Here is a 57,671-nt window from a genome sequence, read left to right on the forward strand (position 1 = left end):
GGTATGAGCTGCGGTGGTGATCGCTTCAATTAACATTTCTAAGTTTTCAGATTTAGTGGCAATTTCTAATTTTACTTTCGGTAAAAAATCCACTTGATACTCTGCACCACGATAAAGCTCTGTGTGCCCTTTTTGGCGTCCAAAGCCTTTAACTTCAGTAACAGTCATACCCTCAATGCCCATGCCTGCAATGGCTTCACGGACATCATCCAATTTAAATGGTTTGATGATAGCGCTGACGAGTTTCATCTCGACCTCCAAAAGTGTGAAAAAATATAGTTGTTATTGATTTGTTGTATTAACTAATTCAATCATTAGGCCACTTTTTTAAATCCATGTTTTAAAACACTTTAATTTATATTCTTGATTATAGACGCATATAAAAGCACCAATGGCGTGCATTAAAAAATCAGTAGCGCCTTATTTTGGTGCAACAACGGTGTCAATCCATTTGTATGAGTTAAAGGAGGGACACTGTTAATTAAAATAAGATTATGAAAACTGAGGATGCTGAAAACTGAGGATGTTGAAAAATGAGTATTGTGGAAACAGAGAGTTATAAGAGCAAAAAGTCGCGATGGCTGAGAAATATTAGAAATGGTAGTTATTGACACATCAGAGTGATGAAAAGAATTATCGCTGAAATAAGCAGCTTTGCGCTACATTCTCGCTATTTGAAAAAGAACAACCATGGCGACATAGCGACGCCTTAATCAAAAAAACGCTGAATGTATTCTGAGTGGTCACTTATTAATGTGGATTGGTATTAGGCTAATCAAACCACAAAAATAAAAACCGCTCACTAGGGAGCGGTTTTGGCTAATCATTAACAAAATAACGATATAAGTCGCTATTCCATCATTGCTGATTACTTATAGGTTGCTTCGCGTTTCTTCGCTTCTTCAGTCCACTTAGGCACAAGTGTTTTCTTGAATTCAGCTTTTTCAGCATTCATGGTTTTCATGTCCATGCCTAATGCTGCTTGCGCTTTTGCTTTAGTAGAAGTATCAGGGTATGCAATAGGTTGTTTAACACCTTTAGCACCTAATACCTGAGCCAATTTAACACGAGCATCAGCAGCTTTATCTAATGCAGTACCTAAAATACGCAATACTTCAGCTGGAGCATGAGTTGAGGCACCATGTGATGCAGTTGCAAAATCCCAACGCCATTGTGAATGACGAATATCCATTAGAATTGGCTTCATTTCAGCTTCAGTCGCGCCGGCATCCCAAGCAGCTTTCGCTTCAAAGTGAGCTTTAACTAATTGTTCTTCAACACGCGCTTTTAAATCTGCTGCTTTATGCTTACTCTCTTCAACTTGCTTAACCATAAACTCTTTGCTTTGGCTATGACATGTTGCACAGGTTTCTTCAAAGCGATCAAATGGATTACCCACTTTATGGTCAGTATATTTGCGCCCTTTGTCATTAGTCACTTTAGGCATATGACAATCAACACAGCTCACATTATTTTGACCGTGAGTACCCATTTTCCAAGTTTCATAACCAGGGTGTTGAGCTTTTAACATAGGTGTTTTAGACACGGCATGAGTCCAGTCAGAGAACTCTATGCTGTCATAGTACACTTCCATTTGCTCAACAGTGGTACCCATATCCCAAGGAAATTTAACAAAACCAGGACGATCTGCTGTTTTCTCGAAATAGTATTCAACGTGACATTGAGCACACACCATTGATTGCTTATCTTTACGAGAGGCTTTATCAAATGGGGTATTGATTGTGTTCATTGCGCGATCAACGTAAGGACGTGATATGCGTAACTTTGGTGAACCCTTTTCATGACAGTCGCCACAACCTAGAACATTAACGATTTCTGGTCCGCCTTTAGCCCACTTACCGCTAAAGTAGCCGTCTTCGCCTTGCTCTTCAATCATACGAGGTACGTCAGGGCTTTTACAGCTCCAACATGCCATTGGCATTGGACCGTCTTCTGCATTTTTGGGTGCGCCCGTGCGTAATGAATTAGTTACGTCAGTAATTGCATACATATGACCACGTGGTGCACTATAGTCTTTAGCAAAACCGTAACCTGCCCATAACACAACTAGACTAGGTACTTTTTCCAACATATCAACAACGTCTTTGCTTTCATCAGTTTCATGCCAGCTGTTATATTGATTTGAAAATTTATCTTTAAAAACCTCATTACGAGGCTCGGTTTTATCACTCGCCATTGCGCCTGCAGCCATAAAGCTGGCAGCGATAACAGCACTGAGTGCAATTGATTTTACGTTCATCTTCATCACCCTTTATCTCCGTGTTACATTATATTTATGTTAATAATCACGACATCTCCACTAACAAAAGTAGCCATTAACCTCGAACTTAGACATACCCCTAATGAGGTATAGAGGTGAAAGTTTGCGCCAGATCAACATGTAAACAGGATGTATCTCACATTTCTGTAAAATGGTTAATGTAATGCAGACACACCTAATGTAGAACACACGATTAGATAAGGGTTAAAACCCTATTTTTGTCTGATCAATATTCCATTTTTTCGTCATGTTAAGTAGGATTTTATGTTCACTCGAGGCAGTCTTACCTCCACCATTTTAAGCTTAATGCTGTTGCTGATTTTATTGTCATCAAGCTTAGCAGTGTTTTCCATCGTTAACTTAACTTTTAGTCTAGACGATGCGAAAGGGATTAATGCTTCTGGCTCAATGCGCATGCAAAGTTACCGTTTATTGCTCTTTACCAATGCCGGCAGCATCAACACCGATGAAAAAATTATCGAATTTGAAAATACCCTTAATTCTGATGCACTAAAAAGAACACTTGCCTGGTACAGCCCACAAGAACTGAGCGAACAATACTTGTTGGTTATCGACAAATGGCAGGTGATGAAAACCTACATTGAAGAAGGCAATGCACGCCTATATTCAGTAGCATTAAAAGACTTTGTCGATACCATTGATACGCTAGTATTGAAGATGGAATTGTTTGCGGCATTTAAGCTAAAACTACTGGTTATTGGCCAAATTATTGGCTTAGTGATTTTGCTTGTGATTGCATTTATGTCGGTATTATTTACGCGTAAACGGGTTGTTAAACCGTTGCAATTATTAATGGACAGCGCGGCCACAATCTCTAAGGGTAACTTTAAAGTAGAGATGCCTAAAACGGGTTATATAGAGCTCACCGCACTCGGTAATGCATTGAAAAAAACGGCGGCCGAGTTAGCCGATTTGTATGAAGATTTAGAAGGTCAAGTTAACGACAAAACCCTAGCTCTGACTCGAGCCAATAACGAGCTTGGTTTCCTCTATGACAACCTCGTTATGCTCCATGCCGATAAACTCGACTACAAAGCGTTACAATCTGCAATCAATCAACTGAAAGGCTTTGAAAACCTGGATTTTCTCAGGTTAGTGATTAAGCATGAAGATGACTCAAGCGATGTCATTAAAGCGGAAGGCGGCTGGCCAGATGAAGCAAACAACATAAAGTCAGTACAGTTTCCATTAACGATTGAGGCAACCAAACTGGGCTATTTAGACGTCATATCAAGTCAGCCCTTAAACCGTCAGCTATTTGAAAATTTTGCCATGATGCTGTCGCGTTCTATCACCATTCATAATGCAACAGAACAACGCCAACAACTGGCGTTAATGGAAGAACGTGCTGTTATCGCCAGAGAGTTACATGATTCGATTGGGCAATTATTGTCATTTTTAAAAATTCAGGTCAGTTTACTTAGAAAAAGCTTAGATCAAAGCTGCCGCAGCCCAGTAGTTGAGGGGCAGTTGATAGAGATCAATGAAGGCGTGAGTACAGCGTATGTACAATTACGTGAATTATTATCAACCTTTAGATTAACCATTAAAGAACCCAACTTAAGCCAGGCGATTGAGGTCATGCTCGATCAATTGCGCCAACAAAGTGAAGTTGATATCAAGCTTAATTACAAACTGTCGTCTCATTTACTGGAAGCAAAGCAACATATTCATATTTTGCAATTGATACGCGAAGCAACGCTAAATGCAATAAAACACGCCAGTCCGTCTCATATAATGGTAGATTGTCAGTTAACAAAAAATGGTATGATAACCATAGCGATATGCGATGACGGTATTGGTGTTGCACATTTACAAGAACGCGACCAACATTTTGGTATCGGTATTATGCATGAACGAGCCAATAAACTCGATGGCATAGTGTCGTTCAACAGTAATCAGCATGGCGGCACCACCGTTACGCTCAGTTTTCCACCTCAACAGGAGCCTTTAAATGGGTAAGCCGTATTCCGTACTTGTTGTAGATGATCATCCCCTGTTACGCCGTGGCATTTGCCAGCTTGTCACCTCTGACAGTGATTTTTTACTTTTTGGCGAAACGGGCACTGGCTTAGAAGCACTCACAGCCGTTGCTGACAATGAACCCGATATCATTTTACTCGACTTAAATATGAAAGGTATGTCAGGCCTCGACACGCTTAACGCCATGCGCCAAGAAGGGGTTACCGCGAGAATTGTCATTTTAACCGTATCAGACGCCAAGCAAGACGTTATTAGACTGCTTCGTGCAGGTGCTGATGGTTATTTACTTAAAGACACTGAGCCTGATTTATTACTTGAGCAACTCAAAAAAGCCATGTTAGGCCATAGAGTCATTAGCGAAGAAGTTGAGGCTTATCTTTACGAGCTAAAAAATGCTACTGATGACAACACCTGGATTGAAAGCCTCACGCCACGTGAATTACAAATTTTGCAGGAACTTGCGGAAGGGAAAAGTAATCGCATGATTTCTGAAGACTTACACATCAGTGAAGGCACGGTAAAAGTGCATGTAAAAAATCTACTGCGTAAAGCGAATGCCAAATCACGTACCGAAATGGCAGTACGTTATCTTAATAACTAGCCGAGTAAACGCTGTAAAGTAATCACCCTGTCAACACGCTTTTGATGAACATTGCGATTGGCGATACCCCACACCTGAGCGTGGGGTATTATTATCTTTGATTAATAAAGGCAAGCCAGCTTTGCAATACAGACTCAAAGTCTTCTAAACCGCAATATGACTCCGACTCCGCATCATACAAATTCATTGCGTCATCTAAATAATGCTCTTCTTCAAAATCGATGACATTAGCAAAAACTCGCACCTGTTCTGTGTCGATATCGATGGTCAAGTCAGCACCGACGTGACGCCACTGATTTTTACTGCCTGATTTAATTAAAATAATTTGAGTTAGGATATTATTAGCTCGGCTGTTATCGTCACCTAGATCTTCAGCAAACCAGCGGCCTAATACTTCATGCCCCATACTAAACTCAGCAAAAACCGTTCCTTCCAAACGGTTACGACGAAATTGATATTCCATTATTGTTGCTCTGTAATTAGCGTTATCACTATTTTAACCGAAGAAACCAAAACCTGCTGCCTGTAATGTCGTCGGATCAGTCCACATCTGATTAAATGTTAGATAAATATAGGGTTTCATTCGCTATAATCAATATATATACCCAATAAACCTGGGCCAAACTTAATGGCTGTGATAGCGAACACTTGGAATGATAAACAATGAATACTGGTTTTATTTATAGCTTACTGTTAACGGGGCCAAATGCAGGCCAGTCTCTGAGCGAGGAGCAAGTGGCTCAATGGCAGCCTCAGGATGGCTTATTGTGGCTACACCTTCGCTATCGTGAACCTAAAGCCCGTAAATGGATCCTGAACTCGGGGCTCGACCGTGTCGAAACCGATACCTTATTAGCCACCGATACTCGCCCTAGGGTCGTCAACTCAAACAAGGGAGTGTTGTTAGCGCTGCGCGGAGTGAACTTAAATCCCAATTCAGATCCTGAAGATATGGTCGCGATACGCATTTATGCCGAAGAGCATAAAATCATTTCAACCTGCGAGCGTCAGCTGCAATCGGTTATCGACATTGCAGATGCCATTTCCCAAGGTAAAGGCCCTATCGATACCGCTGCATTTATCATGGCCATTTGTGAACGTTTAACGCATCGTAAAGTTGAATTTATCGGTAAACTTGAGGAGCAACTCGACGAGTTAGAAGAGCGCGTGGTGACTAAAGTCAATAAAAGCTTACGTACCGACATTGCCGAACTTCGCCGTCAAACCGTAGTGCTTCGTCGTTACCTAGCGCCACAGCGTGAAGCCTTTTCGCGGATGTTACACGAAACCAACGAGCTCTTTGACGATAATGACAAAGTCCGTTTACGTGAAATCCATGAAACCTTAATTCGAGTGATTGAAGATCTTGATGCTATACGTGACAGGGCCAGTGTGACGCAAGAAGAACTGCAATCGCAACAATCAGAACAGGTGAACCAACGGCTGTACTTTTTATCTTTGATATCGGCCGTATTTTTACCACTGGGCTTTTTAACTGGCCTGCTCGGCGTCAACATTGGTGGTATTCCAGGTGCAGAGACTAACTGGGCATTCGCCGCATTCTGCGGTGGCTTATTTGGCCTTATCGCCTTGCAAATGTATTTATTTTATCGTTTAAAGTGGCTGTAAACGTTAGGTTTATTAATCTGAGCCCGGAATAAGGGATGAACTTATGTTATTTAAAATCAGCATGTTACACCTCCTAACTTTCAAGCTTGTCATTTGTTCTGCTAACAAGGCGAATTGACGCGTCAATAGCTAGCCTATTGTAAGTCGATTCAACACAGTTAGCAGGGCAAAGGGCTGTTTGAAAGGCGTTTATTATCCCGGGCTTAGGTTATTAGCCGTTGATCTGGGTAAAACGACCAAGTTACACCCAATAAAAAAGGACGCTTAGCGTCCTTTTTGTAATTAACTCAATCATTTGGGCGTTAACACCAAACACGAGTCAGCATGTATTCACACTATTACTTGGTCGCGGCAGCGGCAGCTGCTGCTTTTTCTACAGACACAAGTTCAACTTCGAAAACCAATGTTGAGTTAGCTGGAATAGTGCCAGTATCGCGGTCGCCATATGCAAGTTCTGCAGGGATAACAAACTTATACTTAGCGCCTACAGGCATTAACTGTACACCTTCAGTCCAACCAGGAATAACACGGTTCAATGGGAACTTAGCCGTTTCACCACGAGCATATGAACTGTCGAACTCAGTACCGTCAATTAACGTGCCACGGTAATGTACTTCAACGGTGTCTTCTGCAGCAGGTTTGTCGCCTTTACCCGCTTCTAATACTTCGTATTGAAGGCCAGATTCAGTCGTCGTTACGCCTTCTTTGGCTTTATTGTCTTCTAAGAATTTTTTGCCTTCAGCAACTGATTTAGCCGCTAACGCTTCAGCTTGCTCTAAACGCTTGTCGTTTAACTTTTTGTCTAGGTCTTGTAATACAGTTTGCATTTCTTCTTCGGTCAACTGCATTTCTTCGCCTAAGCCATCGCTAAAGCCTTTGATAACCATAGTACGGTCAACAGCAAAACCTAACTCTTCTTGCTCTTTAATGTGACCAGACATGTACTTACCAATTGAACCACCCACACTGTATGCTTCTTTTTGAGCGTCAGTTGTTAACTCTACTTTCTTTTGTGCTACGTCTTGTTCTTGGTTACATGCAGTCAAACCAACAACAGCTAATGCAACTAACGATAATTTGTAAATAGATTTCATTAAAGCTTCCTCAGCATCCTTTAGTGGTTACAATAACCTAATACATTCTAACTATGAGATGTTTTAGTGGTCATGTTCGCTTGCCACTTTATACTAGTTAATGGGGTTATACCATTGGGTCAACCTTATATCACAAGGTTTACGACAATAATTCAAGGGGCAAGTTCATGACACGGGTTTCAATGCTGTTTTTTTGCTCAACTTGGCTGTGCGTATGGCTTTTATCAGGTTGCCAACCCGCACCAAACAAGGTTGTAGAGATCACGACTGACGCCAGTTACAGTGCGAGCTTGTCTGCCGACGGCCAATTAGCATTGGTGAGCACCGCCAACAATGGGGTACAAGTGTGGGATTTAACTGGCCCAAGCATGTCCTACCAATGGCTTCAAGGTCAGCAAGATAACACCAGTAATGTCATCGATACGGCAATATCAGCCAACAATACCTTTGCCGCGACCATTAGCAGTAGCTCATTAGCCATTTGGCGCTTAAATGATGGCAGCTCAGTCGGGTGGTGGTCACTGCCCTCGTATGCTCAAAGTGTCGCTATCGCCGATAATGGCCAAACATTAGTGGGACTTGTGGATGGTTCCGTGATGTCACTATCCCCACAAAAAAGTCGTTTAATTCAATTTTTAGGCCATCAAGAAAAGGTCAATAGCGTATCGATAAGTGCCGATGGTCAAACGGCGCTAACAGGCGGAAATGATGGCAAAGTGATGTTATGGAATAGCCAAAGCGGCCAACCCATCAAGCAATGGCAATTAAGTTCACGTATTACCAAAGTTCTCATCAACGACAGTGGCAGCTTAAGTTTTGCGGCTGACATCACCGGCAATGCTACCGTGTGGCAATCAGCTTCTGGTGAGCCGTTGAGTAAACTGAATATTATTCGCCGCCAAATGAACTTTTCCTCGGCACGCTTTGTCAAAAATGATACACAACTGCTCACAGGTACGCCCTCAAAAGAGATTTTTTTGTGGCAAGTTGACTCTGGTGAATCCTCAGGGCACTGGCAAGTTCAGCTGAGTAAAAACACCCAAAACAGAGGCGCTGTAGTATACTCTGCCGCAATGACAGCCCAAGGCACCATTGTCAGCATTAGTAGCCAAGGTTTAATTGAATATTGGCAGCAGTAACAGAGATAAATAGAGGCCCATATGGAGCACGTTTTGCAGAAGATTGACGACCTTGAAATGAAGCTTTCTTTTCAGGACATCACCATTGAAGAACTTAATCAAGAAGTGATTAAACTCAATACATTAGTTGCCAGACTACAACAGCAAATGCTATTAATGGTCAACAAAATGCAAGCTATGGAGCCGAGTAATATGGCATCCCAAGCCGATGAAACACCGCCACCGCACTATTAATATCGTCATACTCAATACCATGACAACACACGTGTGGTTAGGCTCATTGGTAAATAGCTTGTCATTGCTCCCCTTAACGATTAGCAGGCATACATGAACTTAAATCAACACCTCGCAATAGCCACGACAGGCGATGATATTCTCACGCTGATGGCTGAGCCTGTGACGGTGTTTGATGATAAATTGCGCACTTTGGCCGATAGCATGCTTAGCACCATGCTTAATGCTAACGGTGTCGGTATCGCGGCCACACAAGTGTTTAGCCCAGTGGCAATGTTTATCATTGCATCCAATCCAAATGAACGCTATCCAGATGCCCCAGTGATGTCGCCAACTGTAGTCGTTAATCCCAAGATATTATCAACCTCAGCGGCCACAGAAGCTGGCATTGAAGGCTGCTTATCCATCCCGGGGCAACGCATAAGTATTTTGCGTCATAGCCAAATTGAAGTGCAATACCAATCACTTGACGGACAATGGCAACAACAAGTGTTAAACGGTTTTGTTGCGCGTATTTTCCAGCATGAATATGACCACCTGCAAGGCATTACTTTACTTGAACGCATTAACTTAATGACATCTCAACCAGAGGTGCTGCCATGCTAAAATCACTCTCTATGGCGTTTTTACTCATAATAGGGCTGTCGGGTTGTGCTTATAACAGTGTGTTTGTCAATTATCCCTCACAAATCGCCCCGTATAAGCAGCAGTTGAGCAGTGACTCTCCAGCGGCAAACATCACCGATTTAGCTGACAATATTAGCGGCAACGATGGCCTGCTCTATGCCCAAGAGTCGGGAAGAATTATGCAAATTGCCGGCGATTTTGAGCTCAGTAAAACCTATTACCAACAAGCGATTTCGGCATATCAAGCCTTTGACGACAAAGCGATTATTAGTGCTAGCAAACTCGGCTCTGGCGCAAGCAGTTTATTATTAAACGACAATGCCATACCTTATCGCGGCCCAGGTTATGAGCGCATTATGGTGCACCAGTATCAAGCATTTAATTATTTATTTAGTGGTGATGCACAAGGCGCATTAGTCGAAGTGCGCCGCAGTAATGAGCTGCAAAGCATTGAACAAGCTCGTTATCAAAAATCGCAAAAGTCAGTACAAAATATGGCGAATGGCACCATCGATGCGCAAATGGCGCAATTGGGTCAATCTGCGGGGAGCGTCACCAGTTCATTTTTAAATGCATACAGCTACTACATAACCGGCTTACTTCACGAACTGGCTAACGAGCCAAACGATGCATTTATTGATTACCGTAAAGCCGCGCAAATCACCCCAGACAATCGTTACTTGCAACAAGATTTAGTCCGCTTAGCCAAGCAATTGGCCATGCCGCAATTTGATGAGTTTCAACAACGTTGGGGCGATGCGGTGATGCCAACGGCTGGTCAAGGGCAAGTGGTATTTATTGTTGAGCGAAGCTTTGTGCCAGAAAAACAAAGTATTACTGTACCGTTTCCGATTAATGGCAATATCCAAAGCGCATCACTTGCCACCTATCAACCGCAACGACAACTCACTACGGCAAGCTTAATTCAAGGCTTGGGTGATAATCTAGAAGCGCAAAACATTGCCAATATCGACGCATTAGCGATTAATGCCTTAAAAGAAGACCTACCTGCAGCGTTATTTCGCCAGGCGGCAAGGATTTACGCCAAGTACGAATTAAATCAAAGTGTGCAAAGTAGTAGCCGACGAGCCAACAATCAAGTTGATGCTGGCGCACTTGTGATGCAAATTTTTAACGTGATTAGCGAACAAGCAGACCGCAGAAGCTGGTTAACCTTGCCGCGCCAAGCACAAATAGCAAAGCAATTTATCGATGCTGGCGACTACGATATACGCTTAAATAACAGCCAAAATGTGAAAATTGAAGTAAAACCAAGCCGTACAACATTAATTTGGGCAATAGAGACTGGAAATCGTACCCGTTTTTATTCGATAATCATCTAATAGATGATAACCCTTATCAACTGTCACTCATCACCAATGGAATTTATTATGAAAAACTTGAAACTGATATTTGTGTTAGCCGCAGTGATAGGGCTGAGCGCCTGTCAATCTAAAGTAGAATACGGCGATGCTACTGAAGTCGAAACTGTTAACGAAAACTTTGGATCAACTGATCTGCAAGACATTGCTGCTAAAATGGTCGACAGTATGATGACATTCCCACCAGTGGTTGTTATTACCCAAAATAATCGTCCGATTATATTTGTCGATAAAATTAAAAACAAAACCTCTGAGCATATTGATACCGAGTCTGTTACCGACACGATTAGCAACAAGTTACTTCGTTCTGGTAAGTTCCGTTTTATCGACATGACAAAAGTCGATACTGTGCGTAAACAACTAGATTATCAAAATAATGCTGGCATGGTAGACCCAACAACCGCGATTAAATTTGGCCGTCAAATTGGCGCGCAGTACATGTTATACGGCAACTTATCGAGCATCGTTAAGCAAGATGGCAGCACCAAAGACGTGTACTACAAAATGACCATGCGCTTAATGGATCTTGAAACAGGCTTAATTGAATGGTCTGACGAAAAAGAAATTCGTAAGGTTAAATCGAAGTCATTTTTAGGCTTGTAATATACAAGCACATAGCAATAAAGCCGACATTGATGTCGGCTTTTTCATACACCCAATAATAAGTTAGGAACACTAACGTGAAATTGTTATCCACTGAATTGTTTAGTCCACGGGTTATTAAAACCGCTTTTGTTGCATTATGTTGTGCCAGCGTGTTCAGCTGCAGTAGCTCACTTTCAACCTCATCGTTACAACGTGACGGTTCGGCTTATATCAGCCAGGTGCAAGCGCAAGCACGTGCCAATGTGGTATCAAATGTACAATACGATTTAACCTTCTTTTTAAGTGAACACAGTCAATTCAGTGCCATCTCGACAGTACACTTTGACCTAAGCAGTGTGCCTAAATCGTTAACGCTCGATCTCAATAAAGCCAACATTAAACAATTTACCATTAACGGCACCAAGGTATACCCTAACTACAACGGCGCTTACATCGTTATTAATCAAAGTTTATTGGTGAGCGGCAACAACACTGTTGCAGTCGAGTTTACTCGTGAGCACAGCACCAATGGCGAAGGTTTACATCGCTTTGTTGACCCAATAGACAGTAAAGTTTACTTATACTCGCATTTTGAGCCAGCGGCCGCGCAACAAATGTTTGCCGTGTTTGACCAGCCAGACTTAAAAGCCACCTACCAAATTAATGTACACGCGCCCAAAGACTGGCAAGTGATCAGCGCTATGCGTGAAACTAATGTGGTCGATCAAGGCGATACCAACCTGTGGACCTTCCCTGTTACGCCTAAATTAAGCCCATATAACTTCTCGATGCATGCGGGCCCTTATAAAGTCTGGGAAGACAATTCAGGCCGCTATCCGATGCGCTTATTCTCGCGTCAATCGGTTGCCGAGCAAGTGACACCACAAGATTGGTTTACCTATACCAAACAAGGTTTAGACTTTTTTGACCGCTATTTTGGTATTGCTTACCCGTTCAAAAAGTACGATCAAGTATTAGTGCCAGACTTTTTATACGGCGCGATGGAAAATGCGGGCGCAATTACCTTCTCAGAAGATCGTTTCTTATTTAATGCCAAAATGACCGCCGAACAAAAAGAGCGTTTAGCCGGGGTTATCATGCATGAAATGGCTCACCAATGGTTTGGTGATTTAGTCACCATGAAATGGTGGAACGGCTTATGGTTAAACGAAAGTTTCGCCTCATTTATGGGCACATTAGCCACCAGCGAAGCCACCGAGTTTAGCCATGCTTGGCGCACCTTTTATGCCTCTGGTAAACAAGCGGCATATCATCAAGACAGCTTAGTCACCACTCACCCAATTGAAGTGCCTGTAGCCACTAGCCAAAATGCATTTGATAACATTGACGCCATCACCTATCAAAAAGGCGCCTCGACCATTAAACAGCTGCGACATCTTTTAGGCGAAGAAACCTTCCGCAGTGGAGTTAGTCAATATTTAAAACAATACAGCTATCAAAATGCCGAACTCAACGATTTTATTAACAGTTTAGCCAAAGCCAGTGGCCGCGATTTATCGCTATGGACCAAAGAATGGCTATACGCAGCAGGCGTTAACACCATCAAGGCGCAATACACTTGCCAAGGTAATCAAATAGACTCATTTGCAATAATACAAACCGCAGAAGACAGCCAACATCCAACTTTGCGTGAACAACGTGTACAAATTGGATTGTTTAGCAAGCAACGTTATGGCTTAGAAATGCAGCAGTCTATTGCGGTAACTTATAAAGGGGCTTATACCGAAGTTAACGAACTGATTGGCGAGATTTGCCCAGATTTAGCCTATCCAAACTACGACGATTGGGGTTTTGTTAAAGTCGAATTAGATCAAAAATCATTTACGACCGCCAAACAATTACTGAGCCAAGTGAGCGATCCGTTATTACGTTCGATGTTATGGCAAAGTATGTGGGACAGCGTGATTGACGGTAAAACATCACTGGATCAATTCTTAAATATTGCCCTGATTAATGCGCCGCTCGAAAAAGATTACACCATTTTAGGTCAAGTGCTGGATAACATGCAGCGAGCCAAAAACTACCTTGACCTTATGGCGCCGATGCATGCCAGTTATAACAGCAAAATATCAAAAGCACTTAGCCAAATGAGCTTGCGTATGAGCATGGAAAGCTACCGTAACCGTGATTTTCAACGTCGTTGGTTCGATGCCTATATCAGCTTATCAAGCCACGGTGATGCGCTTGAGCATATTCAATCGTTACTGCAAAGCAAGAGCCACATTAAAGGCTTAAGCATAGATCAAGACTTACGCTGGGCCATGATCCGCCAGCTAAACCGTTATGATTACGGTGATGCTCAAGCATTCTTGGCTAAAGAGAAGCACCTTGATCAATCAGACTCTGGTGAAAAGGCCGCGATTGCAGCCGAAGTTGTCCGCCCACAGTCATCCCTTAAGCGCCAGTGGTTAAATACCATTGAACATAACGACAGCATGGCATTTTCAAAGGTACGCGTTGCTATGTATAACCTTTATCCTGCCGAGCAAAAGCTATTGAGTGCAGCCACTGCCGATCAACGCTTTGCAAACTTAGCGCTAATGGACGATAAAGGGCCGGTGTTTATGCGCAGCTTTGCAGCGCAATTAATTCCAACCGATTGCAGCTCAAGCAATATTGATGCAATTAGCCAGGTATTAAACAGCGAAACTAGTTTATCAAAACTGGCCAGACGCGCACTGCTTGAAACTCGCCAACAAGAACAGCGTTGTGTGAACATTAAGCAAAAGCTCAATTAACAGCCTTAATTGAGCAGCCTTTTAAAACGTAAAAAGCCGGAGCAATCCGGCTTTTTTGTTAGTGAAATTAGCCTGTACGCAATGCTAATATTTTACCGATATCCAATGGTGGCTTAAATTGACTAAAAGCGGTGTGCTGTTGATCAATGGCATAGATTGACATTCTGTCGGCTAGCTCATTACCTTCAATGCCGATATGGGCTGCAACATGTTGAATGGTGAGCTTATCTTTAATCGCATCATAAAGTTCATGCGCTTGTTTAATAATATCTAGGTTAGCGATTTCGCCACCTTTGCGGGTCCAGCCTTTTGACTTCCAACCGTAAGCCCACTCGCTAATGCACTTAATAGAATATTGCGAGTCACTCATAATCTGCACGCTATGCCCGGCATCTAAAGCCGTTTTAGCCATCAATAAGGCTTGATGTAATGCATTAAGCTCTGCGGTATTGTTGGTGCCATTAGGGTTGAATGAACCATACCATAGCTCGGCAAGTTGAGCTTGACGATATACTGCAATACCAGAACCCGCTTTACCCGGATTGGGCTCACAACCGCCATCGGTGTAAATCACTACATCAAACTGCGACAGTACCGCATTGTTAGACGCTTGGGTTGCAGTACTGATGCTCGCTTTCGCCTTAGGGCTTGTCGTTTTAGTGACCGATGATTTAGCGGCTGCCTTGCCAATACTGTTGTGCGGCGACTTGGCAAAAGCCGCTTTTGCTTCAGCTTCAGTGGTAAAGGATTTGTATTTAGCTTGCGGAAACTTATCAACGGAACGTTTAGTCACATCCCAGCTGGTAAAAATACCCGTTTCGCGCCCTGCCCAAACTACATAATACTTTTTTGCCATTGTGGTTTATCCTTGCCAAATTCACATCATGCCACGATTAATTTTGGCTTTAAAACAAAACCTACAACATAGGCAGGTTTTGCTGATTGTTTATTCAAATCAATCAAAACAACAACGCACAATATGACTAGTTGACGATAATTGGGCCATCTATATGCTGATGATTCACCCCACCCGAGCCTGCGCTCACAATCTCAAGTCCTTTAGTATTACTGACATTAATGCCACCAGAACCATCACTAATGGTGACTTTACCGTTAACCTGATCGATATTAATCGAGCCCGAACCATCGCTCACTTCAATATCACCTACCACTTGTGAGATGTTGATAGAGCCAGAACCGTCTTGCAAGGTCACATCACCAGTCACATTTTTCATATTAATTGAACCAGAACCATCAGCCAGCGTCACTGCGCCAACATGGTCCATCACAATGCTACCAGAGCCATCTTTGAGTGTAATGGCGGCCGCTACATCAGTTATCTTAATCGAGCCAGAACCGTCGGTAATATCTAGCGCTAAAGCCGCTGGTACAGTCAGTAACACATCGATAAAAGGAGATTGCTCCATAAAACCGTCAGACTGAATATCGGCAACAAACATGCCATTGCCGCCTTGCTTGTTTAGGGTTAATTCAATCTCAACATCGTCGCTGTCTTTGTCGGTATAAATATCTGCGATGACTTCAATGTGTGTTTGCCCCTCTACCCCTTTAACGGTTAATTTACCCGCGCCAGTATTAACCACTAATTGATTTAGTGATTGGCTGTCTAGGGTCATTTTTTGTTGGGTATGTGTTAGTTCTGCATTCACGTCGGCAGAATCTGTTAACGAAAATATCGACTCAGCTTCAGTGTATGACGCGCCAAAAATCGTCGCACCTAATACTAAACCTACAGTTAGGCTAATGGTCGCAATACGAATAGACATAGGTTAAATTCCTTTTAAAAGAGATTCGAAATAGAATAGGCTGATACACAAGGTTAGTCGCAAACTGACTAATACATATCATCACCTTATATAACTATCACTAAGCAGGTTTCATACCAAAACAGTAAGCTGTTGTTTTAAATCGCTTATAATTATTTTATGGTAATACTCATTGAGCTAAAAAATTAAAACATCACCTAAAACAACACAAAGTGGTGAATATCACTACCCGATAAACCCAATATTGAATAACAAATATTGAACAACGAATAACGACAACTTATGACAACAATTCAACACGACCATCTTCATTGCATCGATATCATTGTCGGCTCTACCAATCCGGTAAAAATAAATGCTGCCAAAAACGCCATAGCGCAGTATTACCCCAACAGCACTGTGCGCTGCCAAGGTATGCATGCACCCTCGCAAGTGGCAGAACAACCGATGACCGAAGCCGAAACCAAACTAGGCGCCATTAATCGCGCTCGATATTGCCAACAACAGGCACAAGCTGCAGATTTTTATGTGGCAATGGAAGGCGGCGTAGATCATTTTGATCATGGTCCAGCAACGTTTGCTTATATGGCGATTATCAGTAATGACACTTTATCGGTCGGCCGTAGCGCCAACTTACCCTTACCGTCGACCGTATATGATGCTCTAGCCGCGGGCGAAGAACTCGGCCATGTGATGGACCGAATGTTTAGCACCCAAAATATTAAACAAAAAGGCGGCGCGATAGGCTTACTGACCCAAGGTTTAGCCACTCGAGAAAGCATTTATACCCAGGCGCTGTTACTGGCCATGACTCCTTTTATTAATGCGGAATTATTTAATGACTCAACACTCTAGTACTTCAAGCCACAGCGTCGACGCCATAATCCGTCCACTCACAGCGCAAGATGATGCCGCGATAGCCGCAGTGATCCGTGAAGTGTCGGCAGAATACGGCTTAACCCCAGACAAAGGCTTTAGCGTGGCTGATAAAACCCTCGACAGCTTAAGTGAGGTGTATCAAGCACAAGGCTCACAATATTGGGTGATTGAATACCAAGGTAAGGTCGTTGGCGGCGCCGGCGTTGCAGCGCTTGCGGGGAATATTGGCGTGTGCGAACTGCAAAAAATGTATTTTAACTGCGCCATCCGCGGCCAAGGCATGGCCAAAAAGCTCACTCGTCAATGCATTGAATTTGCTAAAAACCAGCAATATCAATCGATGTATTTAGAAACGACAGCGGTATTAGTTGAAGCCTTAGCGCTCTATGAAAAACTGGGCTTTAACCACTGTCAGCATTTAGGCGAAACCGGTCACGATGCCTGTGAAATCGCCATGATAATGGACTTATAGCTAAAAAGCATTCCATTAACTTACCTACCGCCGAGCTTGTTTTAGAGTGTTTTTCAAGCAGTCTTCTCCTGACAGTTTAATAGCGCTTTGCAACGATGCAAAAGCTTGGTAGCCTAAAATTAAGCACATTCCATAGGAGGAAGGTAATGGAATATCAACATATCGGACATTCTACGCTTGAGGTGAGTAAAATTTGCCTTGGGACGATGACTTGGGGTGAACAAAATACCCAAGCACAAGCTTTCGCTCAACTTGACTATGCCATTGGCCAAGGCGTTAACTTTATTGATACCGCCGAGATGTATCCAGTGCCACCCAAAGCTGAAACTCAAGGCGAAACAGAACGCATTTTAGGTTGCTACTTAAAAGCGCAAGGTAATCGTGACGAGCTCGTTATCGCCACTAAAATCGCCGCTCCCGGTGGTAAAGGCGACTATATTCGCCAGAACATGGCCCTAGACTGGCTCAATGTACATCAAGCAGTGGATGATTCATTAAGTCGGTTACAAATCGACACCATCGATTTATACCAAGTGCATTGGCCTGACAGGAATACCAATTTCTTTGGCGAAATGATGTATGAGCACGATGAAGATGAACATTACACGCCTATTTTAGACACCCTTGAAGCCCTCGCTGAAGTCATAAAACAAGGTAAAGTCCGCTATATTGGGATTTCGAACGAAACCCCTTGGGGCTTTATGAAATACCTTAAATTGGCTGAAAAACACGATTTACCGCGTATTGTCAGTGTGCAAAATCCTTATAACTTACTCAATCGCAGTTATGAGATAGCCATGTCTGAAATCAGCCACCGCGAAGACGTACCACTACTGGCTTATTCGCCATTGGCATTTGGGATGTTGACGGGTAAATATGAAAATGATCAATGGCCGGAAGGCGCACGCTTAACGGTATACAAACGTTTTGCTCGTTACAACAGCACACCGATTGCATTACAAGCCACTCAGGCCTATATCGACTTGGCGCGCGAGTTTGGCTTAACCCCAACAGAAATGGCCTTAGCGTTTGTTAATAGCCGTAAATTTGTGGCCTCTAACATTATTGGCGCAACAGACTTGCATCAGCTCAAACAAAATATCGACAGCCATAAAGTGACATTATCGACGGAATTAATGGTTAGGATTAATGAACTATCAACACTGTATCGTTTTCCTTGTCCGTAAACTCGCTGCATTAGGTTAATTGGCTAGCGTGTAACATTACGCTAATTGCCGACAAACCTTGCATTAGGCATCAAGATCACTGAAGATCTTGATGCCTTTTATTTTGATAAAGAACCCCATATTCATGAAGTCGATATCCCCATTGCCGTCGCAAGCGCCATTTGATCACCCAGCCATTCGCGATCAATTTCCGGCACTCAAACAGACCCTAGGCGATCATCCTTTATGTTATTTAGACACCGCCGCAACCAGCCAAAAACCTCAGGCTGTAATAGATGCAATGAATGAGTATTATCAGCTCAACAATGCCAATGTTCATCGCGCAGCGCACCAATTATCGGCTCGCGCAACCAGCCAATATGAAGCGGTAAGGCTGCAGGTTGGCCACTTTATTAATGCCGCAAAGCCGCAAGAGATTATCTTTACTCATGGCACGACCGAATCCATCAATATGGTGGCATACGGCTTAACTGCGCAGCTACAAACTAATGATGTGATATTAATTGATACCGCAGCCCACCACGCCAATATTGTTCCTTGGCAGGAACTGGCAAAGCGCACTGGCGCGGTGATCAAACCGATCCCGCTGACAACTGACGCACAACTGGATATAACCGTTTTTGATCAATTATTAGCCCTAAAACCTAAAGTGGTTGCCCTATGCCATGTGTCAAATGCCTTGGGTACATTAAACCCAATCAATGAGCTAGTCGCAAAAGCCAAAGCCGTCGGCGCACTAACTTTAGTTGATGGCGCACAAGCTATTGCTCACCTTGATATCGATGTACAACACATTGATTGCGACTTTTATGTGTTTTCAGGTCATAAAATGTATGGTCCTACAGGTGTAGGTATTTTATACGGCCGCTTTGAACAACTAGATGCATTAACCCCCATGCTCACTGGCGGCGAGATGATCAAAACCGTTAGCTTTGATCGTACTGAATATGGTGAGTTGCCAAACAGGCTTGAAGCGGGCACACCAGCCATTGCCGAAGTCATAGGCTTAGGCGCTGCAATCACATTTTTGCAGGGCCTACCGCGCCAGCACATTAAAGCCCACGAGCAACAGTTAATGGGTTATTTACAACAGCAACTGCTTAGTTTGGGTGATATATCTTTGTACGGCATTGCAGATAATCCACTGCAAAATAATATTGGCTCTGTGGCATTTAATGTTGCAGATGAGCATCACCAGGATGTTGGCATATTACTAGACCAACAAGCGGTTGCCGTTCGTTGCGGCCATCATTGTGCTATGCCATTAATGAGCGATCTTAATTTAGCCGGCTGCTGCCGCGCTTCAATTGGCATCTATACTAATAAGCAAGATATAGATCAATTTATTCATGCGTTAATTACGGTAAAAGAGTTACTGTTATAACTTGGCAACCTACGCGCTTTATGAGACAACACAGTTAATGACCCAAATTAGTGCAACTAATACACCAGAAAGTCAGTTATTTATCTCGTTACCTGCAGAGCTATCAACGGCAGTCACTCAGATAGAGCAAGCCAAAAACTGGCAAGACAAATATCGTCACATTATGCTACTTGGTAAACAATTACCGACATTAGCCGATGAATTCAAGCAAGCTGATGCTCAAGTTAAAGGTTGTGAAAGCCAGGCCTGGTTATACCATCACCAACAAAACGGCCAGCATTTTTATCTCGCTGACAGCGATGCGCGGATAGTCAAAGGACTGATTGCCATTTTACTTGTGGCAACCCAGGGTAAAACCACTGAACAAATCAGCCAATTCGAAGTATCAGCTTATTTTGATCGCTTAGGCCTTAGTGGCCAGTTAAGTCCATCACGAACAAATGGCCTCAATGCATTAGCCGAAGCAATAAAACGTTATGCAAAAGAGAGTGTCACCTAAAAAAGTGCCGCCAATATCGGCCTCAACTAAGGAATAATAATGACCCTAAAAGTCTGCAACCCAACACGCCGCCACATCATAAAAGGCCTTGGAGCAGCCACATTATTAAGTCCACTTTGTACGCTTCCTGCATGGGGAGCTCAATCTCACCGTCTGTATGTTGACGGGCTATCGTTTTTACCCAATGACATCAATGATGTTAAAGCCTCAAAACTCGATGCTTTTATTGCTGACATTTCTGCAATTGAAACCATCGAGCAAAGCGATGGCACCAAAAACTATAAACGCACTTATCAAGCCTGTATTAACAGCATTAAACAAGCAGCAAGCTCAGTTAATGCTAACCCTGACGTTTACTTGCAAGGCCTCACAGGTGCCGATATAGACAAGGCTCGGGCACAACAACGCACAGCAGTGTACTTTCAAATCCAAGGTGCTGATTGTGTTGAAGCCGATGGCATTTCAACCAATGGCAAGCCTCCACTTTGGCCACAGCTAGACTCACTGCATCAACACGGGTTGCGGGTATTACAGCTTACCCATCACTACGGTAATCGTTTTGCAGGTGGCGCATTAGACAACAATGGCAGCCAGGGCCTTAATGAGCCTCTTAGCGCCGCGGGTGTTGAGCTAATCGCAGAGCTTAATCAAAGAAACATTATGATTGATGTTAGCCACTCAAGCGAACAAACCGCGCTTGATACCGTCAAGGCTAGCCAATCACCTATTGTGCTAAGCCATGGCGCAGCGAGACATTTTGTCAATCATGCCCGCTGCTCGTCAGACGAGGTTATTCGTGCAATAGGCGACAGCGGCGGTGTATTTGGGGTGTTTATGATGAGTTTTTGGCTAACAAACAACCCCACTCCAACCATAGAAGATTACATCGATCAGCTTGAATATGTCGCCAAGATCGGTGGTGTAGATTGCGTGGCGATAGCCAATGATTTCCCACTGCGGGGCCAAGAGAATTTATTATCGTTAAATAACAATAATAGCGAAGGGGTAAAAGAGTACCTTGACTGGTGGCACAGTTTACAGAGTAGAAACGTACTCGGTTTTGATGTAGAACCTAAGCATGTGGTAATCCCAGAGTTTAATCATATCGATCGCATGAGCCGCATCGACGACGCACTCAAAAAGGCGCGCTTTAAATCATCTGATCGCGATCGTTTTATGGGCGGAAACTGGCAAAGAGTGATGAAAAAAGTATTGGTGTAAACCAATAAACTCACATAACAAAAAAGGGCTGAATAATACTATTCAGCCCTTTTTCATTATTTGTTCAATGAGGTTTACATTCGAGGCTTAAATCCCCGCACCAGCAATTTGTCTCGGTGGATTTAACACTTCGATTGCTTTTAAATAAGCTAATAAGCCATTCACTTGAGTACCAAGATCGCCTTTGCTGGTGTCTATGGTTAACTCAGCAGATTCAGGCACTTCGTATGGTGATGAAATACCAGTAAAGTTAGCAATTTCGCCTTTACGCGCTTTAGCATATAACCCTTTAGGATCTCGCGATTCACACACACTCAATGGCGTTGAAACATGGACTTCAACAAATTGACCTTGTGGAAATAATGCGCGGACGCGATCACGCTCTTCGCGGGTGGGTGAGATAAACGCCGACAGTACCACTAAGCCTGAATCAACCATCAATTTAGACACTTCGCCCACACGACGTAAGTTTTCATCACGGTCTTCAAGGCTAAAACCTAAGTCTTTACATAAGCCATGACGAACGTTATCACCGTCTAACAAATAGGTATGAAAACCATGTTCAAATAACGCTCTCTCTAATGCGCCAGCAAGCGTTGACTTGCCAGAACCAGACAAACCAGTAAACCATAACAACACTGGGTTTTGGCCTTTTTGCGCCCCTCGGGCGGCTTGGTCTATCGAATGTTGATGCCAAACAATATTGCTCATAACAGCTCCTGATCTACGGCAATATACACCGCACGAAAACTCATACTAAAACGGGAAAAAATACGGTACAGCCATTAACACTATGGCGGAATACAAAACTGATAACGGTAAACCTAAACGCACAAAATCGCTGAGTTTATAGTTGCCCGCGTTGTATACCATCAGGTTAGTTTGATAACCGTAAGGAGAAATAAAGCTCGCGCTTGCGCCGAACACTACCGCCATAATAAATGGGCGAGGATCAACACCAAAGCTAATGGCTATCGCATAAGCGACCGGGAATGCTAACGCTGCAGCAGCATTGTTGGTTATCAGTTCAGTGACAATCAAAGTGATAAAATACACGCCAACAAAAGCAGCAAATACACCATAACCACTAAACACACTGAGTAAGCCCTGAGCCATTTGGTCTGCTAAGCCAGTTGTCACCATTAGGTTGGCTAACCCTAACGCACTGCCGACGATAACCACCAACTCGAGCGGGAAGCGTCGTTTTAGTTCAGTTAACGTTACCGCGCCAATCGCCACATAGCTGAGCAGTAATAACACTAACCCTTTGGCTAAGGGTAATACTTCAAAAATGCTCGCTAAGATAGTTAATGCAAATCCCGCTAACACCCAATTACCACGTTTTTCATCTAACCGGACACTGAGGTCTAACCCACTAATGGCCGCAAAATCTGTGGTTAAATTGGGGCATTTTGAAAAACGATCGCCTGGGGTTAATAGCAATACATCTCCAGGCTGTAATACGATGTCACCCAGGCCACCCTTTAACGGCATATTGCCACGACGAATCGCCATGACTGCAGCGTCAAACACTTCACGAAATCGAGAGTCTTTTAAGCTCGTACCCACTAAACTTGATGATGGTGCTAACACCGCTTCCACCAAGTTTTGGCCTTTAGCGTGTTGCTTACCAAACCATTCTAAGCCATCAAATTGATGCAATAATTCGACCGACTCCACCGCGCCACTAAATCGCAATACATCATCTGCTTGCAACACCATTTGTGGTGGCACAGGGCAAATGCGAATACCACTGCGTTCTAATTCAACTAAATACAGTTTTTTAAGTGCACGTAAGCGGTTATCGATAACACTATTGCCCACCAGGGTGGAGGTTTTAGCTACGTGAGCTTCAAGCAAATAAGGCAATGCCTCGTCTTCTGACTCTTCGCGTCTGTCGGGTAAAAAGTTAGCGAGAATGGTCAGTAAAGTTAATCCACTAACTACCAGCAGTGCACCCACCTGTGAAAATTCAAAAAAACCTAATGGCTTTAAGCCCGCATTTTCCACAAATGAGTTAACAATAAGATTGGTTGAGGTACCGATTAAGGTTAACGTGCCACCTAAAATGGCAGCATAGTTTAACGGTAATAACAGCTTAGACGGTGCATGTGCTTGGTTTCGGCGCACAACACCAATAAGCGAAGCCACAACGGCAGTATTGTTAGTAAACGATGACAACAATGCTGTCGAGACACCGAGTTTAGCTAGGGTTGAAAACAGCGAACCTTTACCAATCACTTGGCTTAATTTACCTAACAAAGAGGTTTTCTCGAGCGCTGTGGCGGCAAGCACCAAGAGCACAAGTGTGATTAAGCCATTATTGGTAAAACTACTCAGGCTGACACTTAAATCTACCAACCCGAGCATGTAACACAATAATGAAGCGAAAAAAAACATGGCGGCCGGAGTGGCAAGCCCAGCAAGGAGCCCGCCGACCAGTGCTAACAAGATAATCGCTAACAACCATATTTCGCTCATTAATTATTTTCCAAGTACGCTAATATCACGGGCATTCCAGTGTGGATAATGCTTACGGACCAACGCATTAAACTCAATTTCAAATGCACTAAATTCAGTATTGGTTTGCTTATCACCTTGATGACCACTCACAACCATTACGGCTGCGACTGTCGCATTTGATAAACGGTCGATTAAAATCATTCCGCCAGTATCGCGCACTAAGCTGTATGCATCTAATACAATCGATTCTGTAAGATCTAACTTAACTCTCGCGATGGTGTTTAAGCTCAACGTAGTCGCTGCACTGCGTTCAAGGGTATTTACATCGGTAACATATTCGATTTCACTGACAACAGCTTGAGTCTTTTTACCCGCCACTTTTACATCGTATAACTGACCGATTTGTAATGGCTTTTCATCCATCCACACTAAGTCTGCCACGATATGGTTAGCCATTTCTGGTGCACTGTCTGGTTTCGCTAACAAATCACCACGAGAGATATCAATTTCATCTTCAAGGGTAATGGTCACAGCTTGACCTGCTACAGCCTCTTGCAAATCACCATCAAAGGTCACAATGCGTTCAATCTTGCTGCGCTTGCCTGAAGGAAGTGCGACAACTTCATCACCCACATTAAGCACACCAGAAGCTAATGTGCCTGCAAAACCACGAAAATCTAGGTTAGGGCGAGATACATACTGCACAGGAAAACGAACCGGTAACTCGCTGAGCTCGCGCTGAGTATCAATCGTTTCAAGTAGTTCCAATAAGGTACCACCTTGATACCAATCACACTGCGTGCTGCGGTTAACCACGTTGTCGCCATTTAGTGCTGATAACGGCACATAGTGAATATCTAAGTCGCCAAAGTCTTTTACGAAGTCAGCAAAATCTGCCTGAATGTTATCAAATACAGTTTGATCAAAACCCACTAAATCCATCTTGTTTACTGCGACAACAAAGTGACGTAAACCAAGAAGTGAAGCAATAAACGCATGACGTTTAGTTTGCGTTTGTACGCCGTAACGCGCATCAACTAAAATAACAGCGAGGTCGCATGTAGACGCACCGGTTGCCATGTTACGTGTGTATTGCTCATGGCCAGGCGTATCAGAAATAATAAACTTACGCTTTTCGCTTGAAAAGTAACGATAAGCCACATCAATCGTAATGCCTTGCTCGCGCTCTGCTTGCAGGCCGTCAACTAATAACGCTAAGTCGATCGCTTCACCTGTGGTGCCCATTTTAGCGCTGTCATTTTTTAAACTGGCTAGCTGGTCTTCGTAAATCTGGGCGCTGTCATGTAGTAAACGGCCAATTAAGGTACTTTTACCATCATCAACACTGCCACACGTTAAAAAGCGTAATAAGCCTTTATTTTGTTGTAAGGCTAAGTATTCTTTTACACCATGCAGCTGGATCTCTGCTGCCATGCGGTCGGTATTTGCTGTTGCTTTATCCATCATATCTCTCACTCAAATTAGGTCTAGTGGCGTTGTCCGCTGGGTTAATTAGAAATAACCTTGACGTTTCTTGTGCTCCATCGACGCACTTTGGTCCGAGTCGATTAAGCGGCCTTGTCGTTCACTTGAGCGAGTAAGCAACATCTCTTCAATAATTTTCTCTAACGTATCAGCTTCAGATGGCATCGCGGCTGTTAACGGATAACACCCTAAGGTTCTAAAACGCACGCGCTCAACAGACTCAACATCACCCGCTTCTACAGGCATACGGTCATCATCTTTCATGATGAGCTGTCCGCCTTTATTCACCACAGTGCGAGGTGCGGCAAAATATAACGGTACAATTTCAATGTTTTCTTGATAGATATATTGCCAAATATCCAACTCAGTCCAGTTAGACAATGGGAATACACGAATGCTTTCGCCTTTGTTTACCGCGCCGTTATAAGTGCGCCATAATTCTGGACGTTGGTTTTTAGGGTCCCAACGATGGTGTTTATCACGGAACGAATACACACGTTCTTTAGCGCGAGACTTTTCTTCATCGCGACGGGCGCCACCAAAAGCAGCATCAAAACCATATTTGTTTAACGCTTGCTTTAAAGACTGGGTTTTCATGATGTCAGTGTGTTTAGCACTTCCATGGGTAAAGGGTCCAACACCTTGCTCAACACCCTCTTGGTTGGTATGAGTCAATAACTCAAAACCAAACGCCTTAGCTTGGGCATCACGAAAAGCGATCATCTCTTTAAATTTCCAACCGGTATCGACGTGGAGCAACGGGAATGGAATTTTGCCTGGATAAAACGCTTTGCGTGCAAGGTGCAGCATCACCGATGAATCTTTACCTATCGAATACATCATGACAGGGTTATCAAACTCGGCGGCAACTTCGCGGATGATCTGGATGCTTTCAGCTTCCAGTTGTTGTAAATGGCTTAACGAACGGCCTGCCATGATGATTCTCCATTACCTAATATGCTGTCTACACAGCGGGTTAAAATTGTGTGACTACAGCGCTTTGGCTGCAGCCTCTAAATCGATTACATGTTGTTCAGTGTTGGGCTCAAACCAGTGTAAAGTGTCTGCTAACTCAACCACTTCGCCAATGATCATTAATGCTGGCATGTGTAATGCGGGATCGGCTGCTAACTGTGCAAGCTCGCCTAATTTACCAATAAAGCGCTGTTGCGATGATGTCGTGGCTTTTGACACGATAGCCACAGGTGTATCAGCGCTTCTACCTGCGCCAATGAGCCCTTCGCTAATAATATTGGCATTTAAAATCCCCATATAAACCACCAGGGTATTGTTAGGGTTGGCATAACCTTGCCAATCCATTGGGCGACTGGCTAGCTGGCAATGTCCGGTAATAAACGTGACACCTTGTGCATAATCACGATGTGTTAACGGGATACCGGCATAAGCAGATGTGCCACTGGCAGCGGTAATACCCGGTACGACTTCAAAGGCAATACCTGATGCCACTAATGTTTGTAGCTCTTCGCCACCACGGCCAAAAATAAATGGGTCGCCACCTTTTAAACGCACTACGTTTTTACGGGTATACGCTTTTGTCACTAACAGCTGATTAATTTCATCTTGGGCGGCACTGTGTTTACCCGCGCGCTTACCTACGGCAATTTTTTCAGCGCTGTTGGGAATAAGATCTAAAATATCCTGGCTCACCAATGCGTCATATAGCACTGCATCAGCGTTTTTAAGAATGCGATAGGCTTTTAGGGTTAATAGCTCAACGTCACCAGGACCTGCGCCAACTAACCATACTTTGCCTTTGGCCTTCTGACCCGGCATCGATACTAATTCCATCACATCTACCTCAAGATAATTTACTATGTTCAAATATAGCGGTTTCTATATTCCATATACAATAGTAAAAAGTTAGTTTTTATAACCAAAAAGAATAAGCCGTAAATTAATCTATTTACGACACCAAAACGTATAAGCTACCCCGATAAGCGCACAAAAACGAACTTTGTTCGACAAAAGCTGCACAATTGATAACAATGTGTATCAAAGAATTCATACTGACTATTTTGCTAATGGATAATGCAATGAAAAAAAGCACTCAATACCTTGGAATGTCACTGTTAATGCTTGGCAGTATCAATAGCGCATTGGCTGAAGATTCACTAGTAGAAGAACGTGTTAAAAGAGAACTTGCTACCTCAGAAAAGCCTTTTGTGCTCACGCCGCATAAAGCTAACTACTTGTTGCCGGTTACGTATCAAACCAGAACGAACCCTGCACCTTTTGAAGCGAAATACCCCGACGACGACATTAACATTGATAAGTTAGAAGCTAAGTTTCAAATCAGTTTTAAGTTTCCGGTTTGGTATAACGTGTTTGGCGACAACGGCCATTTATTCTTTGCTTATACTAATCAGTCCTATTGGCAAGTGTACAACCAAGATGCTTCGTCGCCGTTTCGTGAAACTAACCACGAACCTGAAGTGTTTATGCTGTTTAACAACGACTGGAAAATTGGCGGCTTTACTAACTCATTTTTAGGATTTGGTGCAGTGCATCAATCTAACGGCCAAACGACTGAATTATCGCGCAGCTGGAACCGCATTTACGGCAGTGCCGTATTTGATAAAGGCCCATTCGCGCTAGGATTAAAAGTCTGGTGGCGTATTCCCGAAGACGAGAAAGAAATGCCTAATTCAGCTGATGGCGATGATAACCCTGATATTAACGACTACATGGGTAACTTTGAGCTCACGGGTGTGTATGGCCTAGATGAGCATCGTTTTACGATGTTACTGCGTAATAACTTTGAATCGCCAAATCGTGGTGCAGTCGAGTTAACCTGGAGTTATCCGATTATCGGTAATCTGCGAATATATACTCAATATTTTAATGGTTACGGCGAAAGCCTTATCGACTACAACCATCATAATCAACGTTTTGGTATTGGTATTGCGTTAAACGATATTTTATAACTCACCTGAATTCAGGTTAAAGACAAAAAAGGTGACCTCATTCGGTCACCTTTTTATTTGCTTGTTGAGGCTGGTTTTGAACTACTCAGCGCTGGCTTTGCTGTTCACTTTAGAACCAATCACAATGCCTTTATCAGTAAAGTCGACAGACATCTTTAACCGCATGTCGTAATCTTTTAATACCGATAACTCTTCTGGCATTGGCTCACCGCTCATTTCAATCATGTCCACTAACGGCATAAACATTTTTTGATAATCGACGGCAAAATCAAAGAAGCCATTCGCGTCTAATGTTTGCGTGTAAAGGCCATCAGCCAGTTCGGTGCCTCTGTCGCCAGTGTAAACCACAAGGTGATTACCTTTAATCGCCACTTTAGCACTGACACCATACTCTGGAGGTAACATCAACATTGGAGTGATATCAACTGGGTCACCATTGTCTTTAAGATCAATACTCGCCAACGGTGGAAAGAATGGCTTAGCCATATCAATTAACATCATTGGATTATCAGCCGAAATACTGATTAAGGCATCAAGCTTCTCAAAGCTTGGTTCACCATTGGTTTCTGCTAACTTGTAATCAGCTAGCGTCACACTAATACCTTTAACACCGTTGGCCATGCCGGTCATCATGCCGACCATTGCAGGGTTTAATTCATCTAGCTCACCTTGCATTTGTGCAAGAGCTTCACACTGATAAGATGGCGCTTGTAAGTCTTTCCATATTTCATTCAATGCTGGCGCTAATTGATTAACATCAATGCCTAATCCAAGTGATAAAATATTTTCGTGGTCGCTATTATTAAACGCCGGAATAAAGCCGCGCATTTTGTTCAACGCAGACAGAATAACTTGGTTATTACTTTCAACCACAACCGCAGCATCAATGGTGCTTTCTGCACGGCTAATAGAGTAACTGTTGAGCCCCATTACTGTGCGCGGCCAGTTAGCTGCAATAGCCGAAAACTCCGCTTGGCAAGTCGGCGTTTTAAGCTCAGCCAGTGGGTCTTCACCTTGTGCTGCAGCCATTTTGCTAATTTGTTTAGCCAGCATGTTACCGTCGGTGGTTGTTAACCCTTTAACCAGTTCAACATGGTTAATGAAGCTAATGCTGTCTTGCATAAAACCGTGTGTTTTAGCGATGTCTTGTAACATCGTGGTACCACTTAGTGGGTTATCGACTTTTTTCTCACCAAGTGCGGTTTCAAGCAGCGCCACATCATTTACTGAAGTATTTAACGTGACCGTTAACCAACCTTGCTTTTCAGAAAAGATAATACTGATTTGCTCTTTGTCATCTGCATCGGTTAACGCATAAGCGCGGTATTCACTGTCGCCAGCCTTACCGGTGGTATGCACTAAACCACTGTCTTGCTCTGCACGGTCAAGCTCTGCCCAAAATGCAGTAGGATTGCTTAGCTGAGTTTTCATCACAGGCAATGCACCGAGTGTATAAAAATAGCTTTTTATCGAATCAGCTAAACCATAAGTGCTAAGCAATGCATCTGGTGTAGGCAGTAATGTCATGTATTGCTTGTATAAGCTTACAAAGAAGCGCGCTTGTGGGCTTGAGCTATCATCAATTTGCAGTAACTCATCAATGCCCTGAGCTTGGTAATTACCCGCAATGCTATATAAATAGTCTTTTAGTGGGAATGGCGCTAATTGTCCTGAAAACGCTAATGTGTCTGCGGGGATGTAATCAAGCATGGGGTCACTTGTACTTACCGAACCACCTTGTTGTGTTAGTAAATATCCACCAGCACCGACGGCTAATACCACAGCAGCAATTGCCATTTTATTCATCTATAAACTCCAATTTATATGACTGTTAACTCTTCCTTGAAATGAGTTAGCGTTAAAATTCTTTAAGTGTGAATTATCAATTACATCGATAAACAGCGGATTAATTTAACATTAATTGAGTCATTTGGCATCTGCTGAGGCCTAAACACAAAAAAATAAACAAAATAATAACAATTAAATTAGACGATAGCTGAGCAAAACAAATGATGACGTAGAGAGAGGAGATGTGATTTAACGATTAAGAGGCTACCCGATAACCCATGTACATCAGGGTTATCGGGGCTAACTCAAATGATTGCTTATACGCTAACAAGTCAATCAAAGTGCTCGAGGATGCGAGCGAAGCTTTTGAAGGTACGTGGATTGCAAAAACAATCCCAAAACGTCGACAAAAACCGTCTACGGGAACATCTAAATCTAGACTACTATCGGCATCTATGCATGAAAATTTAAATAAAATTTAACGTTTTTATTTATCGCGATTATTTCTTCTAAACCCTCATGTGGAATGTGGGCAATTGTTACCTCTATTTTCGCAGACCCACACTCGGTTTTTCGCAATCATATGGACGCAAAATTGAATAATCGTTCTACCAAGCTGCGCTAAAAATTCAAACTTTTTGCATGACAAAAATCACGGGGAGAAAAAGAGGATATAACCAAGCAGTAAAACGAGGATAAAAATTTGATTATCATCCATCTGCAAATTGCAGATGGATGATATAACACGATAATATTCTATCGCGCGAATGAAAGAGGTTAAGCTAGATATCGAAGTGCAGACCACATTCTCGCTGTAAACCATTAAAACGAGTTTCTTCTTCGCTCATACCAAGCTCAAGTGGTTTACTTGAGTGAGTATCGCCTACCGACACATACCCCTGCTCCCATAATGGGTGATAGGGTAAGTCATGTTCAGTTAAGTACATGTGCACGTCTTTGTTGCTCCACTCAATGATGGGCAGCAACTTAAAACGTTTGCCACTAATAGCTAAAATAGGCAATGCTTCACGGGTGCTAGACTGACTGCGACGTAACCCCGCAAACCAGGTGCTCACATTGAGCTCAGCTAATGCACGCTGCATAGGCTCAACTTTATTGATGCGGTTATACTTTTCTAGGCCATCAATCCCCTGCTCCCAAAGCTTACCAAAACGCGCTTCTTGCCACGCTTGAGTTTGCTCAGCCTGGTACACTTTAAGGTTGAGGTTTAAACGCTCAGTTAACTGATCAATAAACTGGTATGTCTCAGGAAACAAATAGCCCGTATCGGTTAAAATCACTGGGATATCACTTTGCGCTTGAGTGACCATATGTAACATCACCGCGCCTTGAATACCAAAGCTTGACGATAACGCATGATCCCCCGGTAAATACGCTAGCCCCCAAGCAACCCGCTCCTGAGCCGTTAACCCTGCTAAAAACTGGTTAATGCCTTCCAGCGCGGCCACTTGCTCAGCTTTAGGCGCTGATAACAACGCCTGCAGTTGAGCGGGAGTGACACTATGATCGACGCCTGCACCTTTCGATGCAGTCGTTATCACTTCATTAGGCATGAAAATCCTTAGCGGCGTCATTAACCGCCTTCACAACGCCAATGCGAACTGTGAAGTTACCAAAGGTTTCGCCCGCATCGCGCTCTGTGGCGTAACGGCCAAACAAGGCATCCAATTCAGCTAAAATTTCAGCCTCTTGAATGTTTTCTTTATGCATTTTGTTTAAACGCGTGCCTTCAAAGCTGGCGCCTAAATACAAGTTATAACGACCAGGCGCTTTACCCACTAAGCCAATTTCAGCAGCAAAGGGACGAGCACAGCCGTTTGGACAACCTGTCATGCGCACCACGATTGATTGCTCGCTAATGCCGTGTTTTGCCTGTAGTGCATCAATATGATCAATAAACTCAGGGAAGTAACGTTCCGCTTCGGCCATCGCTAAAGGGCACGTCGGTAAGGCTACACAGGCAATGGAATGCCCACGAGTTCCACTTAATACTTTGCCCAATAAACCATGCTTACGCGCTAAACCTTCGATTTCAGCTTTATCTTCTGCAGCGACACCGGCAATAATCATGTTCTGATTAGATGTCATGCGGAAATCGCCTTTGTGGATTTTGGCAATTTCACGTAAACCAGTCTGTAGGGTTTGGCCAGGTAAATCTTTAATGCGGCCGCTTTCAATAAATAAGGTTAAATGAAATTTATTGTCGATACCTTCAACCCAACCATAACGATCGCCGCGATCGCCAATGATTACATCACGCTTAGGCGCAAATTTAACCCCTGCACGTTTTTCAACTTCGGCTTTAAATGCCTCAAGACCATGGTCAACAATGGTGTACTTTAAACGGGCACGCTTACGCACAACTCGGTTACCCCAGTCACGCTGAACCGTCATCACAGCTTCGGCAAACTTGGTCACATCTGCTGTTTTAATAAAGCCCAAGTCATCGGCTAAACGTGGGAAAGTTTCAACTTCGCCGTGAGTAGAGCCCATACCGCCACCAGCAACTAAGTTAAAACCGACTAATTCACCCGCGTCTGCCACTGCAATAAAACCAAGATCGTTTGTATAAACGTCTACATCGTTATGTGGCGGAACCGCAACAGCCATTTTGAATTTACGTGGCAAATAAGTTTTGCCGTAAACCGGTTCAACGGTTTCGGTGCCTAATAGCTTTTCTTCATCGAGCCAAATCTCAGCATACGCGCGAGTGTGTGGTAATAAATGGTCAGATAAATGCTTGGCAACCGCATAAGCCTGCGCATGTAACTTAGACTCAACTGGGTTTGGGTTACACATTACGTTACGGTTTACGTCACCACAGGCGGCAATAGAGTCTAGCGCAGCGCGATCAAGACCCTGGATCAAGGTTTTTAAATTACGCTTTGGAATGCCGTGGTACTGAAACGTCTGACGTGTGGTTAAACGAATGCTGTTTGAGGTGGTTAGCGTAGATGAAATTTTATCCACTTCTAACCACTGCTGTGGGGTACAAATACCGCCAGGTACACGAGCACGTAGCATAAAGCTATGTAATGGTTCTAGCTTTTGCTCTTTACGTTCATTACGTAAATCGCGGTCGTCTTGTTGATAAAAACCGTGGAATTTGATCAACTGCTGATCGCCATCACTAAACGATCCCGTCACTTGGGTATCTAAACCTTCTTTGATGTCGCCGCGTAAATAATCACTGTCGATTTTTAAGTATTCGTTTAACGCTAACTTTTGCTCACTCATGGCCTTGGCCTCTCTTAATTCTGTTCAATTCATTAGTGCGATTGGGTATTGAAAACTGACCTAGACCCAATTTAATACACGTCTTTTTGGTAACGTTTTTCGCTACGCAGTGTTTCAAAGTACGCTTCGGCGTCATCAGCGCTTAAGCCACCTTGTTCAACCGCAATATTCACTAATGCTTGATGTACGTCTTTGGCCATGCGCTCTGCATCACCACAAATATACACATGGGCGCCGTCTTGCAGCCACTGCCATAATGCTTGAGCTTGCTCGGCTATGCGGTGCTGCACATACACTTTATGAGCTTGATCGCGCGAGAATGCCACATCTAAACGTGATAAATCACCGTTTTTAAGATACTGCTGCCACTCAACTTGGTATAAAAAGTCTTGTTCAAAGTGTGGGTTACCAAAGAATAACCAGCTGTTGCCCGACACACCGTCTGCGGCGCGTTGCTGCATAAAGGCGCGGAATGGCGCAACACCAGTACCAGGACCCACCATAATCACAGGTGTATCAGGGTTTTCTGGTAAGCGGAAGTGGTTGTTAGGCTCAACATAAACGTTAACTTGTTGGCCTTCTTCAGCTGACGCTAAAAAGTGCGATGCGCCGCCAAAACGGGCATGACCTTGACGTTCATCTTCAACAAGCGCCACGGTTAAATGCACTTCTGATTCAACTTCTGCCTGACTTGAAGCAATGGAATACAGGCGTGGTGTCAAAGGGCGTAACATATCAACAAGCTGTGTCGCGCTGACTTTGGCTGGGTAGGCTGCCACTAAGTCGGCTAACTGATTTGCTAAAATAAACTGTCTGGTTTGCTCTTTATCTTCACAAATGGCAGCAAGTTCAGCATTACCACTCAATTCAGCCCAAGACTTAACAAGGCCTGGGTATAACTGGGTGAGTTCTTTTTTGTCTGTTAATGCCGCTTTTAATGAATACGATTCTTTAGATACAGTAACGTTTTCGTCAGCGCCTAAACCAAGGCCGTTGATCACTTCATCAACTAAGGCTTCGTTGTTACTAAACCACACGCCTAACGCGTCACCCACTTGATAGCTTAATCCTGACTCGCCCAAATCAATTTCAACATGGCGTACGTCACGGTCTGAATCACGGCCGGTAATTTTTTGGCTTACAAGCACTTCTGCGCTGTATGGATTTTGCTTGGTGTATTGGCTTTCACCTACTACTGCAGTTGCACCAATAGCGGTTACGCTGGCACCTGAGGTTTGAATATGAGGCTTAGCCGCTTCGACTACACTGTCTTGCCATTGCGCCGCGGCATCTTCGTAATCAACATCGCATTCAACTAAAGGCAGCAATGCTTTGGCACCTAATGCACTTAAACGCGCATCAAAGTCTTTACCGGTTTGGCAAAAGAACTCATAACTTGAATCACCTAACGCCAATACAGAGTAATGTAGGTTATCTAATTTTGGCGCACGTTTTGAGGCTAAAAACTTATGCAGTTCAATGGCATCATCAGGTGCTTCACCTTCACCGTGGGTACTCACAACTAGCAGTAACACCGTTTCTTGCTTCAATTGGCGAACATTGTATTCACCCATTGAGGTTAGGTTAACAGCATAACCTTGTGCCTGTGCTTTAGCGGCTAATGCCTGAGCAACACCACGGCCATTACCGGTTTGGCTACCATATAAAATGGTTACTGTTTGTGCTGCAGAAGTCTCTGCAACAGGCGCACCTGCTGTTTGGCCCTGACTTGCACTTGCTGCCAAATAACCACTAACCCATGCAAGTTGCACAGACGATAATTCTGATGTGAATTGTTTTAGCTTGTCGACTTGCCCTTGAGACAATGGCGATGCTAGCGCTGAGAGTTCTTTTAACAACATAAGACGGCCTTATAACAGTGTAATGTGAGTTAGCTTACTACTAGGTTCGAAAACCAAAAAAGAATAAAAGATAATTTTTTATTCCATTTAGGAATATGCAAAGGTGTTTTTTTAGGCTACAAAAGTGTGGCGGAGTTAAAAGTTTTTAAATTACCTCAATTTAAAACCAAGGAATTAGCCTAAAGGCACTTGTACCGAACACGCCTCATGTCGCAAGCTAGGAGGTCCAATTAACTAATGAAAAACTATCAGGTTGATTGTTCTCTGAGTAAAACGACATATGAATATGATATCGCGATGTCATAGCAATACCATTGGTTAAATAGTTTACCCGACTTCAATGGTCATATGCTGCACTTTTTCTATCCTATAAGTGCCCATGTGAAGCTAGTAATACTCAAACACAATGGTCTATTGATGGGGAAAGCAATAGACGGTCTTTTATTAACCATCAGGAAACAGTCATGCAGATTGGAATACCGAGAGAAAGTATCGAAGGTGAAACTCGAGTCGCGGCGACTCCAGCCACTGTGGTACAACTAAAAAAACTCGGCTTTAGTGTGGCAGTCGAAGCACAGGCAGGTGTGAAGTCGAGCTTTGATAATGCTGCATTTGAAGCCGCTGGGGCAGATGTAGTCGACAATGTGTTCGACGCAGACTTTATTTTTAAAGTGAATGCACCCACCGATGACGAAATTAAAAAAATGAAACCGGGCACGACGTTGGTCAGTTTTATTTGGCCAGCACAGAATCCTGAGTTAGTTGAAAAACTTTCAAGTCAAAATATTACCGTAATGGCAATGGACATGGTGCCGCGTATTTCACGCGCCCAATCGCTAGACGCATTATCGTCAATGGCTAACATTGGTGGCTATCGCGCGGTGATTGAAGCGGCACACGAATTTGGTCGTTTCTTTACCGGACAAATTACCGCTGCAGGTAAAGTGCCACCAGCCAAAGTGTTGGTCATTGGTGCTGGTGTCGCCGGGCTTGCCGCTATTGGCACTGCTGGCTCTTTAGGGGCCATCGTACGCGCATTTGACACTCGCTTAGAAGTCGCTGAGCAGATTGAGTCAATGGGCGGCAGTTTCTTAAAGCTTGAATTTGAAAATAAAGAAGGCGGATCATCTGACGGTTACGCCAAAGTCATGTCAGATGAGTTTATTGCCGCTGAAATGGCATTATTTGCTGAGCAAGCCAAAGATGTCGACATCATCATCACCACAGCGTTAATTCCTGGTCGTCCTGCGCCAAAGCTGATCACTAAAGACATGGTCGACACCATGAAACCGGGGTCAGTGATTGTCGATTTAGCAGCCGCGACTGGTGGTAACTGTGAATATACCGTTACTGGTGAGCGCTTTATTACCGACAACGGCGTTAAGGTATTGGGTTACACCGATTTACCGGGGCGTTTACCGGCGCAATCGTCACAACTTTATGGCACTAACCTAGTCAATTTGATGAAGTTAATGTGTAAAGCCAAAGACGGTAATGCCGTGCTCGATTTTGATGATGTGGTTATGCGTAATATGACCGTGACCCGTGGCGGCGAAATTACTTTCCCACCACCGGCAATTTCAGTATCAGCTGCGCCACAAAAACCTGCCGCGAGTATTGAACCCAAAGCGGCAAAAGTGGAAAAGGCACCGTCAAAACTTAAGTATATTTTAGGCGCGTTAGGGCTTGCAGGCTTTGCCGCTGTCGCGTCGGTTGCACCGGCGGAGTTTTTATCACACTTCACCGTATTCATCCTATCGTGTGTGGTAGGTTATTACGTGGTGTGGAATGTGTCGCACTCATTGCATACCCCACTAATGTCGGTCACCAATGCCATTTCAGGCATTATTGTGGTGGGCGCATTATTGCAAATAGGTCAAGGTTCAGCATTAGTCACGGCGCTTGCGTTTGTTGCGGTGCTTATCGCCAGTATCAACATCTTTGGCGGGTTTACCGTCACTCAGCGCATGCTGAAGATGTTCCGTAAAGATTAAGGAGTCATATCGTGTCTCAAGGACTGGTTACAGCATCTTATATCATTGCCGCGGTGTTTTTTATTCTCAGCCTAGCTGGGTTATCAAAACAAGAAACCGCTAAAAATGGTAATTTATTTGGCATTATTGGTATGGCGATTGCGCTTATTGCAACCATACTCAATCCTGCTACGAGCGGCGTAGAATGGATTATTCTCGCCATGGTCATTGGTGGTTCAATTGGTATCCGCTTAGCATTGAAAGTCGAAATGACTGAAATGCCGGAGCTGGTCGCCATTTTGCACAGCTTTGTTGGTTTAGCTGCGGTATTAGTAGGCTTTAACAGCTTTATTGATATTCAGCCCCATGAAGTGTCTGAAGTCGTGTTGGTATTAGGGCAAGACCTGAATACCACTCTCGCTAGCGCCAAAGCGGCGTTTATTGAAGCCAACGCAGCACAACAATCCGAACACCTAACCGGTGCCATGCTCAACATTCACTTGGTTGAAGTGTTTTTAGGCGTGTTTATCGGTGCAGTGACCTTTACCGGTTCGATTGTGGCGTTTGCTAAATTACGCGGGCTGATTTCATCAAAAGCATTAATGTTACCGCACCGCCACAAGCTTAATTTGCTTGCGGTAGTGGTTTCATTCATTTTGATGGTGATGTTTGTTCAAGCTGGCGGCGCAGTAACGCCCATCATTTTGATGACCCTAATCGCCTTTGCATTTGGTTGGCATTTAGTGGCATCTATCGGTGGTGCAGATATGCCAGTGGTGGTGTCAATGCTGAACTCATATTCAGGTTGGGCAGCCGCAGCTGCGGGTTTCATGCTATCAAATGACTTACTGATTGTTGTCGGTGCCTTAGTGGGCTCGTCAGGTGCGATTCTGTCTTACATTATGTGTAAAGCCATGAACCGCTCGTTTATTTCAGTAATTGCCGGCGGCTTTGGTAACGATAGCGTGGCATCAACGGGTGATGACACTGTGGGCGAATACCGTGAAACTACCGCTGAAGATGTCGCTGATATGCTTAAAGCATCGGACTCAGTCATCATCACCCCAGGTTATGGTATGGCAGTTGCGCAAGCGCAATATCCAGTCGCTGAAATCACTAAAAAGTTACGTGCATTAGGCATTAAGGTTCGCTTTGGTATTCACCCTGTTGCAGGGCGCTTACCCGGCCACATGAACGTACTATTGGCAGAAGCTAAAGTGCCTTACGATATCGTGCTCGAAATGGACGAAATCAACGAAGACTTTAGCGACACCGATACAGTTTTAGTGATTGGCGCCAACGATACGGTTAACCCTGCGGCTATGGAAGATCCAAGCAGCCCTATCGCGGGTATGCCTGTACTCGAAGTGTGGAAAGCACAAAACGTGATTGGCTTTAAACGTTCAATGAATACCGGTTATGCCGGTGTACAAAATCCATTGTTCTTTAAAGACAATACCCAAATGTTATTTGGCGATGCCAAAGACAGCGTAGAAGCGATTTTAAAAGCACTTTAACGCTTGACGTTATCAGTTAAAATACCAGCTCATTAGCTGGTATTTTTTTACCTCAAAATTCGCTAAACTAGGCAAATATGACTTAAAAGGATTATCGGTTATCAATGGCATTGCAGGACAACATGACTCCGCTGCAGCTTGAACTTGAACAATGTAAGCTCAAAATTAAGCAATTAGAGCGAGAGAATAGCCACCTTACCTTAGTGAACAAACGGGTAAATGAGCAACTCAATGCTGCCCTTGATGGCACTGGGTTATGTCTGTGGGAGCAACACATCCCTAGCGGTAATTTGACCATTTTTAATCAACAATGGGGCAATCTGCTCGGCTTTACTCGTCAAGAACTCCCTGCCCATATCGACAGCTGGAAAAACAACTTACACCCAGAAGATAAAGACTGGGTGATAGCAGCCTTTGAAAGTCACGTCGCAGGCAAAGCTGAAACCTATGAAGCTGTGCACCGCATGATCCACAAAGATGGCACTGTGGCATGGGTATCGGACCGTGGCCGCATTATTGAACATGACATTAATGGCAACCCATTACGCATTATGGGAACGCACATTGATGTCACCAAAGAAAAGCGTTACGAAGAAGATTTAGCCAAACTCGCCCACCGAGATCCACTCACTAACTTGCTCAATCGTACGGCAATAGTGACCGCCTTTAAGCATGAAAAACAACAACAAGATAAGCACCACCTCGGCGCATTATGCTTTATCGATCTTGATGGCTTTAAAATCATTAACGACCATTTAGGCCATCGTTATGGCGACAGTTTGCTTATTCATATTGCCAAAGATCTCACTCGCATATGCCAACAGCTGTTTTCGCCACCCGATACAGCAAGTAAACAATATAGTTTTCATATTGCCCGCTTTGGTGGTGATGAATTTGTCATTTTAACCCAATGTTATGATATTGATGTATTAACCCAGATGGCCAACAGGCTACTGGACCTATATCGAAAACCACTCAAACTCAACGGCGAAACAATAAGTATCGGATTGAGCATAGGCATCAGTTTATTCGACGAACTCGATGAGTTTGCTAACGTGTGCGAGCAAGCAGACAACGCCATGTATAGCGTCAAAAATCACGGCAAACACAACTTTTTATTTTGGTGAAAATTGGCCACTAGGCGCCTAACACAGTGAAGAAACTTCCCGTTGGTAACAAGACGTTGTATAACTGCGCAGCACAATTCATTTATGCTCATGCCAAAACGCACCTGCATAACCGACAAACTATCGACAAACTGAACTTAAGTGCGAAACAAGCCCTAGTCATCGGGTGAGTTTATTTGATGTTTTAAAGTACACTCTGGCTCAATTAGCTATTTTATTAATATATTGTTGCCCAAAAGCATGTTTATTGCTGCATAATCAGTAACAAACCGCTGCTGTGCGATAGCAGACAACTGACCAATAAGAATTATTCTTTATGTTTTTATCACCTTATTTTACTCAGCAAGATCAAAGCGTGTTTATCTCTGCCCAGCAGGCGAGTGACTTTGCCAAAAAAGTGGCTGAAGACTTTAACCCTATCCATGACGTAGGCGCCAAGCGTTTTTGTGTGCCTGGTGACTTACTCTTTGCCTTGGTATTAACGCAATACGGTTTAAGCGCGAATATGAAGTTTAAGTTTGCCGGCATGGTGGGTGATAATGTCGAACTGCATCTTGATAAAGGTGTCACCGACAAATTCAGTATTTGCGATACCAAAGGTAAAGAATACCTGCACATTGAACGCCAAGGTGAAGTATGTAAGTGCGATGTACAAACTGCGGCATTCATTAAAAGCTATGTGGCGTTTTCAGGGCTTAACTTCATTCATGTGTTAATGCCAATGATGAAGCAACATCAAGTGATGATTAACCCAGACCGACCATTAGTTATTTACGAAAGCATGTCGTTCCATCTTGACCACTTTGATTTTACCACCATGAGCTTACACCTCGTTGACCAGGCCCTGGTCATTAATGGCAAGCGTGGTGATGTCACCCTAACTTTTGAGCTGCAAAGCGAAGGTAAAGTGATTGGTAGCGGGATGAAAACGTTAGTGTTGAGTGGCTTACGTGAATATGACGATGAAAAAGCACAACTATTGTGTGACGCCTATGAAAGTAGAAAACAGCGTTAATTGTATTTAATAGCATTGCGCGGTACTCAAAAAGCGCGGAACGCATTCTGAGTGGTCACTTGTTAATGCGGATTGATATAATAGCCAAACAAAAAAACGCGAGCTGCACTTTGGTGTGCAGCTCGCGTTTTTTACCATTTTACTATCCTGTTTTACACTCAATTTAACTCGTAAATTGCTGCAATTCAGGCCATGGTATGTCAGTGTTTTATTGATCATCTCGCCAATTTAAACACCGATGTGTTACTTACAAGGTAAAATGACTATTTAGCCAAATTATCTACTCTACGATCAATGGCTTATTGCGCAGTTTTTCCATCGTGTAACAGTGCTATTGCACTGTGTCCAATTAGTTGCTCAACACATTGGCTACCTGCCTCAGCAAAATGACTGATAGCAGTCTCTTTTGCCATGTTAAGCGATTTCAGCGTTTTTACATTGTCATCAACACTACCGCACAAACTAAAAAATAGTTGTAATACGGCTTTGCGCTCGGGTTGTTGCATCAATGCATACCAAGATTGCTGTAATGACTCAATTGAAGAAAAATCTAATCCCTCAATGAAAAACTGCCCTATGCGCTCATCTAAACGCACTAAAAATTCCGTTTTACGTGGAAAATGATGACTAATACCTGTTCGGCTTACCCCAGTCGCTGCTGATAAGGTGGTATAAGACATGGCCTCAAAACCAATCGTGAGGATTTGCTTAAAGGCTTCGTCTAAAATTTGGTTAACGGTTAACTCAGTTTCAACGCGTGAACGCTTGGCCATAAACATAGTCTCTCTAATTATTTTGGTGCAAGAGCTTACCAGACCATACTAGAAAATTCTGCTAAGAATTAGCAAATTTACAACATATTTAACCGTACAATATCCAGAAAGGCAGCCTAAAACAGAACATTATCGCGATAACTAATGGTTTACCCCTTTAAAATCAAAGGTTATAGAAATTGTCTGATAAATGATTGGCGGGCGATAAAATATGATGTGTTTTTTTTGAGTCACAAAGAGTTACAAATTATTGAATTGTATTGAACTGATTTTGTAGCCATTGCTGCGTCGCGTCTTTGCCCATCAGCTGTTCAAGTGTTGGTGATAACACTTCAACTAGCTTAGGTTGACGCCAAAACATATACCCGGGTAACGGTTGGACAACACCGGCACCAAACGTTCGTTGCACTAAACTCGAAAACTCTCCCATGTCGCGTGACGACCATAAAGGCATTAACGGATACACTTCAGCAATAAAATCATCATACCGAATAAAATGCTGTAATTGCTCAATATTATAGTGAGTTAACACAATTTGCAGCTGCGGCGCACTCCAATGAGATAAATTACCGCTATCGTTAATTAACGCCAGATTACGGCGGTGAAATTGTTGCCACGCGAGATCAAGCTGAGAGTAGTGCTGTGCAATTCGCCACAGTAAATACAAATCGGCCAGCCATTCATGCTGATACTTGGTTAATGAACTCGGTAAAATATTGTTTTGCAGACGTATATTGTGTAAATGTCCTATCTCATGCCATAGGGTTAATTGTGCTTGTTGGGGTAAAGGCAATTGATAGGTCGTTAACCCTATCGAGCCACTTTGCTCGACAATGTCTTTTGTTGGATTAACCACAATGATACCGGCAATATGCTCATCAACAGCCGACAACACCATCGCACTTTTATACCCCATGGCAGCACGGATCGCTTGCGGCGAAAATACACCTTGCTGTTGCAGGGCTTGGGGCAATAAATGCAAGCAAGCGGTTAATTGTGGCAAATGACAAATTAATGCACGCTTGATGCCGATATCGGTGAAGTACCCTTGTGAATGAGGCGATACAGTAACAGCATCTATTTGCAATGACGCCATGACTGTATGCTTAAGCTGAGCAGTTGGTGTAGATTGAGTCGATAAGGTTTCACTGGCAACGCTAGTGCAGTAACCGATAAGGCCGATGAATAACCATTGCCAGTGTTTAACCATCAACTATTTTTTCGACATAATATTTTGGATAATTGCAGTGGTTGATACGCCTTCTTCAAACCCAAGCACTTCCACTTTGCCTCCGGCAGCAATCACTTCTGCGCCGCCAGCAATATCTTCTACTTTATAATCGCCACCTTTGACGAGTGCGTCAGGTAATAACCGTGCAATCACACGCTGCGGTGTATCTTCAGCAAAAGGCACAACCCAATCCACAGACGCTAATCCCGCTAATACAGCCATACGGCGATCGACAGGGTTCACAGGGCGACCAGGACCTTTTAAGCGTGTTACGGAATCATCGCTATTCACCGCCACAATTAAGCGATCGCCCAAGGCTTTAGCTTGTTGTAAATAGCTCACATGGCCAGCATGTAAAATATCAAAACAGCCATTGGTCATCACAATACGCTCGCCACGTAAACGTGCCTGCTCCATTGCATACGCTAATTGATCTTCTGTCATAACACCAAAACCAGACTCACCACGATTGATCGCTAATGCTTGAATCAGCTCAATGCGGCTCACTGTAGAAGTGCCTAGTTTACCTACCACTACACCAGCAGCGGTATTGGCGATGGCACACGCTTGTGCCAATGTCGCGCCTGCAGCAATCGATGTAGCTAATGCAGAAATCACCGTATCCCCCGCGCCTGTCACGTCATACACTTCACGGGCAACAGTTGGAATATGCAGTTCAGGCTGATCTTTAGACACCAAGGTCATGCCCTTTTCAGAACGTGTCACTAAAATGGCTTTAAAATCATGTAACTTTATAAGTGCCTGCGCTTTTTCAATCAGATCATCTTCACCGGTTACGGTACCCACTACGGCTTCAAACTCACTCATGTTGGGTGTGATAAGTGACGCACCATGGTAGCGGGCAAAATCATGGCCTTTAGGGTCGACCAATACTGTCACGCCTTTCGCGCGGGCTTTGGCGATAAAGTCTTTAGGTTCGTGAATCGCGCCTTTGGCGTAATCAGACAGGACTAACACATCTACGTTATCTAAAATCGATTCACTTTGGTCAAACAGCGCTTGGCTACTGGCTTTATCGAACAATTCTTCAAAATCTAAACGGATTAATTGCTGATTACGAGACAATACTCGTAATTTTGTAATCGTGGGCTTATCGGCAACGCTTAACCATTGCGGCTCAACCCCAAACACTTTAACCCCTTGGGTTAACGCTTCTGCAGTTTCATCTTGGCCGACAAGGCCGGCTAAATGAACATGTCCGCCCAGAGCGGCAATATTCAATGCCACGTTGGCAGCGCCGCCAGGTCTATCTTCAATCTGGTTAATTTTAACAACAGGCACAGGCGCTTCGGGAGAAATGCGTCCCGTTGGACCCACCCAATAGCGATCCAACATTACATCCCCAATCACTAAAATACGCGCGTTTTCAAACGCTGGGAGAGAAACCTTCATTGTGTATTCACTGTGTTGTAAAAATTTAACCGCAATTGTACCTAATTTTCAGCAGAATAATGAGTTAGAATAACAAATAATTTTTGAGAACAAGACGAGTTATCTGTGGTCGAAAAAGCCGAATTTTCTTCTGATTTATATCATCCTAAACATTGGCCTATGTGGTTTGGCGTATTATTAATGCGCACTACGTTATTGCTGCCCTTGCGCTGGCAAATGAAAATGGGCAGCGCCATTGGCCGCTTAGTTAAAAAATTGGCTAAAAGTCGTGCTCATACCGCCCGTCGTAATATTGATTTATGTTTTCCAGACATGAGCGAAACAGATAAGCAACAGCTCCTCGATCGCACCTTTGAAGAAACCGGCAAAGCGTTATTCGACACCATTAACGCATGGTGGTGGTCAAATGATCGCATTCAACAACACATGACCATCAAAGGCACCGAACATGTCAGCGACAGCCTAGACAGTGGTAAAGGGGTGATTTTATTTGCGGTGCATTGCTTACCGCTTGAAATGGGCGCGCGTATCTTTGGCCAATTTGCGCCCGGTATTGGGGTATATCGCCCGCATAACAATCCTGTGATGGAATATTTGCAGGTAAAAGGCAGGTTGCGCTCAAATAAAGGCCTAGTGCCCAAACGTGATGTCCGCCAAATGATCCGCAGCTTACGCGCCCCGAATGTTATTTGGTATACCGCCGATCAAGACTTTGGCCGGTCAAGCGCTGTGTTTATCCCGTTTTTTGCCGTGCCCGATGCGGCAACCATTACCGGCGCGACCTCACTGGCTAGACTCGGTAAAGCCAATGTATTGCCTTTTTTTGTTGAACGTAACGCCGACGACACAGGCTATAATCTCGAAATCATGCCGGCGCTCGACAACTTCCCCGGCGACAACGAAACTGACGATGCGATTCGCGGTAATCAAATTGTTGAGCAATTAATTAATCGCAATCGAAACCAATACATGTGGCTCCATCGACGATTTAAAACTCGGCCAGTTAAAGGCTCACCGTCGTTATACAAATAATAAAAAAGCGCCATGAAGGCGCTTTTTATTTAATCTTTAACAATGCTTTAGGTCTTTTTAGTCGTAAACTCAAATTCTTGCGAGATATGTGCCGCTTTAAATCCAGCCGGATTTTGCATTAAATTGGTTGCAATAAAATCAGCTGCCATACCAAATGGCTTTTTATTAATTTGGCGCATAAACATCATTCCTTGCGCGGATTTAGCGCTCAGATACGAATAAGCCAAACTATTACATTCTACAACCCAATCGGCAGTAACACTGGCCGCTTCTGTTTTTGGCAAACAACTTAACCCAATTGAATCTTCATTAAGTGTAATCGACAACTCAACGAGATCGCCCTGAGCCGATTGAGTATCTTGGTTGTCAGCCTCAGCCAACATCGACATCATGCCACCCAAAGCCAACGTCAGTACCGTGCTTGATAATTTCATATTAACTCCTTTTAATACTTTATAGCGTGAAAGACTGTCACAAATAGCAATCACACCTCGGCCGAAAGCATGGCTGTAACTGCCTTGGTCTGTTTACAAAAAGTCACACATTTCATTCAGTGATTTTTTATCCATTGCATGTTGTGGAACCGTGGCATTGTCGGCAGGATAACCGGCAATAATTAACATATATGGCCGTTCGTTATCGTTGTCTCGACCGCATACTTTACTCAAAAAGCTCATGGGTTTAGGCGTATGGGTTAATGTACCAAGCCCGGCATGATGAAGTGCCTGAATTAAAAAACCAGTCGCGATACCTACAGACTCATGTACATAATAATTGGTCTTTTGCTCGCCTTCATCCTCACTGCGTTTTTGGCTAAACACCGCAATCAACCAGGGCGCATGTTCCAAATAAGGTTTATTTGCATCTGTACCTAATGGTTTTAACGCATCTAACCATTCTTCTCCAGCGCGACCAGCATAAAAAGCCTGCTCTAACGCTTCAGCTTGTTGACGGATTTGTGCTTTTATCTCAGGGCTATTAATCGCCACAAAGTGCCAGGGTTGATGATTAGCCCCATTAGGCGCTGTGCCTGCAGCTAAAATACATTGTTCAATAATGGCTTGCGGTACGGCGCGATCGGAAAAGGCCCGAATAGAGTGACGACGCTTCACCTCTTGATAGTTATCTTGGGCACGTTTAAGCATTTCATCTTGCGGGTATTCTATAAAATCGGTAAGCGGCAAATGCGCTGTCATAACATGTCCTTAAAATGAGCCGATTGAGATAATGCTATAAGCTAACAAACATCACTAAAAATGCTATACAAATATTCTTATTGAATCCCTATCGCCGACAGATTACAGTCAATAGCATGAGTTCAACGTTTTAGCATAATAAAGGATTATATGATTGCAGCGATAATGGGCGCGACAGGCTTAGTCGGTAATGCGTTACTGAGCCAATTAATTGAAAGTGAACAGTACAGCAAAGTTATCGTGATTGGACGTTCAACACCTGCACTGGTTGAGCATCAATTTGGCGCTGAAAAAGTGCAATTTATTGCCTGCCAAATTGATGAGTTACGTGAGTTAACCTTATCAGAAAAAATCGACCATGCGTTTTGCTGCCTCGGTACCACCATAAAAGAAGCCGGTAGCGAAGAAGCCTTTATTCAAGTCGATAAACTTGCCGTACTCGCCTTTGCTAAATTATGCCTGGTGCAAAATAATCCCACACTTAAATTTATGGTGGTTACCGCGCAAGGCGCTAGCGCCAAATCAACCGTGTTTTATAATCGGATTAAAGGTGAAGTCGAACAAGGGTTAACTGCTATGGCATTGCCTGTGTTAAATATTTTCCAACCTAGCTTATTATTAGGCGAGCGCGCTCAAGGGCGTTTTTTAGAAGGGATAGGACAAACATTATTTAGCATTCTTGGCTGGCTATTCATTGGGCCATTACGCAAGTTTCAACCGATTGATGCAAACACAGTTGCGGAGGCGATGTACCAAGTCGCACTCAAGCCTCAAACCGCACCAACAACCAGAATAATCACCAATGTGATGATGCATAACAGCCAACATTAAGCCTCTGAGCTCGAAATACGAGATACGAGATAATAGCGAAACGAAGCAATAGATTAACGATGTAAAAGACTCTAGCAAGCAACCGGTAAGGATGGAGAAGAATATGAATGACAATGATTATTTAACTTTAGATGAAGTCTGCGAAATACTCGATAAAAGTCCTACAACGATTAGACGCTATGCTCGAGAGAATCTGTTATTGAGTGAGCAAAATGGCCAAGAACTGAGTTTTAATAAAGTGGAAGTCATGCGCTATTTAACTTTTTCAGACCGCTTAGGTTAATGCGAACAACACCATCAAGCACATAAAAAATCCCCAAGCGCTTAACGCGCTTGGGGATTTTTGTTATCTCACCGCTACACTGAATCGGTTAACGCCTCAAATACATTGGCACTAATCGCCAAAGTCATCGAGTAAAATGTTTTCAGACTCCACACCTAAACTTTCTAGCATGGCTATCACTGACGCATTCATGATCGGCGGGCCACACATATAAAATTCGCAATCTTCTGGCGCTTTATGCTGCTTTAAGTAGTTCTCAAACAGCACGTTATGAATAAAGCCGGTGTAACCCGTCCAGTTATCTTCTGGCAACGGATCAGACAGCGCCACATGCCAGACAAAGTTATCATTTTCGGCAGCTAATTGATCAAAGTCTTGTTGATAAAACACTTCACGGGTTGAACGAGCGCCGTACCAAAAACTCATTTTACGCTTGGTTTTAACACTTTTTAATTGATTAAAAATGTGTGAACGCATTGGCGCCATACCCGCACCACCGCCAACAAACACCATCTCAGCATCGGTCTCTTTAACAAAGAACTCACCAAAGGGTCCTGAAATCGTGACCTTGTCACCGGCTTTTAAATTAAAGATGTACGACGACATTTTCCCAGGAGGTAAGCCCTCTTTTGGCGGGGTCGCAATACGCACGTTAAGCATAATACGGCCCTTTTCATCTGGGTAATTTGCCATTGAGTAAGCACGTAAAACGTCTTCATCAACGGTAGACACTAAGTCGAATAAGCCGTACTTAACCCAGTCGCCACGATACTCCTCAGGAATATCAAAATCGGCATAACGCACTACATGAGCAGGCGCTTCAATTTGAATATAACCACCAGCTTTAAATAATACTTCTTCGCCATCAGGAATTTTTAATAGCAATTCTTTAATAAAGGTTGCCTGGTTATTATTTGAAATAACCTCACATTGCCATTTTTTAACCCCAAAGATTTCTTCGTCAACTTCAAGTTCCATGTCTGTGCGCACGGCAACCTGACACGCCAAGCGACAACCTTCTTTGGCTTCTTTTTTAGTAATATGATCAAGCTCAGTGGCTAAAATATCACCGCCGCCCGATTTTACTTTAACGCGACATTGGCCACAGGTTCCGCCACCGCCACAAGCCGATGGAATAAAAATTTGTTTTCCTGCTAACGCGCTAAGTAACTTGTCACCAGCGGGTGTTGTCACGCTTTTACTTGCATCACCATTAATGCCAATAGTGACATCAGCGGTACTGACTAACTTACGTTTGGCGAGTAAAATCACCATTACTAGGATGCATACCACAATGGTAAACATGCCTATACCTATTGCCATTTCCATTACATAGCCCTTCTTATCAATGCGTTATAACGTGATGCCAGCAAAAGACATAAACCCAAGCGCCATCAACCCTGTCGTGATAAAGGTAATACCGATACCTTGTAAACCATCAGGTATGGCATGAAACTTCATCCGCTCACGTAAGCCTGCAAGTAATACAATCGCCATTGCCCAACCCACAGCCGAACCCGATGCAAACACCACAGATTCAGTAAAGTTATAGTCACGGTTAGCCATAAAAATAACCCCAGCAAAAATGGCGCAGTTTACGGTTAATAACGGTAAAAAGATCCCCAATGACTGATACAAAGTAGGAATGTAACGATCTAAAAACATTTCTAAAATTTGCACTAATGCGGCTATCACCCCAATAAAGGTAATCAGCTGTAAGTAGCTTAAATTTAACTCAGCAAAACCTGCCCAGGCTAACGCACCTGGCGCAAGAATATTCACATAAATGATTTGATTTAATGGCACAGCCAGCACCATCACCACAATCACGGCAATCCCTAAACCAAACGCGGTAGAGACCTTTTTAGACACGGCAAGAAACGTACACATACCCAGGAAAAAAGACAGGGCCATGTTGTCGATAAATGCAGCTTGGATAAATAAATTAATATAGTGTTCCATGATGCTTCCTTATCTGCGCTTACGCTGAACGACTTTAATGGCCCAAATCATCACGCCAATTAAAAAGAATGCACTCGGCGGTAACGTGAACATTTCGTTAGCGAGGTACCAACCACCGTTTTCAATGGTGGTAAATATGTCGTGACCAAACAAACTGCCACGGCCTAACAATTCACGGACAAAAGCAACGCCCAGTAAAATTAAGCCATAGCCCATGGCATTACCTAATGCATCAACCACAGCTAAATGTGGTGGGTGTTTCATGGCAAAGGCTTCAGCACGGCCCATGATGATACAGTTAGTAATGATCAAACTGACAAACACAGATAACTGTTTTGACAGTTCATACGCCACATCTTGCAGCACCATATCGACAATAATCACCAATGAGGCAATCACGGTCATTTGCGCAATAATCCGCACACTGTTAGGAATAAAGTGGCGAATACTGGAGATAATTAAGTTAGAAAACACCAGTACAAAGGTCACGGCTAAGGTCATCACTAATGCGGTTTGCATTGAGTTACTCACCGCCAACGCTGAACACACACCGAGCACCTGCATGGCGACGGGGTTATTTTCAAATATTGGCGATGTTAAAATCTCGCGAGTAGACGTGTTATTACTCATTTACTTACCCTCCGCAGCAATCGCGTGTAGATAGGTTTGATATCCTTCAACGCCAAACCAGAACTCAACTAAACGTTGGATCCCAACACCTGTTCGCGTTGCCCCACTGACACCATCGATGCCGTGAATATCACCGTCTTTAGCGCCGCCTTTAATGACTTTAATCGCCATTTTGCCTTTTTCATCAAACAGTTTTTTACCCTGCCATAACCCTAACCACTGTGGGTCGGTAACAAAATCGGCAATACCCGGGGTTTCACCGTGTTCGTAAAATACGATATTTTCAATGGTATTAAGGTCTGGTTTAATTGCCATATAGCCATAAATAATCGACCATAAACCTTTACCGTAAATTGGCATTACAATGCTAGACAGCTGGTTATTGCTATCGTAAACCTCAAAAATACGGATATCATTTGCCATGGTTTTAATCTTGGCGATGTCTTTTTTAGGTTTACTAGACGTGTCAGGATTGATGGCCGCCATCCGCTCGTCAAAGTCGAGCAAGTTGTCTTTTTCAGTGACTTGCCCACTGGCTAAATTAACCATTTTAGGCTTAACACGCTGCGCAAACAGCTCGCTAAAGTCACCCTGGCTAATATCAATACCCGCGGCTTTTAGTACAAACTGCTTCACTTCATCACGCTTTTTGGCCAACTTACGCTCTTTTAAAATCTCGGCAGTACCAGTGATCATAAACGAGCAAATCAAGCTTAAAACGATGATAAAAATCATTGTTCCGGTAACGGTATCTTTTTTAAAGGCCATGACGTTTTAGTCTCCGTTTAATATTGGCTTGAGCGACTAGGTAGTCGAATAACGGTGCCCATAAATTGGTAAACAAGATGGCTAACATAATGCCTTCAGGCATTTTTGCATTGAGTAAACGGATAACGATGGTCATCAAACCAATCGTAAAACCATAAGCAAACTTGGCCTTGCGGGTATATGAGGCGGTAACCGGGTCGGTTGCCATAAACATCATCCCCAAGGCAAAACCGCCTGTCACTAAGTGCCATGTCCACGGCATTGCTGACATAGGGTTTCTGCTTGAACCAAAGTAGTTAAACAATAAGACGGTTAATATCATCCCAACCATTACACCCGCCACAACGCGCCAATCAGCAATACGGGTCATTAATAAAATGCCGCCGCCAATTAAAATCGCTAAGGTGCTGGTTTCGCCAACAGAACCTGGCGTAAAGCCTAAAAAGGCATCCCACCAGGTGCTATCGCTAAACACACTGAACCAACTTGTGTCGACGAAGCTGAGCTTTTTCGCCACAGTCAGCGTTAGCGTGGTTGCGCCAGAATAGCCATCAGCCGCAACAAACTGGCCTAATGCGACCACCTCTGTTGGGTAAGCAAAATAAATAAAGGCATAACCCGCAAGCGCAGGATTTAAGAAGTTATACCCCATGCCGCCAAACATCTCTTTTGCCACCACAACACCAAAACTGAGGCCTAACGCCACAATCCATAATGGTGTCGAAATCGGTAAAATAAGTGAGAACAGCAACGCAGTAATAAAGAAGCCTTCGTGTAACTCTTGGTGGCGAACTTTAGCAAATACCACCTCCCACACTAGGCTCACTACCAATGCGGTGAGGTAAAATGGCACATAAAAACTGGCACCATAGGCAAACAAACTGATTAAGCCAGAGCTTTCAGTTAACGGGCCAAACAATAAGTTATAAATGGCCAGTTGCCATGCTTCTGGTTGCGTGGCACCGGCCATAATGGCTACCTGGGCTTGCAGCCCCAAGTTGTACATACCAAATAACATCGCCGGAAATAAACACATGCCCACAATGTGCATGGTGCGTTTAACATCAATGGCATCACGGATATGCACATGGCCTTTAGTACTGCGGCCATTGGCAATCCATAATGAACGTAAGAAACTACGCATCGAGTCGCCATGAGCGTAATAGCTATCTTGGCTGGGCTTTTTCTGTTGCTGACTCATTAACCTTCCCTCTCGATAATATCTAGGCAAGCACGAAGTTCTTTACCAAAGTCATACTTTCCTGGGCACACAAACGTACATAAGGCTAAATCTTCTTCATCTAGCTCTAATGCGCCCAGCAGTTGCGCTTCGTCGGTATCTCGGACCACTAAATCGCGCACCAATAAGATAGGGAGAATATCCAGCGGCATAACATGGTCAAGTTGGCCAAAGGCCATCATGGCGCGAGGAGAGCCACCTGCATGAGTGGTAAAATCGAATAGTTTTTTGGTGCGGCTGAAGCCAGACATCATGATGCCGGTGAGCGAAAACTTATTGTTGTCATGACGCACCCAAGGTAATACTTCCTGGCGATCATTTTCAGTTAGCACACTGACCTGATTATGGAATCGACCAAGGTAATCATAAACCCCTGCCGCTGTGTGGCCTGACAATAATGACCCAGACACGATGCGCGACTGACGCTGGTCAATTTCACTATTAACCCATTCGCTGAGTTTTGCACCCAATTGGGTACGCACCAAACGCGGTTTTAATACATTTGGGCCAGCAATAGCGACGATGCGGTCGGTATACAGTTCACCGGTTAAAAACAATTTGCCAAAGGCAATCACGTCTTGATAACCCAAATGCCACACTTGACGCTCAATACTGGCTGGCAAGAGATAATGTATATGGGTACCGACTAGACCAGCAGGGTGTACGCCATTAAAACGCTGAACGCTAATGTCTGATAAGTCATACTCATTTGCTTGCTTGATCAGTGACTCCCCCTCGTCCTGACACAAGTACACTTTGCCAGAGGTTAATATGCTCAACACATATAGCCCGGCCTCAAATGCTGCCGTTTGAGTAGCAATAACGACGCGAGGATCGGCCGCTAACGGATTGGTATCAACAGCGGTGACAAATATGCCTGCTGGAGTAGCATCAAGCTGCGGTACGCGCGAAAACGGACGAGTTCTGAATGCAGTCCATAACCCACTGTCGACTAAGCCCTGCTTAACGCTTTCAAGACTTAAACCGCTAAGCACCTGTGGTTGCAAAATATTAGTCGCTGCTTGCTCAGCATCACAATCAATCACTACCGACTGTAAAACACGACGATCACCGCGGTTAATCGCAGATACCACACCACTTGCTGGCGCGGTAAATCGCACGCCAGGCGTTTTTTTGTCTTCAAATAGCGTTTGGCCTACTATTACGCGATCGCCAACCTCAACCATCATGGTTGGTTTTAGACCAACATATTCTTCGCCAATCAACGCCACTTGCGTCGCTTTAGGCATGCCATCTATTTGCTGAAGTGGTTCACCAGCAATCGGGATATCAAGCCCCCGCTTAATGGTTATCACTGGGTTTGCAACACCAGCCATGTCATTCACCATCTATAAAAAATTTCGATAGCTTATGGTATATGTTTGCAACTGCTAATATATGAACAAAGATCACACTCCCAGCGCAGACTGTAATTTTGAAACATAACCTAATCGCAAATTTGTGAGGTGGATCAATTTATCGCAACAAGCGAAATCACTTTATGTAATTTTTGTATCAGAAAGGTTGTTACATACATGAGCATTTATGCTTACTTGCTAATAAAGCAAATAAGCATAAACCTCAGTATTGGCGGGGAGTTTAGCGGGTTAATTAACAGCACTTGTTCGCTGTAACATACCTTGTTCAATGGTATAAACCGCATCCATTTTGTCTAAGGCTGTGGTGCGATGGCTAATCATTAATAAGGTTTTATTTTCAGCAAAATTCAATAACAGTGACAGTATTTCGCGCTCGGTACGTTTATCGAGCCCTTCTGTTGGTTCATCTAATAACAACAGCGGGGCATCACGCAGTAACGCTCTCGCCACGCCTATTCGACGCTGTTCGCCGCCCGATAATTGTCGCCCACCTTCGCCAATCCATATGTCCAAAGGTTTATCGCCTTGCAACAATGCCCCTAAACCCACTTGCTGTAATACATTTATAAAGCGCTCATCGTGGGCTTTTTTCGGCTCGCCTTGTATAAAAGGTAACGCTAGCGCTAAATTGTCACGCAATGTGCCGGCAAATAAATAAATACGTTGGCTCACCACCGTCATAGCTGCTCGCAGTTCAGCTTCGCTGTAATCGGCTATTGGGTGCCCATCGAGGGTAATATTGCCTTGCTGCGACAACCATTCTCGGGTAATCAGCCCAAACAAGCTCGATTTACCACAGCCTGTAGGGCCAACTATCGCCACCTTCTCACCCGCGTTTAGGGTTAAATTAACGCCCTGTAAAATCGGTGAGTTTGGCTGATAAGCAAAATGCACCTGATGCAATTGCAATGCGCCGGAGCTAGCTTGAAGCGAACTTTGATCATTAAAGCTTACCGCGGGGGCTTGTTCTGTGATGTCTGTGACACGCTGTGCGGCTAATAAGGTACTGGATAAATGTTGAAATGCACCTGCGATGGGCATCATCATTTCGAGGCTGGCCATGGTTGCAAACACCATCAATGCCATTAATGGGCCTGGCGGCACCTTATCGCCCACGCCATGACTGGCCAAATACAACATCACCACTACCGCAATACCGTTAACGATAATCAGCATAGCTTGGCTTAAGCCTGTAATATTGGCCATGGCTGTTTGTTGACTAAACAATCGCGCTTGCGCTTGCTCAAGTTTAGCTAAGTAGCGGTTGTTAGCCGCAAATAGACTTAATTCGGCTTGGCCCTGAATAACATCTAATAACATGACTCGATATTGCTGTTTCGCATCAATTAATGCCCGACCAGGCGCTTTACCGAGCACATAAAACACTACAGGTAATACGCACCAGGCTAACAATAAAATGCTGCACAAACTCAAGGCTAAGCTGAGATCAAACCAAGCTAGAAAAATACCTAAGCCTGCAATCATCAGTAGCGACGCGAATAAAGGCGTAAGCAAGCGTAAATACAAATGATCTAAGGTATCGATGTCGGCCACTAAACGATTAAGCAAATCACCTTTACGTAAACCTTGCAGGTTGGCAGCACTGAGCGGTAAAAGTTTTTGCCATGCCCAAATCCGTAACTGAGTGAGTAACTTAAATGTCGCTTCGTGGGTGGCTAAACGCTCACCATAGCGGCTGGCGGTACGGGCGATAGAGAAAAAACGTACCCCACCTGCTGGGGTAAAAAAGTTAAACATTTGCGCAGTGACAATCGATAAGCCCGCGATTGCCGTCGCCGATAAAAACCAGCCCGATAGCGACAATAAACCAATGCCGGTTAATAAGGTGATAAAGGTTAATATTAAGCCGGTCAGCATCATTAACCACTGGCGACGAAACAAAGCTAAAAACGGCATTAATACTCGCAATGATGTGCTACGCGTTGATGTCGATTGTGGGGATATCGATTGTGGGGATGCAGTTTGAGGTGAGGTTTGCTCATTCGAGTGAGTCATTAGTAACCCTCCTGCTGCTGATTAATCATTTGCGCTAACAATCCATCACTGTGTTGTAATTGGCTCACATGACCTTGCTGCACAATAACGCCTTTATCCATCACCAACACCCTGTCCATCGAGCTTAAATCATCTAACCGATGGGTAACGGTTAACCCACTAGCGCCTTGCATAGCACGTTGTAATGACGCTAAAACAAACTGCTCGCTTTGAGCATCTAAACTGGCAGTCGGTTCATCAAGTAAAAACAGCTTGGCGGGTTGCGCAAGTGCCCGCGCCAACGCAAAACGTTGCGCCTGGCCAACAGAAACCCCGGCACTTTGATCGCTTATCATCAGGTCGAGCCCTAGGACATGCTGAGTGACAAAATCGCCGATGTTAGCTTGCTCAAGTAACGCCATTATTTGCGGGTCAGTTAATTGCGGATTTGCTAGCGCGACGTTATCGCGCACCGTGCCATGAAACAATTGCGGATCCTGGCCAAGCCAAGCTAAATGACGTCGCCAATCGGCCAATTGAATACTCGACAGCGATCGCTGATTGATTTTCAGGCTGCCTTTGTAAGGTAAAAACCCGAGTAAAGCATTGAGCAAACTGGTTTTACCTGCGCCACTTGGGCCAACTATCGCCCAATGTTCGCCCGCTGGCAACGTAAATGAAATAGGCCCTAACAAACGCTGACCATCAATGCTAAACACCTCAAGTTCAACCGCTTCTATACTGACCGCATCAGCTGAAAATGGTGCTTTAGGCTGGCTATTGGCGGCCGTTTCGCTGCCTTTAACTTGATAATTGAGCAGTTCGACTAACGTTTCTGCCGCACCAATTGCTTGCGCTTTGGCATGGTAATGGGTGCCTAAATCGCGCAGTGGCTGAAAAAACTCTGGCGCTAAAATGAGTACAAACATGCCGGTAAATAAGCTAATACCTACACCGTAATGGCCAAAATCTAAATGGTCTAAATAACTAAAGCCAAAATACACTGCTAGCACAGCAATCGACACTGCAGCAAAAAACTCTAATACCGCTGAGCTTAAAAAAGCTAACCGCAGCACTGACATAGTGCGACTACGAAAACCTTCTGAAGCTGTTTCGATATTAACTAACTCAGCGTCACCACGGTGGAATAACTTAACCGTCTGCAAGCCTTTTAAACGGTCCATAAAATGGCCGCTTAACCGAGACAACGCCTTAACATTCTTGCGGTTAGCATCAGCAGCGCCCATGCCCACCAAAATCATAAACATCGGGATCAAGGGGGCTGTGGTTAATAAAATAATCCCTGCAGCCCAATTAAGTGGAAATACACACACCAAAATAAGCAAAGGAATAAAACCGGCTAACATCATTTGCGGCACGTATTTAGCGTAATAGTCGTGTAAGTCTTCAACTTGTTCAAACACTATGCTTGCCCAGGCGCCTGAAGGTTTGCCCTTAATAAACACGGGCCCCAACTCAACCAATTTACTCAACACGGCTTGACGAATATCAGTGCGCAAACGCTTACCCGCCTCAAAACTCACCCGCTCACGCACTTGCGCTAATCCGGCTCGCAGCAGTAACAAACCAATGAGGCCGATAAATTCAATGCTGGATGCTTGCACAGGCATATTTTGCATAATCACTTGCTGTAAAATACGCGCAATACAATAAGCTTGCCCAACAATGGCAACGCCATTGAGCCAGCCACATAAAATAGATAACTTAAGGAAAATACCAC

At 43.8% G+C, this 57,671-nt stretch carries 51 protein-coding genes (2 of these 51 cut by a window edge); 23 read left to right on the forward strand and 28 right to left on the reverse strand.

Translation table 11 applies throughout. The features are described 5' to 3' along the window. Together AC19MX_RS16295 and nrfA are read right to left on the reverse strand one after the other, a co-directional pair. Window positions 1–249 carry the 5' portion of a P-II family nitrogen regulator gene (locus AC19MX_RS16295; protein WP_432402506.1) on the reverse strand. It extends 90 nt beyond the left edge of the window, so the window shows 249 of its 339 coding nt (coding positions 1–249); it begins with the start codon at window positions 247–249; its stop codon lies beyond the left edge, outside the window. Between the two features lie 619 nt (window positions 250–868). Continuing rightward, window positions 869–2,260: an ammonia-forming nitrite reductase cytochrome c552 subunit gene (nrfA, locus tag AC19MX_RS16300; RefSeq protein WP_498299206.1), complete on the reverse strand. Its 1,392-nt coding sequence runs from the start codon at window positions 2,258–2,260 to the stop codon at window positions 869–871. Window positions 2,261–2,545: 285 nt separating this feature from the next. Between nrfA and narQ the strand changes: the two genes are divergently transcribed. Beyond that, on the forward strand, window positions 2,546–4,264 hold the full coding sequence (gene narQ / locus AC19MX_RS16305) for a nitrate/nitrite two-component system sensor histidine kinase NarQ (protein ID WP_498299207.1): 1,719 nt from the start codon (window positions 2,546–2,548) through the stop codon (window positions 4,262–4,264). After that, complete coding sequence (locus AC19MX_RS16310) at window positions 4,257–4,886, forward strand: response regulator (protein WP_432402510.1); 630 nt, start codon at window positions 4,257–4,259, stop codon at window positions 4,884–4,886. Before narQ ends, AC19MX_RS16310 begins: the two co-directional genes overlap by 8 nt. Before the next feature lie 91 nt (window positions 4,887–4,977). Here AC19MX_RS16310 and AC19MX_RS16315 read toward each other — a convergent pair whose 3' ends face one another. Beyond that, window positions 4,978–5,349 (reverse strand): YacL family protein, encoded by a 372-nt coding sequence (locus AC19MX_RS16315; RefSeq protein ID WP_498299208.1) that lies wholly within the window; start codon window positions 5,347–5,349, stop codon window positions 4,978–4,980. Between the two features lie 200 nt (window positions 5,350–5,549). Between AC19MX_RS16315 and AC19MX_RS16320 the strand changes: the two genes are divergently transcribed. Next, on the forward strand, window positions 5,550–6,515 hold the full coding sequence (locus tag AC19MX_RS16320) for a zinc transporter ZntB (protein ID WP_432402514.1): 966 nt from the start codon (window positions 5,550–5,552) through the stop codon (window positions 6,513–6,515). 338 nt (window positions 6,516–6,853) lie between these two features. Here AC19MX_RS16320 and fkpA read toward each other — a convergent pair whose 3' ends face one another. Then, window positions 6,854–7,609, reverse strand: coding sequence for an FKBP-type peptidyl-prolyl cis-trans isomerase (gene fkpA, locus AC19MX_RS16325; RefSeq protein WP_432402516.1), 756 nt, complete (start codon window positions 7,607–7,609; stop codon window positions 6,854–6,856). A 167-nt stretch (window positions 7,610–7,776) separates the two neighbouring features. Here fkpA and AC19MX_RS16330 point away from each other — a divergent pair, with 167 nt between their 5' ends. The 6 genes from AC19MX_RS16330 to pepN all read left to right on the forward strand — a co-directional run bounded on the left by AC19MX_RS16330 (window position 7,777) and on the right by pepN (window position 14,335). Continuing rightward, window positions 7,777–8,748, forward strand: a complete 972-nt coding sequence (locus AC19MX_RS16330; protein ID WP_432402518.1) for a WD40 repeat domain-containing protein — start codon at window positions 7,777–7,779, stop codon at window positions 8,746–8,748. Between the two features lie 21 nt (window positions 8,749–8,769). Continuing rightward, window positions 8,770–8,982: a SlyX family protein gene (locus tag AC19MX_RS16335; protein WP_432402520.1), complete on the forward strand. Its 213-nt coding sequence runs from the start codon at window positions 8,770–8,772 to the stop codon at window positions 8,980–8,982. A gap of 93 nt (window positions 8,983–9,075) precedes the next feature. After that, the gene (gene def, locus AC19MX_RS16340; protein ID WP_498299209.1) at window positions 9,076–9,588 is read left to right on the forward strand and encodes a peptide deformylase; all 513 of its coding nucleotides are present in this window, start codon (window positions 9,076–9,078) and stop codon (window positions 9,586–9,588) included. Then, window positions 9,582–10,952, forward strand: coding sequence for a COG3014 family protein (locus AC19MX_RS16345; protein WP_498299210.1), 1,371 nt, complete (start codon window positions 9,582–9,584; stop codon window positions 10,950–10,952). The genes def and AC19MX_RS16345 overlap by 7 nt, the downstream gene beginning before the upstream one ends. Before the next feature lie 48 nt (window positions 10,953–11,000). Continuing rightward, a complete protein-coding gene (lpoB, locus tag AC19MX_RS16350) occupies window positions 11,001–11,594 on the forward strand; it encodes a penicillin-binding protein activator LpoB (protein ID WP_188958353.1) in 594 nt (197 codons plus the stop codon). A gap of 77 nt (window positions 11,595–11,671) precedes the next feature. Then, complete coding sequence (gene pepN, locus AC19MX_RS16355) at window positions 11,672–14,335, forward strand: aminopeptidase N (protein ID WP_498299211.1); 2,664 nt, start codon at window positions 11,672–11,674, stop codon at window positions 14,333–14,335. Between the two features lie 67 nt (window positions 14,336–14,402). Here pepN and AC19MX_RS16360 read toward each other — a convergent pair whose 3' ends face one another. After that, window positions 14,403–15,191, reverse strand: a complete 789-nt coding sequence (locus tag AC19MX_RS16360; RefSeq protein WP_498299212.1) for a ribonuclease H1 domain-containing protein — start codon at window positions 15,189–15,191, stop codon at window positions 14,403–14,405. 127 nt (window positions 15,192–15,318) lie between these two features. Beyond that, a complete protein-coding gene (locus AC19MX_RS16365) occupies window positions 15,319–16,122 on the reverse strand; it encodes a DUF4097 family beta strand repeat-containing protein (RefSeq protein ID WP_498299213.1) in 804 nt (267 codons plus the stop codon). Window positions 16,123–16,404: 282 nt separating this feature from the next. Here AC19MX_RS16365 and yjjX point away from each other — a divergent pair, with 282 nt between their 5' ends. From yjjX to AC19MX_RS16395, 6 genes are all read left to right on the forward strand, one after another. Continuing rightward, the gene (yjjX, locus tag AC19MX_RS16370) at window positions 16,405–16,977 is read left to right on the forward strand and encodes an inosine/xanthosine triphosphatase (RefSeq protein ID WP_498299214.1); all 573 of its coding nucleotides are present in this window, start codon (window positions 16,405–16,407) and stop codon (window positions 16,975–16,977) included. Beyond that, window positions 16,961–17,473, forward strand: a complete 513-nt coding sequence (locus AC19MX_RS16375) for a GNAT family N-acetyltransferase (RefSeq protein ID WP_498299215.1) — start codon at window positions 16,961–16,963, stop codon at window positions 17,471–17,473. The genes yjjX and AC19MX_RS16375 overlap by 17 nt, the downstream gene beginning before the upstream one ends. 146 nt (window positions 17,474–17,619) lie before the next feature. Then, window positions 17,620–18,660 (forward strand): NADP(H)-dependent aldo-keto reductase, encoded by a 1,041-nt coding sequence (locus AC19MX_RS16380; protein ID WP_498299216.1) that lies wholly within the window; start codon window positions 17,620–17,622, stop codon window positions 18,658–18,660. A gap of 124 nt (window positions 18,661–18,784) precedes the next feature. After that, window positions 18,785–20,044 carry an aminotransferase class V-fold PLP-dependent enzyme gene (locus AC19MX_RS16385; protein WP_498299217.1) on the forward strand — a complete coding sequence of 420 codons (1,260 nt, stop codon included), beginning with the start codon at window positions 18,785–18,787 and terminating at the stop codon, window positions 20,042–20,044. A gap of 37 nt (window positions 20,045–20,081) precedes the next feature. Continuing rightward, window positions 20,082–20,543, forward strand: coding sequence for a cysteine desulfurase sulfur acceptor subunit CsdE (gene csdE, locus AC19MX_RS16390; RefSeq protein ID WP_498299218.1), 462 nt, complete (start codon window positions 20,082–20,084; stop codon window positions 20,541–20,543). Between the two features lie 39 nt (window positions 20,544–20,582). Beyond that, window positions 20,583–21,764 (forward strand): membrane dipeptidase, encoded by a 1,182-nt coding sequence (locus AC19MX_RS16395; RefSeq protein ID WP_498299219.1) that lies wholly within the window; start codon window positions 20,583–20,585, stop codon window positions 21,762–21,764. 87 nt (window positions 21,765–21,851) lie between these two features. Here AC19MX_RS16395 and cysC read toward each other — a convergent pair whose 3' ends face one another. Genes cysC through cobA form a run of 5 tightly spaced genes read right to left on the reverse strand, consistent with a single transcriptional unit; the run spans window position 21,852 to window position 27,521 of the window. Next, a complete protein-coding gene (gene cysC, locus AC19MX_RS16400; RefSeq protein ID WP_432402548.1) occupies window positions 21,852–22,475 on the reverse strand; it encodes an adenylyl-sulfate kinase in 624 nt (207 codons plus the stop codon). A gap of 45 nt (window positions 22,476–22,520) precedes the next feature. After that, window positions 22,521–24,245, reverse strand: coding sequence for an SLC13 family permease (locus AC19MX_RS16405; RefSeq protein WP_498299220.1), 1,725 nt, complete (start codon window positions 24,243–24,245; stop codon window positions 22,521–22,523). A 3-nt stretch (window positions 24,246–24,248) separates the two neighbouring features. After that, the gene (cysN, locus tag AC19MX_RS16410) at window positions 24,249–25,691 is read right to left on the reverse strand and encodes a sulfate adenylyltransferase subunit CysN (protein WP_432402629.1); all 1,443 of its coding nucleotides are present in this window, start codon (window positions 25,689–25,691) and stop codon (window positions 24,249–24,251) included. Between the two features lie 48 nt (window positions 25,692–25,739). Next, entirely contained in the window at window positions 25,740–26,648 is a 909-nt protein-coding gene (cysD, locus tag AC19MX_RS16415; protein WP_432402552.1) for a sulfate adenylyltransferase subunit CysD, read from the reverse strand. A 54-nt stretch (window positions 26,649–26,702) separates the two neighbouring features. Next, complete coding sequence (gene cobA / locus AC19MX_RS16420) at window positions 26,703–27,521, reverse strand: uroporphyrinogen-III C-methyltransferase (protein ID WP_432402554.1); 819 nt, start codon at window positions 27,519–27,521, stop codon at window positions 26,703–26,705. Window positions 27,522–27,793: 272 nt separating this feature from the next. Here cobA and AC19MX_RS16425 point away from each other — a divergent pair, with 272 nt between their 5' ends. Further along, window positions 27,794–28,657 (forward strand): phospholipase A, encoded by an 864-nt coding sequence (locus tag AC19MX_RS16425; RefSeq protein WP_498299251.1) that lies wholly within the window; start codon window positions 27,794–27,796, stop codon window positions 28,655–28,657. Between the two features lie 81 nt (window positions 28,658–28,738). Here the strand turns inward: AC19MX_RS16425 and AC19MX_RS16430 are convergent, their stop codons facing one another. From AC19MX_RS16430 to AC19MX_RS16445, 4 genes are all read right to left on the reverse strand, one after another. Beyond that, a complete protein-coding gene (locus AC19MX_RS16430; RefSeq protein ID WP_498299221.1) occupies window positions 28,739–30,463 on the reverse strand; it encodes a hypothetical protein in 1,725 nt (574 codons plus the stop codon). A gap of 764 nt (window positions 30,464–31,227) precedes the next feature. Next, a complete protein-coding gene (locus AC19MX_RS16435; RefSeq protein ID WP_498299222.1) occupies window positions 31,228–32,019 on the reverse strand; it encodes a phosphoadenylyl-sulfate reductase in 792 nt (263 codons plus the stop codon). Further along, window positions 32,012–33,703: an assimilatory sulfite reductase (NADPH) hemoprotein subunit gene (gene cysI / locus AC19MX_RS16440; RefSeq protein ID WP_498299223.1), complete on the reverse strand. Its 1,692-nt coding sequence runs from the start codon at window positions 33,701–33,703 to the stop codon at window positions 32,012–32,014. The genes AC19MX_RS16435 and cysI overlap by 8 nt, the downstream gene beginning before the upstream one ends. Window positions 33,704–33,774: 71 nt before the next feature. Next, the gene (locus tag AC19MX_RS16445; RefSeq protein WP_498299224.1) at window positions 33,775–35,565 is read right to left on the reverse strand and encodes an assimilatory sulfite reductase (NADPH) flavoprotein subunit; all 1,791 of its coding nucleotides are present in this window, start codon (window positions 35,563–35,565) and stop codon (window positions 33,775–33,777) included. Between the two features lie 464 nt (window positions 35,566–36,029). Here AC19MX_RS16445 and AC19MX_RS16450 point away from each other — a divergent pair, with 464 nt between their 5' ends. From AC19MX_RS16450 to AC19MX_RS16465, 4 genes are all read left to right on the forward strand, one after another. Next, window positions 36,030–37,559, forward strand: coding sequence for a Re/Si-specific NAD(P)(+) transhydrogenase subunit alpha (locus AC19MX_RS16450; RefSeq protein WP_498299225.1), 1,530 nt, complete (start codon window positions 36,030–36,032; stop codon window positions 37,557–37,559). A gap of 11 nt (window positions 37,560–37,570) precedes the next feature. After that, complete coding sequence (gene pntB / locus AC19MX_RS16455) at window positions 37,571–39,055, forward strand: Re/Si-specific NAD(P)(+) transhydrogenase subunit beta (protein WP_432402568.1); 1,485 nt, start codon at window positions 37,571–37,573, stop codon at window positions 39,053–39,055. A 104-nt stretch (window positions 39,056–39,159) separates the two neighbouring features. Beyond that, window positions 39,160–40,182 (forward strand): diguanylate cyclase domain-containing protein, encoded by a 1,023-nt coding sequence (locus AC19MX_RS16460; RefSeq protein ID WP_498299226.1) that lies wholly within the window; start codon window positions 39,160–39,162, stop codon window positions 40,180–40,182. Window positions 40,183–40,498: 316 nt separating this feature from the next. Further along, the gene (locus tag AC19MX_RS16465; protein WP_498299227.1) at window positions 40,499–41,197 is read left to right on the forward strand and encodes a DUF3581 domain-containing protein; all 699 of its coding nucleotides are present in this window, start codon (window positions 40,499–40,501) and stop codon (window positions 41,195–41,197) included. Window positions 41,198–41,496: 299 nt separating this feature from the next. Here the strand turns inward: AC19MX_RS16465 and AC19MX_RS16470 are convergent, their stop codons facing one another. The 3 genes from AC19MX_RS16470 to hldE form a co-directional block, all read right to left on the reverse strand. Next, window positions 41,497–41,970, reverse strand: a complete 474-nt coding sequence (locus AC19MX_RS16470; protein ID WP_432402574.1) for a TetR/AcrR family transcriptional regulator — start codon at window positions 41,968–41,970, stop codon at window positions 41,497–41,499. A 247-nt stretch (window positions 41,971–42,217) separates the two neighbouring features. After that, window positions 42,218–43,180, reverse strand: a complete 963-nt coding sequence (locus tag AC19MX_RS16475) for a hypothetical protein (protein WP_498299228.1) — start codon at window positions 43,178–43,180, stop codon at window positions 42,218–42,220. A 3-nt stretch (window positions 43,181–43,183) separates the two neighbouring features. Next, window positions 43,184–44,614: a bifunctional D-glycero-beta-D-manno-heptose-7-phosphate kinase/D-glycero-beta-D-manno-heptose 1-phosphate adenylyltransferase HldE gene (gene hldE / locus AC19MX_RS16480; protein WP_498299229.1), complete on the reverse strand. Its 1,431-nt coding sequence runs from the start codon at window positions 44,612–44,614 to the stop codon at window positions 43,184–43,186. Between the two features lie 105 nt (window positions 44,615–44,719). On the opposite strand from hldE, the gene AC19MX_RS16485 reads away from it, so the two are divergent. Beyond that, complete coding sequence (locus tag AC19MX_RS16485; protein WP_498299230.1) at window positions 44,720–45,646, forward strand: LpxL/LpxP family Kdo(2)-lipid IV(A) lauroyl/palmitoleoyl acyltransferase; 927 nt, start codon at window positions 44,720–44,722, stop codon at window positions 45,644–45,646. Between the two features lie 47 nt (window positions 45,647–45,693). Here the strand turns inward: AC19MX_RS16485 and AC19MX_RS16490 are convergent, their stop codons facing one another. Both AC19MX_RS16490 and AC19MX_RS16495 read right to left on the reverse strand, forming a co-directional pair. Next, entirely contained in the window at window positions 45,694–46,080 is a 387-nt protein-coding gene (locus AC19MX_RS16490) for a hypothetical protein (protein WP_432402582.1), read from the reverse strand. 93 nt (window positions 46,081–46,173) lie between these two features. Next, window positions 46,174–46,842 carry a nitroreductase family protein gene (locus tag AC19MX_RS16495; RefSeq protein WP_498299231.1) on the reverse strand — a complete coding sequence of 223 codons (669 nt, stop codon included), beginning with the start codon at window positions 46,840–46,842 and terminating at the stop codon, window positions 46,174–46,176. Window positions 46,843–46,992: 150 nt separating this feature from the next. On the opposite strand from AC19MX_RS16495, the gene AC19MX_RS16500 reads away from it, so the two are divergent. Together AC19MX_RS16500 and AC19MX_RS16505 are read left to right on the forward strand one after the other, a co-directional pair. After that, on the forward strand, window positions 46,993–47,673 hold the full coding sequence (locus AC19MX_RS16500; RefSeq protein ID WP_432402584.1) for a Rossmann-fold NAD(P)-binding domain-containing protein: 681 nt from the start codon (window positions 46,993–46,995) through the stop codon (window positions 47,671–47,673). A gap of 103 nt (window positions 47,674–47,776) precedes the next feature. Continuing rightward, entirely contained in the window at window positions 47,777–47,956 is a 180-nt protein-coding gene (locus tag AC19MX_RS16505) for a helix-turn-helix domain-containing protein (RefSeq protein WP_432402586.1), read from the forward strand. 111 nt (window positions 47,957–48,067) lie between these two features. On the opposite strand, the gene nqrF is transcribed toward AC19MX_RS16505, so the two are convergent. The 8 genes from nqrF to cydD all read right to left on the reverse strand — a co-directional run. Beyond that, window positions 48,068–49,285 (reverse strand): NADH:ubiquinone reductase (Na(+)-transporting) subunit F, encoded by a 1,218-nt coding sequence (nqrF, locus tag AC19MX_RS16510; protein WP_498299232.1) that lies wholly within the window; start codon window positions 49,283–49,285, stop codon window positions 48,068–48,070. 24 nt (window positions 49,286–49,309) lie between these two features. Further along, window positions 49,310–49,918 carry an NADH:ubiquinone reductase (Na(+)-transporting) subunit E gene (nqrE, locus tag AC19MX_RS16515; protein WP_432402590.1) on the reverse strand — a complete coding sequence of 203 codons (609 nt, stop codon included), beginning with the start codon at window positions 49,916–49,918 and terminating at the stop codon, window positions 49,310–49,312. A gap of 9 nt (window positions 49,919–49,927) precedes the next feature. Further along, window positions 49,928–50,548, reverse strand: a complete 621-nt coding sequence (locus tag AC19MX_RS16520) for an NADH:ubiquinone reductase (Na(+)-transporting) subunit D (RefSeq protein WP_432402592.1) — start codon at window positions 50,546–50,548, stop codon at window positions 49,928–49,930. Next, window positions 50,549–51,316 carry a Na(+)-translocating NADH-quinone reductase subunit C gene (locus AC19MX_RS16525; RefSeq protein ID WP_498299233.1) on the reverse strand — a complete coding sequence of 256 codons (768 nt, stop codon included), beginning with the start codon at window positions 51,314–51,316 and terminating at the stop codon, window positions 50,549–50,551. After that, the gene (locus AC19MX_RS16530; RefSeq protein WP_498299234.1) at window positions 51,306–52,517 is read right to left on the reverse strand and encodes an NADH:ubiquinone reductase (Na(+)-transporting) subunit B; all 1,212 of its coding nucleotides are present in this window, start codon (window positions 52,515–52,517) and stop codon (window positions 51,306–51,308) included. Before AC19MX_RS16530 ends, AC19MX_RS16525 begins: the two co-directional genes overlap by 11 nt. After that, the gene (locus tag AC19MX_RS16535) at window positions 52,517–53,893 is read right to left on the reverse strand and encodes a Na(+)-translocating NADH-quinone reductase subunit A (RefSeq protein WP_498299235.1); all 1,377 of its coding nucleotides are present in this window, start codon (window positions 53,891–53,893) and stop codon (window positions 52,517–52,519) included. The genes AC19MX_RS16530 and AC19MX_RS16535 overlap by 1 nt, the downstream gene beginning before the upstream one ends. Before the next feature lie 270 nt (window positions 53,894–54,163). Further along, window positions 54,164–55,864, reverse strand: a complete 1,701-nt coding sequence (gene cydC, locus AC19MX_RS16540) for a heme ABC transporter ATP-binding protein/permease CydC (RefSeq protein WP_498299252.1) — start codon at window positions 55,862–55,864, stop codon at window positions 54,164–54,166. Window positions 55,865–55,950: 86 nt separating this feature from the next. Further along, window positions 55,951–57,671, reverse strand: the 3' portion of a protein-coding gene (cydD, locus tag AC19MX_RS16545) for a heme ABC transporter permease/ATP-binding protein CydD (protein ID WP_498299236.1). It continues 58 nt past the right edge of the window; the window shows 1,721 of its 1,779 coding nt (coding positions 59–1,779); its start codon lies off the right edge, out of view; its stop codon occupies window positions 55,951–55,953.

Source organism: Shewanella sp. MF05956 (assembly GCF_059758055.1).

Bases quoted from the DNA above. Each gene is read 5' to 3' on its own strand.
- AC19MX_RS16495 (WP_498299231.1), bottom strand. From the start codon at position 46,842: ATGACAGCGCATTTGCCGCTTACCGATTTTATAGAATACCCGCAAGAT.
- AC19MX_RS16380 (WP_498299216.1), top strand. From the start codon at position 17,620: ATGGAATATCAACATATCGGACATTCTACGCTTGAGGTGAGTAAAATT.
- AC19MX_RS16500 (WP_432402584.1), top strand. From the start codon at position 46,993: ATGATTGCAGCGATAATGGGCGCGACAGGCTTAGTCGGTAATGCGTTA.
- AC19MX_RS16425 (WP_498299251.1), top strand. From the start codon at position 27,794: ATGTCACTGTTAATGCTTGGCAGTATCAATAGCGCATTGGCTGAAGAT.
- narQ (WP_498299207.1), top strand. From the start codon at position 2,546: ATGTTCACTCGAGGCAGTCTTACCTCCACCATTTTAAGCTTAATGCTG.
- AC19MX_RS16520 (WP_432402592.1), bottom strand. From the start codon at position 50,548: ATGAGTAATAACACGTCTACTCGCGAGATTTTAACATCGCCAATATTT.
- cobA (WP_432402554.1), bottom strand. From the start codon at position 27,521: ATGGAATTAGTATCGATGCCGGGTCAGAAGGCCAAAGGCAAAGTATGG.
- AC19MX_RS16395 (WP_498299219.1), top strand. From the start codon at position 20,583: ATGACCCTAAAAGTCTGCAACCCAACACGCCGCCACATCATAAAAGGC.
- AC19MX_RS16450 (WP_498299225.1), top strand. From the start codon at position 36,030: ATGCAGATTGGAATACCGAGAGAAAGTATCGAAGGTGAAACTCGAGTC.
- AC19MX_RS16360 (WP_498299212.1), bottom strand. From the start codon at position 15,191: ATGGCAAAAAAGTATTATGTAGTTTGGGCAGGGCGCGAAACGGGTATT.
- AC19MX_RS16315 (WP_498299208.1), bottom strand. From the start codon at position 5,349: ATGGAATATCAATTTCGTCGTAACCGTTTGGAAGGAACGGTTTTTGCT.
- AC19MX_RS16365 (WP_498299213.1), bottom strand. From the start codon at position 16,122: ATGTCTATTCGTATTGCGACCATTAGCCTAACTGTAGGTTTAGTATTA.
- lpoB (WP_188958353.1), top strand. From the start codon at position 11,001: ATGAAAAACTTGAAACTGATATTTGTGTTAGCCGCAGTGATAGGGCTG.
- AC19MX_RS16375 (WP_498299215.1), top strand. From the start codon at position 16,961: ATGACTCAACACTCTAGTACTTCAAGCCACAGCGTCGACGCCATAATC.
- nqrF (WP_498299232.1), bottom strand. From the start codon at position 49,285: ATGGAAATGGCAATAGGTATAGGCATGTTTACCATTGTGGTATGCATC.
- AC19MX_RS16525 (WP_498299233.1), bottom strand. From the start codon at position 51,316: ATGGCCTTTAAAAAAGATACCGTTACCGGAACAATGATTTTTATCATC.
- nqrE (WP_432402590.1), bottom strand. From the start codon at position 49,918: ATGGAACACTATATTAATTTATTTATCCAAGCTGCATTTATCGACAAC.
- cysN (WP_432402629.1), bottom strand. From the start codon at position 25,691: ATGGATAAAGCAACAGCAAATACCGACCGCATGGCAGCAGAGATCCAG.
- cysI (WP_498299223.1), bottom strand. From the start codon at position 33,703: ATGAGTGAGCAAAAGTTAGCGTTAAACGAATACTTAAAAATCGACAGT.
- AC19MX_RS16445 (WP_498299224.1), bottom strand. From the start codon at position 35,565: ATGTTGTTAAAAGAACTCTCAGCGCTAGCATCGCCATTGTCTCAAGGG.
- AC19MX_RS16385 (WP_498299217.1), top strand. From the start codon at position 18,785: ATGAAGTCGATATCCCCATTGCCGTCGCAAGCGCCATTTGATCACCCA.
- nrfA (WP_498299206.1), bottom strand. From the start codon at position 2,260: ATGAACGTAAAATCAATTGCACTCAGTGCTGTTATCGCTGCCAGCTTT.
- AC19MX_RS16345 (WP_498299210.1), top strand. From the start codon at position 9,582: ATGCTAAAATCACTCTCTATGGCGTTTTTACTCATAATAGGGCTGTCG.
- AC19MX_RS16490 (WP_432402582.1), bottom strand. From the start codon at position 46,080: ATGAAATTATCAAGCACGGTACTGACGTTGGCTTTGGGTGGCATGATG.
- AC19MX_RS16405 (WP_498299220.1), bottom strand. From the start codon at position 24,245: ATGAGCGAAATATGGTTGTTAGCGATTATCTTGTTAGCACTGGTCGGC.
- AC19MX_RS16320 (WP_432402514.1), top strand. From the start codon at position 5,550: ATGAATACTGGTTTTATTTATAGCTTACTGTTAACGGGGCCAAATGCA.
- AC19MX_RS16460 (WP_498299226.1), top strand. From the start codon at position 39,160: ATGGCATTGCAGGACAACATGACTCCGCTGCAGCTTGAACTTGAACAA.
- AC19MX_RS16530 (WP_498299234.1), bottom strand. From the start codon at position 52,517: ATGAGTCAGCAACAGAAAAAGCCCAGCCAAGATAGCTATTACGCTCAT.
- csdE (WP_498299218.1), top strand. From the start codon at position 20,082: ATGACCCAAATTAGTGCAACTAATACACCAGAAAGTCAGTTATTTATC.
- cysC (WP_432402548.1), bottom strand. From the start codon at position 22,475: ATGAGCAATATTGTTTGGCATCAACATTCGATAGACCAAGCCGCCCGA.
- AC19MX_RS16535 (WP_498299235.1), bottom strand. From the start codon at position 53,893: ATGGCTGGTGTTGCAAACCCAGTGATAACCATTAAGCGGGGGCTTGAT.
- AC19MX_RS16475 (WP_498299228.1), bottom strand. From the start codon at position 43,180: ATGGTTAAACACTGGCAATGGTTATTCATCGGCCTTATCGGTTACTGC.
- yjjX (WP_498299214.1), top strand. From the start codon at position 16,405: ATGACAACAATTCAACACGACCATCTTCATTGCATCGATATCATTGTC.
- AC19MX_RS16435 (WP_498299222.1), bottom strand. From the start codon at position 32,019: ATGCCTAATGAAGTGATAACGACTGCATCGAAAGGTGCAGGCGTCGAT.
- def (WP_498299209.1), top strand. From the start codon at position 9,076: ATGAACTTAAATCAACACCTCGCAATAGCCACGACAGGCGATGATATT.
- cysD (WP_432402552.1), bottom strand. From the start codon at position 26,648: ATGGCAGGCCGTTCGTTAAGCCATTTACAACAACTGGAAGCTGAAAGC.
- AC19MX_RS16430 (WP_498299221.1), bottom strand. From the start codon at position 30,463: ATGAATAAAATGGCAATTGCTGCTGTGGTATTAGCCGTCGGTGCTGGT.
- AC19MX_RS16505 (WP_432402586.1), top strand. From the start codon at position 47,777: ATGAATGACAATGATTATTTAACTTTAGATGAAGTCTGCGAAATACTC.
- AC19MX_RS16470 (WP_432402574.1), bottom strand. From the start codon at position 41,970: ATGGCCAAGCGTTCACGCGTTGAAACTGAGTTAACCGTTAACCAAATT.
- AC19MX_RS16465 (WP_498299227.1), top strand. From the start codon at position 40,499: ATGTTTTTATCACCTTATTTTACTCAGCAAGATCAAAGCGTGTTTATC.
- AC19MX_RS16330 (WP_432402518.1), top strand. From the start codon at position 7,777: ATGACACGGGTTTCAATGCTGTTTTTTTGCTCAACTTGGCTGTGCGTA.
- hldE (WP_498299229.1), bottom strand. From the start codon at position 44,614: ATGAAGGTTTCTCTCCCAGCGTTTGAAAACGCGCGTATTTTAGTGATT.
- AC19MX_RS16310 (WP_432402510.1), top strand. From the start codon at position 4,257: ATGGGTAAGCCGTATTCCGTACTTGTTGTAGATGATCATCCCCTGTTA.
- fkpA (WP_432402516.1), bottom strand. From the start codon at position 7,609: ATGAAATCTATTTACAAATTATCGTTAGTTGCATTAGCTGTTGTTGGT.
- AC19MX_RS16335 (WP_432402520.1), top strand. From the start codon at position 8,770: ATGGAGCACGTTTTGCAGAAGATTGACGACCTTGAAATGAAGCTTTCT.